The 57,671-nt window shown below is 56.1% G+C and carries 35 protein-coding genes, 5 tRNA genes and 3 rRNA genes (2 of these 43 cut by a window edge); 18 read left to right on the forward strand and 25 right to left on the reverse strand.

The window, feature by feature from the left end; genetic code table 11:
* The 3 genes from AADW57_RS11710 to AADW57_RS11720 form a co-directional block, all read left to right on the forward strand.
* On the forward strand, positions 1-1,059 hold the 3' portion of the coding sequence (locus tag AADW57_RS11710) for an HlyD family efflux transporter periplasmic adaptor subunit (RefSeq protein WP_341667080.1). It extends 120 nt beyond the left edge of the window; only the last 1,059 of its 1,179 coding nucleotides appear in the window; its start codon lies beyond the left edge, outside the window; the stop codon is at positions 1,057-1,059.
* Positions 1,056-2,651, forward strand: a complete 1,596-nt coding sequence (locus AADW57_RS11715; protein WP_341667081.1) for a DHA2 family efflux MFS transporter permease subunit — start codon at positions 1,056-1,058, stop codon at positions 2,649-2,651. Before AADW57_RS11710 ends, AADW57_RS11715 begins: the two co-directional genes overlap by 4 nt.
* A gap of 123 nt (positions 2,652-2,774) precedes the next feature.
* Positions 2,775-2,850, forward strand: a tRNA-Asn gene (locus AADW57_RS11720).
* 241 nt (positions 2,851-3,091) lie between these two features.
* On the opposite strand, the gene AADW57_RS11725 is transcribed toward AADW57_RS11720, so the two are convergent.
* Positions 3,092-4,234 (reverse strand): porin, encoded by a 1,143-nt coding sequence (locus AADW57_RS11725; RefSeq protein ID WP_341667082.1) that lies wholly within the window; start codon positions 4,232-4,234, stop codon positions 3,092-3,094.
* Positions 4,235-4,802: 568 nt separating this feature from the next.
* On the opposite strand from AADW57_RS11725, the gene AADW57_RS11730 reads away from it, so the two are divergent.
* The 3 genes from AADW57_RS11730 (at position 4,803) to AADW57_RS11740 (ending at position 7,197) form a co-directional block, all read left to right on the forward strand.
* Positions 4,803-4,878 (forward strand) — tRNA-Asn (locus AADW57_RS11730).
* A gap of 390 nt (positions 4,879-5,268) precedes the next feature.
* Positions 5,269-6,873, forward strand: coding sequence for a tyrosine-type recombinase/integrase (locus tag AADW57_RS11735; protein ID WP_341667083.1), 1,605 nt, complete (start codon positions 5,269-5,271; stop codon positions 6,871-6,873).
* An 84-nt stretch (positions 6,874-6,957) separates the two neighbouring features.
* Complete coding sequence (locus AADW57_RS11740) at positions 6,958-7,197, forward strand: helix-turn-helix transcriptional regulator (protein WP_341667084.1); 240 nt, start codon at positions 6,958-6,960, stop codon at positions 7,195-7,197.
* 6 nt (positions 7,198-7,203) lie between these two features.
* Here the strand turns inward: AADW57_RS11740 and AADW57_RS11745 are convergent, their stop codons facing one another.
* Together AADW57_RS11745 and AADW57_RS11750 are read right to left on the reverse strand one after the other, a co-directional pair.
* Entirely contained in the window at positions 7,204-7,749 is a 546-nt protein-coding gene (locus AADW57_RS11745; protein ID WP_341667085.1) for a hypothetical protein, read from the reverse strand.
* A gap of 98 nt (positions 7,750-7,847) precedes the next feature.
* Entirely contained in the window at positions 7,848-8,168 is a 321-nt protein-coding gene (locus tag AADW57_RS11750) for a helix-turn-helix transcriptional regulator (RefSeq protein WP_341667086.1), read from the reverse strand.
* Positions 8,169-8,258: 90 nt separating this feature from the next.
* On the opposite strand from AADW57_RS11750, the gene AADW57_RS16780 reads away from it, so the two are divergent.
* The 3 genes from AADW57_RS16780 (at position 8,259) to AADW57_RS11760 (ending at position 11,316) form a co-directional block, all read left to right on the forward strand.
* Positions 8,259-8,441, forward strand: coding sequence for a DNA-binding protein (locus tag AADW57_RS16780; RefSeq protein WP_445819145.1), 183 nt, complete (start codon positions 8,259-8,261; stop codon positions 8,439-8,441).
* 15 nt (positions 8,442-8,456) lie between these two features.
* Positions 8,457-8,990, forward strand: a complete 534-nt coding sequence (locus AADW57_RS11755; protein WP_341667087.1) for a hypothetical protein — start codon at positions 8,457-8,459, stop codon at positions 8,988-8,990.
* A gap of 280 nt (positions 8,991-9,270) precedes the next feature.
* Positions 9,271-11,316 (forward strand): helix-turn-helix domain-containing protein, encoded by a 2,046-nt coding sequence (locus tag AADW57_RS11760; protein ID WP_341667088.1) that lies wholly within the window; start codon positions 9,271-9,273, stop codon positions 11,314-11,316.
* A 67-nt stretch (positions 11,317-11,383) separates the two neighbouring features.
* Here the strand turns inward: AADW57_RS11760 and AADW57_RS11765 are convergent, their stop codons facing one another.
* The 7 genes from AADW57_RS11765 to AADW57_RS11795 form a co-directional block, all read right to left on the reverse strand.
* Positions 11,384-13,504, reverse strand: coding sequence for a UvrD-helicase domain-containing protein (locus tag AADW57_RS11765; protein ID WP_341667089.1), 2,121 nt, complete (start codon positions 13,502-13,504; stop codon positions 11,384-11,386).
* 4 nt (positions 13,505-13,508) lie between these two features.
* On the reverse strand, positions 13,509-19,943 hold the full coding sequence (locus AADW57_RS11770; RefSeq protein WP_341667090.1) for a DEAD/DEAH box helicase: 6,435 nt from the start codon (positions 19,941-19,943) through the stop codon (positions 13,509-13,511).
* Positions 19,944-19,955: 12 nt separating this feature from the next.
* On the reverse strand, positions 19,956-20,687 hold the full coding sequence (locus AADW57_RS11775; protein ID WP_341667091.1) for a hypothetical protein: 732 nt from the start codon (positions 20,685-20,687) through the stop codon (positions 19,956-19,958).
* Positions 20,684-25,774, reverse strand: a complete 5,091-nt coding sequence (locus AADW57_RS11780; protein ID WP_341667092.1) for a class I SAM-dependent DNA methyltransferase — start codon at positions 25,772-25,774, stop codon at positions 20,684-20,686. The genes AADW57_RS11775 and AADW57_RS11780 overlap by 4 nt, the downstream gene beginning before the upstream one ends.
* A gap of 2 nt (positions 25,775-25,776) precedes the next feature.
* On the reverse strand, positions 25,777-28,737 hold the full coding sequence (locus tag AADW57_RS11785; RefSeq protein ID WP_341667093.1) for a DEAD/DEAH box helicase: 2,961 nt from the start codon (positions 28,735-28,737) through the stop codon (positions 25,777-25,779).
* Positions 28,738-28,901: 164 nt separating this feature from the next.
* Positions 28,902-29,207, reverse strand: a complete 306-nt coding sequence (locus tag AADW57_RS11790; RefSeq protein ID WP_341667094.1) for a CcdB family protein — start codon at positions 29,205-29,207, stop codon at positions 28,902-28,904.
* Positions 29,207-29,455 carry a type II toxin-antitoxin system CcdA family antitoxin gene (locus AADW57_RS11795; RefSeq protein ID WP_341667095.1) on the reverse strand — a complete coding sequence of 83 codons (249 nt, stop codon included), beginning with the start codon at positions 29,453-29,455 and terminating at the stop codon, positions 29,207-29,209. Before AADW57_RS11795 ends, AADW57_RS11790 begins: the two co-directional genes overlap by 1 nt.
* A gap of 474 nt (positions 29,456-29,929) precedes the next feature.
* Between AADW57_RS11795 and AADW57_RS11800 the strand changes: the two genes are divergently transcribed.
* Positions 29,930-31,507 (forward strand): Na/Pi cotransporter family protein, encoded by a 1,578-nt coding sequence (locus tag AADW57_RS11800; RefSeq protein ID WP_341667096.1) that lies wholly within the window; start codon positions 29,930-29,932, stop codon positions 31,505-31,507.
* A 13-nt stretch (positions 31,508-31,520) separates the two neighbouring features.
* Here the strand turns inward: AADW57_RS11800 and AADW57_RS11805 are convergent, their stop codons facing one another.
* Positions 31,521-33,602 (reverse strand): PhoX family protein, encoded by a 2,082-nt coding sequence (locus AADW57_RS11805; protein ID WP_341667097.1) that lies wholly within the window; start codon positions 33,600-33,602, stop codon positions 31,521-31,523.
* Positions 33,603-33,808: 206 nt separating this feature from the next.
* Here AADW57_RS11805 and AADW57_RS11810 point away from each other — a divergent pair, with 206 nt between their 5' ends.
* Positions 33,809-34,894, forward strand: coding sequence for an AI-2E family transporter (locus AADW57_RS11810; RefSeq protein ID WP_341667098.1), 1,086 nt, complete (start codon positions 33,809-33,811; stop codon positions 34,892-34,894).
* Between the two features lie 174 nt (positions 34,895-35,068).
* Here AADW57_RS11810 and AADW57_RS11815 read toward each other — a convergent pair whose 3' ends face one another.
* Positions 35,069-35,452, reverse strand: a complete 384-nt coding sequence (locus AADW57_RS11815) for an MAPEG family protein (RefSeq protein ID WP_341667099.1) — start codon at positions 35,450-35,452, stop codon at positions 35,069-35,071.
* A 110-nt stretch (positions 35,453-35,562) separates the two neighbouring features.
* Between AADW57_RS11815 and AADW57_RS11820 the strand changes: the two genes are divergently transcribed.
* Together AADW57_RS11820 and AADW57_RS11825 are read left to right on the forward strand one after the other, a co-directional pair.
* A tRNA-Thr gene (locus AADW57_RS11820) sits at positions 35,563-35,638 on the forward strand.
* Between the two features lie 124 nt (positions 35,639-35,762).
* Positions 35,763-36,245, forward strand: coding sequence for a hypothetical protein (locus AADW57_RS11825; protein WP_341667100.1), 483 nt, complete (start codon positions 35,763-35,765; stop codon positions 36,243-36,245).
* A 156-nt stretch (positions 36,246-36,401) separates the two neighbouring features.
* On the opposite strand, the gene AADW57_RS11830 is transcribed toward AADW57_RS11825, so the two are convergent.
* The 4 genes from AADW57_RS11830 to glcD all read right to left on the reverse strand — a co-directional run bounded on the left by AADW57_RS11830 (position 36,402) and on the right by glcD (position 41,116).
* Entirely contained in the window at positions 36,402-37,031 is a 630-nt protein-coding gene (locus AADW57_RS11830) for a hypothetical protein (RefSeq protein ID WP_341667101.1), read from the reverse strand.
* Between the two features lie 277 nt (positions 37,032-37,308).
* Positions 37,309-38,541, reverse strand: coding sequence for a glycolate oxidase subunit GlcF (gene glcF / locus AADW57_RS11835; RefSeq protein ID WP_341667102.1), 1,233 nt, complete (start codon positions 38,539-38,541; stop codon positions 37,309-37,311).
* On the reverse strand, positions 38,526-39,617 hold the full coding sequence (gene glcE, locus AADW57_RS11840) for a glycolate oxidase subunit GlcE (protein WP_341667103.1): 1,092 nt from the start codon (positions 39,615-39,617) through the stop codon (positions 38,526-38,528). Before glcE ends, glcF begins: the two co-directional genes overlap by 16 nt.
* Positions 39,617-41,116, reverse strand: a complete 1,500-nt coding sequence (gene glcD, locus AADW57_RS11845) for a glycolate oxidase subunit GlcD (protein WP_341667104.1) — start codon at positions 41,114-41,116, stop codon at positions 39,617-39,619. Before glcD ends, glcE begins: the two co-directional genes overlap by 1 nt.
* A 193-nt stretch (positions 41,117-41,309) precedes the next feature.
* Here glcD and glcC point away from each other — a divergent pair, with 193 nt between their 5' ends.
* Complete coding sequence (glcC, locus tag AADW57_RS11850) at positions 41,310-42,074, forward strand: transcriptional regulator GlcC (RefSeq protein ID WP_341667105.1); 765 nt, start codon at positions 41,310-41,312, stop codon at positions 42,072-42,074.
* Positions 42,075-42,167: 93 nt separating this feature from the next.
* On the opposite strand, the gene AADW57_RS11855 is transcribed toward glcC, so the two are convergent.
* The 6 genes from AADW57_RS11855 to AADW57_RS11880 form a co-directional block, all read right to left on the reverse strand.
* On the reverse strand, positions 42,168-43,748 hold the full coding sequence (locus AADW57_RS11855) for a phytoene desaturase family protein (RefSeq protein ID WP_341667106.1): 1,581 nt from the start codon (positions 43,746-43,748) through the stop codon (positions 42,168-42,170).
* A 589-nt stretch (positions 43,749-44,337) separates the two neighbouring features.
* Positions 44,338-44,450, reverse strand: a 5S ribosomal RNA gene (gene rrf / locus AADW57_RS11860).
* A 179-nt stretch (positions 44,451-44,629) separates the two neighbouring features.
* Positions 44,630-47,511, reverse strand: a 23S ribosomal RNA gene (locus AADW57_RS11865).
* A 374-nt stretch (positions 47,512-47,885) separates the two neighbouring features.
* A tRNA-Ala gene (locus AADW57_RS11870) sits at positions 47,886-47,961 on the reverse strand.
* Between the two features lie 11 nt (positions 47,962-47,972).
* Positions 47,973-48,049, reverse strand: a tRNA-Ile gene (locus tag AADW57_RS11875).
* 93 nt (positions 48,050-48,142) lie between these two features.
* Positions 48,143-49,679 (reverse strand): 16S ribosomal RNA (locus tag AADW57_RS11880).
* The 16S, 23S and 5S rRNA genes sit together here with 2 tRNA genes alongside, the layout of an rRNA operon.
* Positions 49,680-50,834: 1,155 nt before the next feature.
* On the opposite strand from AADW57_RS11880, the gene rng reads away from it, so the two are divergent.
* Positions 50,835-52,298 carry a ribonuclease G gene (rng, locus tag AADW57_RS11885; protein WP_341667107.1) on the forward strand — a complete coding sequence of 488 codons (1,464 nt, stop codon included), beginning with the start codon at positions 50,835-50,837 and terminating at the stop codon, positions 52,296-52,298.
* A gap of 57 nt (positions 52,299-52,355) precedes the next feature.
* Here rng and AADW57_RS11890 read toward each other — a convergent pair whose 3' ends face one another.
* Both AADW57_RS11890 and msbA read right to left on the reverse strand, forming a co-directional pair.
* Positions 52,356-52,811, reverse strand: coding sequence for a hypothetical protein (locus AADW57_RS11890; protein WP_341667108.1), 456 nt, complete (start codon positions 52,809-52,811; stop codon positions 52,356-52,358).
* Between the two features lie 30 nt (positions 52,812-52,841).
* Positions 52,842-54,635, reverse strand: a complete 1,794-nt coding sequence (gene msbA, locus AADW57_RS11895) for a lipid A export permease/ATP-binding protein MsbA (protein WP_445819146.1) — start codon at positions 54,633-54,635, stop codon at positions 52,842-52,844.
* Between the two features lie 90 nt (positions 54,636-54,725).
* Here msbA and AADW57_RS11900 point away from each other — a divergent pair, with 90 nt between their 5' ends.
* The 3 genes from AADW57_RS11900 to AADW57_RS11910 are packed head-to-tail and all read left to right on the forward strand — an operon-like array spanning position 54,726 to position 56,715.
* A complete protein-coding gene (locus tag AADW57_RS11900) occupies positions 54,726-55,688 on the forward strand; it encodes a glycosyltransferase family 9 protein (protein ID WP_341667110.1) in 963 nt (320 codons plus the stop codon).
* Positions 55,685-56,449 carry a YdcF family protein gene (locus AADW57_RS11905; protein WP_341667111.1) on the forward strand — a complete coding sequence of 255 codons (765 nt, stop codon included), beginning with the start codon at positions 55,685-55,687 and terminating at the stop codon, positions 56,447-56,449. Before AADW57_RS11900 ends, AADW57_RS11905 begins: the two co-directional genes overlap by 4 nt.
* Positions 56,446-56,715 (forward strand): YkgJ family cysteine cluster protein, encoded by a 270-nt coding sequence (locus AADW57_RS11910; RefSeq protein ID WP_341667112.1) that lies wholly within the window; start codon positions 56,446-56,448, stop codon positions 56,713-56,715. The genes AADW57_RS11905 and AADW57_RS11910 overlap by 4 nt, the downstream gene beginning before the upstream one ends.
* 101 nt (positions 56,716-56,816) lie before the next feature.
* Here the strand turns inward: AADW57_RS11910 and AADW57_RS11915 are convergent, their stop codons facing one another.
* Positions 56,817-57,671 carry the 3' portion of a glycosyltransferase gene (locus tag AADW57_RS11915; RefSeq protein WP_341667113.1) on the reverse strand. 294 nt of this gene lie beyond the right edge of the window, so the window shows 855 of its 1,149 coding nt (coding positions 295-1,149); its start codon lies beyond the right edge, outside the window; it ends in the stop codon at positions 56,817-56,819.

The following is a 57,671-nucleotide window of genomic DNA, read 5'->3' on the forward strand; positions in this document are numbered from 1 at the left end:
ACCACCGATGACGCCTACGTACACGGCAATATGGTCCAAGTCTCCGCACAAATTCCCGGCACCGTGGTCAATATTGCCGTAGACGACACCCAACTGGTCCAGACCGGACAGGCGCTGTTAAGTCTGGATCGCGCCGATGTAGACATTGCCCTGGCCCAGGCCCAAGCCTCGCTGGCGCAGTCCGTGCGCAAAACGCGCAGCCTGTTTGCCCAGAACAATGCCCTAAAAGCCGACATTGCCGCCCGCCAGGCGGATGCACAGCAAGCCAAGATCAATCTGGACAAGGCCCGCACGGATCTGCAGCGCCGCCAGGCGCTGGGCAAAATAGGCGGAGTCAGCGGCGAAGAACTGCGCCATGCACAAAGCGCCGTGCAGGCTGCGCAAAGCGCATTGGCGCAGGCACAGGCCGGCATCGAATCGGCCCGGGCGCGCCTGGAGACCAACAAGGCCCTGACCAGCGGCACCGATGTCAGCCATCACCCCGATGTACAGCAAGCTGCCGAGCACTATCGTCAAGCCTGGCTGGCCCGGCAACGCGCCGACCTGATCGCCCCCGTATCCGGCATGGTGGCTCAGCGCTCGGTGCAGGTCGGCCAGCACATCGCCGCAGGCGCGCCGCTGATGAGCATCGTCCCGCTGGATCAACTGTGGATCGAGGCCAACTTCAAAGAAAACCAGCTTCAGAACATGCAGCCAGGCCAGCCGGTCACGCTGATGGCCGACTATTACGGCAAGTCAGTCCAGTACCACGGCGAAGTCGTGGGCCTGTCCGCCGGAACCGGCGCAGCCTTCGCCCTGCTGCCCGCACAAAACGCCAGCGGCAACTGGATCAAGGTGGTGCAACGCCTGCCTGTGCTCATACGCCTGAACCCGGACGAGCTGCGCAAGCACCCCTTGCGCATCGGCCTGTCCATGCATGTCACCGTGGATCTGGACAGCACGCCCGCGCAGGCCTTGCCCGATTCCCGCCACGGCTTGAAAACGGACATTTATGAACACGGCGCACAAGACGCCCAGGCACAGATAGATCGCATCATTCAGGCCAATCTCGCATCATGAGCCAACCACACGCCCCTACCGAAGCGTCGGCGGACACCGTCCCGCCGCCGCTGACCTATCCGCCGCTGGAAGGCCGCGCCCGGGTCATGGGGACCGTCGCCCTGTCCGCAGCGGTCTTCATGAATGTGCTGGACTCATCCATTGCCAACGTCTCCATTCCAACCATTGCCGGCAATCTGGGCGTCAGTAGCACCCAAGGCACCTGGGTCATTACCTCCTTTGCCGTGGCCAACGCCATCACCGTGCCGCTCACCGGATGGCTGACACAGCGTTTTGGCCAAGTGCGGCTGTTCGTCATATCGGTCATGCTGTTCGTATTGACCTCCTGGCTGTGCGGTTTTTCCTGGTCGCTGGAATCACTGGTCCTGTTTCGCGTGCTGCAAGGAGCCGTCGCCGGCCCCATGATCCCGCTGTCCCAGGCACTGATGCTGGGCAGCTACCCACGCAACAAGACAGGCTTTGCGCTGGCCATGTGGTCCATGACCATTCTGGTCGGCCCGATTGCCGGCCCGCTGCTGGGCGGCTGGATTTCGGATAACTACAGTTGGCCCTGGATCTTCTATATCAATGTCCCCATCGGCCTGCTGGCTGGCTGGGCATCCTGGCAAATCTACCGCGAACGCGAATCGCGCCGCATAAGCCTGCCTATCGACACCCTGGGCCTGATCCTGCTGGTGATCTGGGTCGGTGCGCTGCAGATTCTGCTGGACAAAGGCAAAGAGCTGGACTGGTTTGCCAGCCCCACGATTATTGTGCTGGCCATTGTCAGCGTCATCGCCTTTGTCTACTTCCTGATCTGGGAACTGACTGCCCGCCACCCCATTGTGGATCTGACGCTTTTCAAGGAGCGCAACTTCACGGCCGGCGTCATCTCCGTATCCATCGCCTACGGCGTGTTCTTCGGTGCAGTGGTACTGATGCCCTTGTGGCTGCAAAGCACAATGGGCTACACCGCCACATCCGCCGGCATCGCGCTCGCGCCAGTGGGCATTCTGGCCATCGTGCTCTCGCCCGTGGTCGGTAAACTGCTGGGGCGTTACGACCCGCGCCTGCTGGCTACCTTCGCCTTCCTGGTGTTCGCCCTGACCAGCTATATGCGGTCGCGCTTCAATACCGATGTGGACATTCTGTCAGTCATGCTGCCCACCTTTTTGCAAGGTGCCGCCATGGCCACCTTCTTTATTCCCTTGACCACCATCACCCTCTCGGGCCTGGCACCAGAACGTGTCCCGGCCGCCGCCGGCCTCTCGAACTTTGCCCGCCTGCTGGCGGGCGCATTCGGCACCTCTATCACCACCACGTTGTGGGAGAATCGCGCCAGCATGCACCATGCGCACCTGACCGAGCTGGCCCGCCCCGGAGAGCCTGCCTTCGATGCCATCATGCATGGCCTGCGCCAAAGCGGACTGAATGCGCAGCAATCGGCTGGAGTGCTGAACCAAATCATCGAACAGCAAGCCCGCACGCTGTCCGTTACGGATATCTTCCTGGCCTCGGCCATTATTTTTCTGCTCTTGTTAAGCCTGGTGTGGATCGCACGACCGCGCAAAGTGCTCACCGGCGGAACAGAGGCCGCCGCCGGAGCACACTAGAACAGACTAGCCAGGCCATCGGCCGATGAACATCGGACGCAGTGAATCGCCAGGCTGCGCCGCAAATAAAGCACTTTAGCTTGCGCACTTTTAAAAAAACATGCTATATTTATTTTTCTCTGGTCCCCGATAGCTCAGTCGGTAGAGCGACGGACTGTTAATCCGCAGGTCCCAGGTTCGAGCCCTGGTCGGGGAGCCAAGAAAAACACCAAAAAACAGCCTATTTCGATAGGCTGTTTTTTTTCGTCCTTCGCCTTCGCTCTCCACGACAAGATCGCGCATCCTAGCGTAGTGCAGGCTTATTCAGGTGCTGCGAACGCAAAAAAACCTTGGGCTGCCGAATCGGCAGCCCAAGGGGGCAGGCAGCGCTACGGTTCGCGCCCGCCCTTTGCACTACTGCTCGCCTGCTCCACAACAAGCAATGCTTGTTGGCCCAACGCTTAAAACCGGTGATTGATCCCGGCCGTCACCATCGTGCTCTTCAAATCATTGTAAAAGCCTACGTTGCGCGCATACGAACCCAAGGCATACAAGCTGGTGCGCTTGGACAACTTATGCAGGTAACCCAGGCTGAACACATGCTGGCTTTTATCATCATCGGTTGCACGCGGCACTGAGCGGGGATCGGCCATGGTCCAGGACCCCATCAAGGAGCCAGCCTTGCCCACCGGAGCCGAAGCACCCAGCGTGTAGGCGTTGACCTTCAAGCCCTTATGCAGACCGCCACCAAACTGTTCGGCCTGCAACGAGCCGCCGATAAAGCCGTCCCGCCCCTGCCCAAAGCCGGCATGCAGCTTGACCGGGCCAAAATCATAGCTGGCGGCAATTCCCCAAGCACTGACATTGCCACTCTGACCCGCCACCAGCACGCCATTGCGCTCGCGTGCATCCCCCCAGCGTGCCTGATCGAACGTCGCCACCGCCTTGAGTGGCCCCTGGCCGTAACGCAAAGCGACGCTGTACGCTTTGACATTGGCTTCGTCGCTATTAATGGCCCCATCGGGCAAGCCGCTGCGGTTCCATTGTTGGTTGCCATTAGTATTAAAGGAATACCCCACGCCCAATTGGAAGCCAGCAAAGTCAGGGGTCTGATACGCCAGCATATTATCGTAGCGAACCGTATTGGACGCCGTAAACGCCGTCCCTATCCCAAACTGGTAACCATTACCGCCGAAAGGACTGGCCACAGGCGAAAAATACTGGGACGTCACGGTAACCTGACGGCCCATGTCCAGACGCCCCCAGGAATCGCCCTGCAGCCCCACTATCGCCTGACGCCCAAACAGCCGCCCCTGACGCCCCGAGCCCGTGCCCAAGTCAAAACCGCTTTCCAGCACAAAATTTGCCTTCAGACCATTGCCCAGATCCTCGCTGCCCTTCAAGCCCCAGCGATTGCCCAGCCAGCCCTGATCGACCAAGCCAAAACGACTTTTCTTGCCACCGCCTCCGGCAAGATCATCGCCTTTCCATTGCTCGTAGCCCAGGCCCGTATCGACGATGCCATACAAAGTGACGCTGGTCTGCGCATAGGCCGTCGTGGCCAACGCCTGCATGGCCAAAACGGCCAACACACATTTTTTCATGTCTCTGCTCTCTTGTTGAAGTTATGCGACCCCGACCCGCAACAGCACCCTGCATGCCCTGGCCGGGTCGATCTGCGTAGCACTGGCCCGCAGGCGCAACACCCGCGCGGCAAGCAAAAACAACATCTGGTCAGCGATGCCTCATAGATATATCTAAAGACAGGTTTTTAAGTCTTTTAAGCAGAAAAAGAACCCGACCGACTCTTGAGCACATCCGTTCAAAATGCTGTTTTTATATTTCATGTTTAAATTATATTGATGTCAATAAACCTTGTAAGCCGCACCAAACAAGCACTCTAAGCATTTTCCCCTAGAAGCAAAAGACAGAAACACTCGCTTTCCTTGACCCACTTCGGCCCACAGGCCAACAGACATACCGCCTGTAAGCAATTATTGCCCCGGCTGCCCATCCAACAGATTGACCGCCCAGTATCCTCCCAGTACCGCACCTGGGATTTTTTCCTATTGCCAACACTCACCTTTCCATGCATTTGCACAAAATATATCCTTGATCACATTTTTCTTTACAAAACTAGAAATCAGGATATATAATCTTTTTCTTTGCTGGTCCCCGATAGCTCAGTCGGTAGAGCGACGGACTGTTAATCCGCAGGTCCCAGGTTCGAGCCCTGGTCGGGGAGCCACCGAATTCCGGCTCCAAGCCCTTGAAAAATAGCGCCTTTTTACGAAGGCGCTATTTTTTTGCCCGGCACAAACTGCGCTTTTCGCCGTTTGATAGCGCAAATGATAGCGTTAAGGTTAATTAGCGCTATCGGCCGCTCGGCCCCAGCGAAGCTGCAATCGCGGCGACGTACACGGGCCTCGGCCTGTGCCGTGCACTTTCGTCTAGGGCTCGCTTTTATCGCTTAACAGCTACCAGGTTTAGCTTTAAATGCACGCACCGGGGCACTCGCTAGACGCCTATATCCAACTCGGAGATATAGGACCATGATTTCACATTTTCACCTCACCCGGCTGATGGCGCGCGCCACCCACCGCCTTGTCGCTCGCTCATTTTCTCTCGGGGGTGCGCAATGAGCCGCAAAATGCCCCAACCTTTCCCTTATCGCAAGGGCTGGCGCGCCCAAGTCACTCTGAAAAGCGGCGCACGCCCGTTTGCCGACTTCGCAACCTTTCAGGAAGCTAAAGAGTGGATTGCCGACATGCTGGCACTTGACCAAAACGAGCATGCCCCCAAGCTGGGCGGTCCAAGCCGCGCCACGCTGGCCGAAATGCTCACGGAGTACGCCAAAACAGTCACCGTGGCCAAAGGCGGTGCGGTCCAGGAGCTAACCCGCATCAACCACTATCTGTTACCGGCGGGCTTGCCTGCCTTAGCGCTCATTGACAATGACCTGGGCCACAAAGAGGTAGTCACGCTGCACGAAAAACACGCCCTCAAACGCGCCCGCAACGGTGATGACCAAGTGGATGCACCGCGTCGCGGTGCACGTAACGCCGCAGGCATCACCCCGCAGGGGTTTGCCGCGTACAACGAGGAACGCAGTCGCCAGGCGCACCCCCGCACGTACGCGCACTACACCCTGTTAGCCAACAAGCGTGCCTCGCAAATCACGCGCGGTCACATTCGAAATCTGCAAACCGACATGACAGCCGAAGGCTATTCAGCCAGCACGATTCAAAAAGAAATCGCCCTGTTGAAAGCCCTGTTTAACACCGCCAAGAACGACTGGAGCTGGCAATGCTTTGAGAATCCGTGCGTCGGGATACGCCTCAAACCAGGTAACGAGCGCATTGTTACGCTCAGCACCGAGCAACTGGTGCGCTTGCGTCAAGCCTTGTCCGAAGCCGACAACCCCCAGCTTTGGCCGCTGGTTGAGCTTGCCCTAACCACCGCCATGCGCCAGAGCACGTTGTTGCGCCTGCGCTGGGAAGACCTGAATTTTGTGGACCGAAACGTTAAAACGTTAGGTAAAGGCGTTCGGGCACATGTGCCGCTGTGGCGCCCGGCACAAGACATACTGAATGGGCTGCCTGGGCCACGCACAGGAACGATTTTTACGATTAGCGAAGAGGCCATCCGTGCCGGGTGGTCCCGGGCGCGCGAACGGGCAGGCCTACCTAAAGATTTTTACTTTCGGGACCTGCGCCATGTGCTGCCCACAGAAATGGCACGCGCTGGGATGAATACCCTGCAAATCAGCCAGGTGCTGGGGCACACGTCGACACGCCAAGCCCAGGTGTACGTCAACTTGTTCAGCAACGACATCGCGCCTGCCATGGACGAGAAGCTCAACACGACCAGCGCTCAAACGCCCAAGCAGTTGCTCTCCCAAGGCGACTGCTGGGACGCCTTGCGCGCGCAGAACAAGAGCCGACGTTTAAATGGCGATAACGGGGCATCAGCGCCTGCGCAGTCCTGGCCAGACGATACAGTTTTTGCGAACCAATCACCACCTTTACCAGAGCCGGCGAGCACCCCAGCGAGCACGGGTAACGTCATTGCCTTTCGCCCCCGAAAAGCTGCCTGCCCCCCCAGAAAGCGCACCGTGAAACAAACCGGGCCGCCTCCATCAACGGAGTGCGGCCCGGTTTTTTTTGGACTGATGGGCAAGCCGCCATCCCAAAAGCACTCAGCAATAATCGAGGCGCGACGGTGCTCGGTCAGCACCAGTTAAAGCTAAAACCAAATGTGTTGGTGCGACCGACTCATGTGCCTATACGTGCTAGGCAATTACGCCCCACACATAGGATATGACGCCATGACACAAGCCACACCAAATTTCGCCACGCTCTACGACAAAACCTCGGTCGCTCAGGTATTGCGTATGCCTGAACGCTCACTGGAGCGCCTCGTGCGCGCCCGACGTTTCCCGGCCCCCGTGCGCCTGGGACGCAACGCTTACTGGCACAGCAACGTGGTCGATAGCTGGCTTGAGGCAACCTTTGCCAAGCAATTGGCCTGGGACAAGAATCGCAAAGGGTTGGCACCCCGTGCGTGAGCAACGCTAGCGAAACAGAACAACGACGACAGTTTCAACCGGTACGCCTGGAACATACGAGCGCTCTGCCTGCGGGCTTGCAGCTTCAGAAACTTCTTTGGTGCAGGCCTCGCCTTTGAGGGGCGCAGCAGGAGCACACCGTGCAGCAGCACTGTAGGCAAGCCTGGCCTGCGGTGTGTGCTTGACCGCTACGGACATTAACATTGCATCACCCGAAGCTGCATCATCAAGCAACCAGCAAAATCTTTTCTGCTTAAACACACTCTTTAACCAGAGTTGCCCATTGGGCGTCGTAACGTCCACTAAAGCGCGGAACTGGACTGCGCCCACCTGGACACTGGTTTTAACCAATCCGGTGTCGGGAAACAGCAAAAAGCGCCCTTTGTAATAGCCGTCTGCGTCGATGACCACGTTATCGAACGTGCATTGCAGGGCGAAGTCGCCGGGTTGCGCTTGAGCGTCAATTGTTCGCAAGTCAGCCGCGAGCTCGCTTGGCGAGAGAATCACGCCGTCAAAAATCTGTGGTTCCTGCGGACGTTGTGCCGTTGTCATGGGGCCTCCGAAAAAACCTTCATATTGACAACGGGCGCCGTCGCGCGGCAACGATTTTCGATTACGAAATTCTTACCTCGCCCTGCTCAACACGGACGTCAACGCTTGAGATTAAGCTGCCCGCTCACAATTTCGTCAACAATAGATAATGGGGCATTGATTCCGGGAGGCTGACCAAGCCAGCGCCCACCAGCTTGCACAAATGACTCAAGCTCAACGCGCAAAGGCCCTGGGACCGTCATCAATTCCATTCCCAGGGCTCTTGCCATTTCATACAGCGTTGAAAAGTAGGGGTCTGTCGCGCCCGATTCGACTTGTTGCACGGTAGAACGACTTAACATCGCCCGCTGGGCAAGTTGCCCCTGCGTCCACCCACGCGCCTTCCTGGCTTTAATCAAACTTTCGAGCAACGCCTGCATAAATAAGCCTCATAAAAACAAAATCTATTTCGACTACGAAATTCTGGTGTCGCTATACGGAACGTGAACGTTTCACAACAGGACACCAACATGATAAAAGCAGTCAAGCAGCGTGGGTGCCCGGGCATCAGCATCGACGACGTACGGCAGGCTGTTGATTCTCTGCAGAAGCAGGGACGACATCCTGGGCCCGTTAATGTGCGTCTAGAGTTAGGGCGCGGAAGCTACTCAACTATTACAAGATACCTGAGAGCCATCGAATCGAGAAAGTGATTTCTGGCGGCCTTTTTGGCCGCCTTTCTTTGTCCTGAAAATGCCTGGGACGCGATACTTAAAAAGCCTACCTTACCTGAGAAGGCCCTGCGCTTGCCACTTGGTCGAATGCAGTTGGTGAATAGCAATAACTCCTTTATTTATATAAAGGAAAACGCCTTTATAAAAAAGCCTAACTGGATTTTGGTGAAGCCTGAACTATGGGCAAAACTCCCCCCAACCCTGATGAATGTCAGAGGTTTGAGTTTTTCCCTGACTGGATTTCGGAGCCAGCCGTCACCACGGGCACAACGGTCACATGCAAATGCCGTTGCACAGCTAGACTATTCGAAGGTTGCATCCTTCGCCGCTCCCCTTCTTGCTGCAGAAACTCCCAGGGTGCACCCTGAGCGTCCCGCTTGGTGCAAATACATCCACTGGTCGCGGTGGATTGAACCCCCTCACCAGTTAAATGTATATGCACCGAATTTATATCCGGTTGCCCATGTGCCAGAGACATGGTGCATGTCGTCAATGCAGCGACCCGATGGCTTTTATCACGCCCGCTGAGGCGGTAAGAGCCAAACTTCAATTTCATGCTTTTTTAGATTTAACCGTGGTTGCTATACGAATAGCCACAGAGGTTTTTGAGGTTAGCGACGAAACCGTTGTGTCACATACACCAAAGACCTCTGATAAATGAATAACGGCAATTAATCTGTACTTCGTGAATCAAGTACGAATCAAGACAGGTTGTCCGTTTTCAATGTTTATGCGGCTTTTCAGGAGGCGTCCGTTATTCCCGAATTAACGCCGCCGTTATTCGACAACGTAGCAAATAGCATTGGTTATGAACTCAAAAACCCAATCCTCGATTTTTGGAATCGAACGTTCTGCATCTCACGAACTGGCATCACCGTCGTTTTCAACAATACGATACAAGGACCTGCATGAGGCTGGAAAAAAACTGCTGAATGGTGCAGGTCGAACTTCACAGCAAGTTGCAAACTTCGCATCAGCACTTAACCTGTGGATGCGAACATTTGCCCTTTCACTGGACTCGTTTGTCGGTACCGAATTCACGACGCAATTCGACAAGCACTTGCTGCAATTCTCTGACCTTCAAACCGAACGCCTGGCGGCTAGAACGCTCAAAGACAGGCAAGAGCAGATTATTCAGTGGAACCAAATATTTGAGTCCATGAATCGCACAGACTCTTTACCGTCAACATTCCACGAAGCAGTAAGGGTAATGCTGAATACAAGTGGTCTTTCAAAAGCTGACGCGTGTCGTCGTGCAGGTATAACACCACCAACATTGAACCGGTGGTTAACCGGCCCGTATCTTCCTGATGTCTCATCTAAAGCGTCTGTAGAAGCACTTGCCCAGGCACTCGGTTTTGACCCTGCGGTGTTGACATCAAGACAACCGCCACGGCGACGCCCACGATATTCCCGCAATCAGAAGGTTGGAGACAAGCCGACTGTTTACAGCCAGCGCGTCGCTCGCAATCGTGCTGAAACACCGGGTTTTTCTCTGAAGCCCACAACTCGCATTCGGGAACAATGGTATGAGGTAATTTCGTTCAAGACGGATACGACTAGGGAGACAGCGAACAAGCGAAACAGTTGGCGTTTAAAACCACTCGAGTCGACGGGTGCGCGTGTTCAGTGGTCGATGCTCTTTGACGGTTATGTGTGCATCACCGCAGGCGTAGCCTGGAATAACATCAGCAATTATCTGGGCTACCTGAGGTTGCCGCGGCCAAAAGGTCAAGGTATTGAAGACAGTGATGTTGACACATTGGCCTGGCTTACGTTTCCCGAACTTATCAAACAATATGTATTGTGGAATCGTCGACGAGCGGGCAACGTCCGTCATAACGGCTTGGTAACGTTTCTTCAAATGATACTGTCACTCGTTGCGCCACAACGTGGTGTCCTCTGGAATACCCCTTCGTTGTCAGAAACGCTTCCGGCAGGCAGGTTCTCAGTGTCTTTAGAGGACTGGCATGGGCATTGTGCGGTTGCTCATGAGAAAATCAGTGCGCAATTGAGGGCTTTGCTTAACGAAGGTTCTCCGGTTCGTTCGCGAGAGTCGCATAGTCGTGCGGCGGTTATCTTGAATAGTTCGTATCCGTTGAGGGAATTGCTACGCCTACCCAAAGGCCTCGAGGATAACCCACCGCCGACAGCGCATCAGCGTGACTACCGAGCTTGGCTCAGGGACATGGTTCTTATCAAGCTGTTGGTCAGCAACCCCTTGCGAGTCAATCATTTTTCAGTAATGACTTATCGAGCGGATGGCACGGGCAACCTTTATCGAGCAAGCACTGGAGAATGGCGTCTGCGCTTTCAGTCATCTGACTTCAAGAATGAGCGAGGTGCGGCTCACACTGACTATGATGTAGCAGTTGAGTCGTCAGTCGGTCCTTGGATTCAGCGCTATCTGTCCGAGGCGCGTCCGTATGCTGTCGACGCGGATAGCACCGATTACTTTCTTTTGCCCTTTGTTCGTGGCCCACGAGCATACGATGAGGGTAAAACCTGGCAGCCTAGGAAAAGTACGAGCCGCACCATGATTAGTGCGTTGGAAGAACACAATCTTGAGCCCGCTGGCAATTGGTTGAGTGATTCAATCAGCGTGAGGTTTTACGTGCTGACAAAGCTGTATCTACCAGAAACCCAAGGTTTTCGCCCTCACATCATTCGGCATATTATTGCTACCGACCATTTGAAACGTCATCCACGTGACTATCTGACAGTTGCTCATCTTCTGCATGACAAACTTGAGACTGTGATAAAAAATTATGGACACTTGACTGTTGATGATGGCTTGCGCGTGTTGCACTCGGGTGTGCAAGAGGCGATGCTTGAACTTGCTAATAGTCACTGACAGGCTTGCATCCCTTCCACCTTAAAAAAAATGGCCAGCTATTCGCTGGCCATCTCCGAAAGAGCAGTTACGGCACTTGCAACAAAAGCGCCCCTCGCTTGGCACGGGTTAAGGCCACGTACAATAACTTTCGCTGGTTATCCGTATCTGCCGGGTCGCCGAGATAGCTGGTCGGGGCAACAACGACAACACAATCGAATTCCAGCCCTTTGGCGCGATGCATGGTGGCCAAATGCACCACATTCACCGCATTAGCGTGGTTGTTCTGCGCATCAATCGTCACACACGCAAGCCCAGCGTTTTCCAGCTCGCGAGCCATGGCATCACGCACTTTTGTGCTGGCAGTAATTACACATAACGACAAGGGCACCTCGGGCGTATGCCCCGCGCGCCACTCGTTCACAAATGCAATGGTCTCCTGCGTGGCCGATTCAATACCGTCAACTTGGGTCAGCTTTGGTACCGGCCCGTGAGACAAGGACTTGTAACGGTGGTCCTCGTCGCTGCCGCCATCCAAATCGTCGATTTCACAGCCTTCCAGCAATGCAACCGCTTGCTTGCGGATTTCATCAGTTGTTCGGTAATTCAGATAAAGCTTGCGGGAGCGGCCACGAATCTCAATGCCACACCGACTCATAATGGCTCGGTTACGGCTGTAGATGCGTTGGTGCCCGTCGCCAACGAAGAACAAGTCGTTTTCTCCAGCTGGAATCATGGCTCTGAGCAAGGTAAGGGCTTGAGGCCCCAGGTCCTGGGTTTCATCAATAACGATGGCGCTGTATGGCGGGGTGTACGACACTCCGGCAACCTGTGCCTCCGAAGCAATAATCTCAGCGACCTCGCGGTAAGCGTCATCAACCTCTTTGAGTTTTCTAGATGCCAGCTGGCCACGATACTCTTCAAAAACGGGCCATACGGCGTCACGCTTGGTTCGACTAAGCACAACGCCACGCCCTGTGCGACGGGCAACTCGGTACTGGGCCAGCGTGGTGATGCCTTGCGCTAGTACTACCTGTTCCAGTTCTTGCTCGTAAAAATCGTCGGGCAAATCCAGGCTGGAGTCTTTGGTAGCCAGCGCAGACTCCCAGGCTTGTTGCGCGGCATCTCGCTTTCTGTCGTAGACAATGCGGTGCTCTAGCTTGCGGCTACGAATAAAGGCACCGACCCAGGCGTCCAGGTTGACGACCTCAATCTTGGCTATGGCTTGTGCGCTACACAGTGAGCGCAGGTTCTGTTGAATGTCGCCTGCTAGGTTTTTTGTAAAGGTTGTGAACAACACTTTTTGACCATCAGGAGTGCGGTTCTCTGCAAGCCAGCGTGCCCGATGCATTGCCAAAACGGTTTTGCCGGTACCGGCTTGACCCAGCACGCGCATTGGCCCACTGCGGTCGCCTGACGCCAGTTTTTTCTGGGTGGGATGCAAAAATACACGCCATTGAGCCAAGGGGGCGTTCATGATGGCGCGCATAGCCTCGTCGTCCTCCACCACCACAAAACGAGATTGTGCTTCTGGTGTCTCAAGGCTTGCCGCGAAATCTTCAATGTCGATTTCACGGTCTACTCGCGTTTCACGCGATGTCAGTATCTGGCTAACAGTGTCACCTGCGTGCACCAAAAACAAGCCCTCATACGCTTCAACCGGCAAACGTGCTTGAATGGCGTCTAAACCATCCTCTGTAGCAACGGCCCGCACTGGTGCAATCAGTTCTTCGGGCACACCCAAGCTCATCAGTTCATGGTCAGATAAGGCGGCAAATAAAGGCGAGCTGGGGGTTCCCTTGACCTCGTCTTTCGCGCCCGTGAGTTCGATGGCCGCCTCTGGTACGGACTCTTGTTGAACAACTTGCTCAAGCACAACCAGTTGCATAGCCCCAGTAACGGGGTTAATGGCCAGACGCTTGTTCTCAGCCCATCGGTAGGCCTCGTCGTGGTGGTCAACGTAAAGCAACACGTAAACATCACCTTTTGACGGTTTGAAGACGATACCGCGCCAGTCATTATCCACCCTGACCGATTTCAGGTTGGGGTCCCGCGCGCCGTTAATGTTTTCGTAGTTAATGCCTGGGCTGGTGGGGTCGGCCTGAAAGCGCGTGGCCCACTTCATGACCTTTGCATAGACACCTGAAGGCAACTTTGCCAACTGGCCAAGGAAATCCTGAGACAAGGCTACTTTTGGTTTAAAGGTCACAAGTTCACTCCTGCTTATCTACGTTCGATTCAAGCGCCAGCCCCAATGATTCTGCAGCGGCGACAAACCATGGCTGATTGTCGACCTGGCTGTAAGCCTCATCGAGCATCAGAATAGTCCAACCTTCAGTCTGCCAAATGCCAATCATGTCATCTTGGTCCGGTCGAAGAATTGCCAGCTTGACAGCCGGCCAGGTCATCTCGGCATCCGCAATGACGTCGCCCTTGGCATTGACCAATTCCATGCCAACCTGTGGAATGGTAGACCCTGCGCGGGCCAGCAGTGTCAGGCCGGGCTTCAGCTCAGGCAAAACCTGGTCTAGGGCGTCCAGCCAGGCTGCTTGTAAAGCGGCGTGGTCACCGGCGTGAACAGTGGCTTTTTCATCCCCCGCGCTAACAACGGATAAGTCGTCGTAATCACGAGCCTCAAGACCGTCTGCCGTTACCAACAGCATGCCAGGCAAAACCTGCATGGCGTTATACAGTTGCAGCCACCGTCGCCAGGCCAGATGCAGTGTCTCTTCGTCCAGGGCCGCCGAAGCATCCAGAACGACAGCTCCGGGGGCTGACCAGCCTTGTGCCGGGGGAACACCTCTGGCCAGCGCCATCGGCCAACGCCCGACCTGAAAGCAGGCCGCGCCGGGCTTGGATGCAAACGGCGCAAAGCCTGTGCCTGGCCAGGCGCCATCTGGCTCCAGGATACTGTCTGGCAAAAGGGGCAACCAGGAGGCAAGTTGTTGCTCGCAAGCGCTTCGGTCAGAGGCATCTGAAGGAACGCAAAGAAAAGACAACCACAGGGCGTTACGTTGTAGCGGTCCGACGGCCGCGTCACCCTCTGCGCCTTCAGTAGGGGTCGCCAGCCATTGCAGCAGACGCGCAACGGCATGATGGGTGAACGCATTTTCCTGGGCTCGGGGCAGGGTAGGCGGTGCCTTGCTTCCATCGTGCCGACTCATTGCTACCAGGGGCGATTCCAGGTCAGTATTCAATGCGCCATCAAGCGCAGCAACAACATCTTGATGCGTCACCGACCAGACCCAAAAGCCATTGCTGTTCACAATGGCACTACGCTTGCGCGCATCTTCGCGTAAGGTGTCTTTGTGATACACCCAGCCATCACAGAACACAGCAATAGGGCGACGCCGTGAGTTGGTTGCCCAGGGCCAAATAACGAAATCAGGCTTGCTCGGTACCGACACCCCATGTGCTGACCCCAATTCACACTGAGGCTCAATGCGATAGCGCTGTTTTCCAACTTCCAGCACGAAACCCGATTTACCGTTAACGATATCTGAAACCAGCTTGACTGTTGGCAGGCCACCCACACCACTAAGCCGTTTCAGGCTCTCGATAAAGCGGGCCTCAAGTACAGAATCAAAGTTCGGGTTGATGTAGATATCTGAAATGGTTTTGACCTGCTCCAGATGCCCGAACGATTTAACTAGGTCGGAAAGCACCGATTTTGCTGAGTCACGCGACACCAGTTCCATATTGCGGCCAAGGCGGTACTGATACAGGCAGCGGTAACAGCCGTCTTTTTCCGGGTCAGCATTACAGGAACAGCTTGTCAGTGCATCCAGGGCCATTTGCAAAACGTCTGTCAGGGTCTTTGCATCCTGCGCCAGCAACTGGTGCAGGTACCCCGTGCCACCTGGAACAGAGTCGTAAAGCAACACATAGTGTTTGCGCGGGCCACCCTCTTTGCCCGGTTCGTCTTGCAGAACCATGCGCAGGTGGTCCACCTTGCCGCCAAAGCGTTTTTTCAGCCCAAGCTGCACGGCAGCCATGAATGACTGCACCACGCGTTCGTCCACTCCGCTCTTAGTGTAGGGCACCAGAATCCGCAGCGCCTCGGAATCAAACTCTCGGTAAAGATAGAGGCAATCAAGCAGGTTGGCAGGGTCATCGCTGCCATGTTTGGGGCAGTCAAAACTATGCGTCTGGCTTTGTGAGGCCGCATTGCGCCGTGCGGGTTTTTGTACCTTGCCACAGTACCGGCAAAGGCAAAACCCTGGCCGCCCGGACTCAACATCCGCAACTTTGAAGGTTTCGCCTGGCTTGGCCAGTTCGCCAAAATTGACATCCCTGAAGGTCACCCGAGAAATGAATTCAAAGCCGAAGGGTAGCTCGCCAGAGCCAATCTGCCACGCCTCCCGAATACTGGAAGGCTGGAAATCGGCCATCAACTGGCGAACGTAATACTTCGGCTCGCGGTCTTCTGCAGTATCGTCAATGCGCACTTCCATGTCATTGCTGTTGGCAATGGCTTGCTTGAAGCGCAACAGCGTGCGCTTCTGGGCGGCGTCGGCCCACATCGTGTCGCTGCAGCGCGGACAAACGGCGTGCTCAACGGGCTCCTTCTCTAGGTGCTGCATGTGATGACAGGCCGGGCAAAAGCGCCAGGTTTCAGCCTGAGCCAGGCTCATGTTGATTTGGTCAACCTGAACGCGTCGCTGGTTGGCGTAAAATCGGTTTTCCGGGGCGAACTCCGACAAAGCCGATTGGGCGGGACGCTCGTACTTCAGCGTTTTTAACGCCACATAGGCACCCTGGCCGGGTTCATCGGTAGCGCGTTTGCGCCACAACACAGACTTCAATTCCACACCGGCTTCGGGGAATGCGTAGTTTGGAATCAGCCCGGCGTCTGTCAGTGTGTTTAGCAGGTCACGACCATTGATTTCTTTAATTAGTTCCAGCATGGAGTCGCGCTCGCGCGATAACTGCTCGTACTCTACAATCGTCGCCTCATCCTGCGGCTTTTGTTTTAACTTGGCTCGGGCCTTATCCAGCTCATCTTTGCGTTTCTTATAGGTGCGGCGCTCTGCGACCAAGTCGCTGAACACCTTCATGAGACGCACACGTAAGCCGTCTTCCTCCCCTTGACCTTGCATGGTGTCCCACAACCGCTCACGCACCTTGTCAGTGGCATCCTGCCCCAACAGCTCAATGAACCCATCAAAAAGCCGTTGTTCATGCTGCAGCACATAATCGCAAAAGATGTAGGGAAAGCGGTCAAGGCGAGCTTGTTCCACCGCATCAAGTGCTTGAGAGGTTTTCTGCGGCAAGGCCGTCATGGTTGTCAGGCCTGCCACCCAGTCATCCATGCAGAACGCAAAAAGCTGGCGACGCAACACTTCAGCGGCCTGCAGGAAAATGCCAGGTGGGCTAACGTCACCCGCAATCATTTCCTGGGTTTCGGAAAAGAAATACAGGTCGTGCGGGCTGTTCCCGTCCGCCAGAGTTGTTGCTACGGCATTGCCATCCACGCGGCCTGCACGGCCAATACGTTGCAAAAAACTGGCCTGGGCAGGTGGTACCGAACACAGCAACACCGACGACAGGTCGCCAATGTCCACCCCCATTTCGAGGGTGGGTGTTGCTGACAAGAGATTTTCAAACCAAGGTTTCGGGTTCTTGTTTTTGAATCGTTGTTCCAGGGCTTCACGCTCGGTACGCTCCAGAAGCCCCGTATGCTCTGCGGCAATCACACGGCGAACGCTACCCTGACTGTATCGCATGGCCCACCAATTGCTGCTGTCTGCCAGCACGACCTCGTAGGTTGATTCGACGCTGTCAAGGCACGGCATGCCCAGGAAATTCTCTGCCTCAAATCGCGGCACCGTCAACCTGCGCTTGCTGCCCTTGGTAGCCACAAACGTAACATCGGTGTTCAGCATCAACGCATCGGGGTTCACCGCCAGGGTATCGCCGGTGTGGTGGGCTGTGCGTATAACAATGCCGTTCCGTTCCAGCGTCTCGAAGGCGGCGGCGTACATCTCGCCTGTCATCCCTTGGGGTAGCAAGCCGTTCTGGTTCAACACGACAGTTGCCCAGCGTTCGTACCATGTAGCGCGATTGCGTTGGGTCAGTTTATCGAAACCTCGTTGGGTACCCAGAGTCAGAAATACCGGTTTCGGGGTGTAGTCACCCATCGTCGGCATCCATTCCCGGCGCCCCGCTCTTTCCTGCAACGCGAAAATGTTGCCATCACCGGCGTAGTTCGCCAGTTCTGGGTGCATTACGCCGCCGCGACGGCGCATGTGTGTAAGAACGCCCCACAGCCACCAGACAACGGTTGCCTGGGTCAGATTCCTTAAGCCAAACTGCTCTTGCAACCTTTCAGTAAGCGTTTCAGACACCCTTTGCAGACGCTCCAGGGGCACTGAAAGCGTGGCCTTGCCAACGCGCTCCAGGGTACGACCTCGCTTGCTAAGGTAGGTCATTTCGCTGACAGCCTGCCACAACAGACGTTTCTTTACTCGGCCGGGCAGCTTGCTGCCGGCGGGCAACCGCAAGTTCTTGGGCAACTCCTCCGCCCAATCCCGCTGCCAGGTCATGTTTGGCCCAATAAATTCAGACACCAGCCGCTCGTCATCCATATTCAAAACGGAACCGGGCTGAGCGAATTGTGAATTGGCTTTATCCAGGAACTCTGACCAGCTAACGGGACCCTGGACAATTTCGTCCATCACTTGGGCAAGCGCCATACGGGCATTATTCACATAGGTGCGGGCACCAAAAAAACCCGCGCGATGAGCCGCATCCTGTACCGAATCGGAGAAGGCAATTAGTTTCTTGTCGTCATTGAACACACTGGCCCACGTCGCCTCAACAACCTGCGAGCCCAAGGTGGCGTTACGTGCACCCAACAGAAGTAGCTCATCCCGTTCGCCACAGGCAGGGCAAGTGGAGTCATGCCGGGTGAACTGCGCCATGCCAGAAGTTTGGGAGCGCTGCGCCGTTACCCGGTAAATCGCAAGCAACTCCTGGTTACCGCATGCCAGGCAGGTACCATCGCCGGGTTGAAGGTTGCCACATGACACGCAGACATGCTGGTTGATACCGTCAACGTGGCTGTGGCCAACACTTTGGGCTGCATAAAATCGGGCGGCTTCCGGGCGGCCAGAAAACCAGGTGTTGTAGATTTCGTCGAGTTTTGTCGACAGCGTGTTGGTGCCTTGCACCAGGCGCGATATCCAGCCGGTGGTGCGACACTGGCTGCACTGCACCATGGGCAGGTATACCCCATCGCGTTGGCTGGGCAGGTCGCGCTCGCTTCGCAGTACAACGTCAGTGTGTTTTGTGCTTAGCTTGCCGACCATACGTCGCAATTCGCGTACCCACAATTGCATACGCAAGGTCACCAAGGGTTGGTTACCCTCGCGCAGGGCCCACGCCACCAGCACCAGCAACGCGTCCAGTACCAGCCCCACTTGTGCGTCGGTGGCCGTGGGCATGTTACGGGCAAAAGACTCTTTGAGTTCTGCTGCCTCAATCACGCTGCCTTTCAGTAGCTTGAGCAGGTTAACAAACAGCTGGTGCTGTTTCAGTTTTTTACCCAGCTCTTGCCGCCAGGCCTTGTCTTTCACATCAACAGGCTCCGGCTCGCCCGGGAAAAACAAGCCATACCAAGCAGCTACCGCGTCCTCGGGTGCAGCGTATTGAGACTGGTCTAGCTGGGCGGCGACATCGGGTCGAAACGGGAACATGAAGTCCACCGTCGCGTCTCCCAGAAAATCGCCCACACTTTGACGATTTTCTGTCACGACAGAATCTGGTTCGAAGGGAACGCCGAAAATCTGGCGCGCGTAATCGCGCAGCGGCGCGGTGTCCGACGCCCCCCCCAAGGTTGCCGACGTTCCCGCGCAAATCAGATGGCCTTCCGGTGTTTGCAACCGGGCACGCAAGCGCCGCAATAACAGCGCCAGGTCTGTTCCTTGCGCCCCATCAAAAGTATGCAACTCGTCAACAACAACGTAACGCAGCGTCTCGGGTGTATTGGCAGCCCAGAGCTGGCGGTCCTGAGGGCGCAGCATCAGGTAGTCCAGCATTTTGTAGTTGGTTAACAGAATGTCGGGCGGCTGTTTGCGTAGGGTGTCGCGGTCTGTGATGACGTTTTCGGGCGTCATGACCATGCCACTACCTGGCTCACCCTGCCTGCCGCCTACGTACAGGCCTACGCGAAGTTGGGCGAAAGCAGGCACCAAAGCCACCAACTGCGCAATACGCCGCGCCTGGTCGCTGGCTAGGGCATTCATCGGGTAGATAACCAGGGCTTTTATGCCCGCCTCACCCTCTGCTCGATTGCGGGCACAGTAATCCAGCACGGGATACAAAAAACATTCAGTTTTGCCGCTGCCCGTGCCGGTAGCCACCAGCGTACTTGCTGCCAGGTGTTCCGATGACAGGCGGCGCCAGGCTTGCTCCTGGTGGCTGTAACCAGGATGCTGCGTTTCAAACGAGGCATAGAACTTTTTGCCCTGGGTGCCATTAACAAAGGGCAACCCCACTTGCACATAGGGACCCTTGAGCCAGGTGGACTCCTCTTCAACAAACCGGCTCATCAAGCCATGCATGAAGGCATCAGAGGGCTCATAACCGGCCTTCAGGAACTGCTTCAGGCCGTTTTTTATGTCTTTGGTTAGCAGGGATGGCAACATATGAATAAGGGCCTATCGCGTTTTTTTATTTTTTGATGCTATCGTGGGTCGCCAACCTAACAGTCGCTCAACTTCGGCCCAAGTTTCATCTAATAATTTTTTTTCACCTTGCACTTTGACCCCCATTCTCAAATCGTTAAGAGGGAACCATGCGCCACTTCGTTCTTGATAGAACACCCGAGAGTAAACATTCCCCGTGTTAGATATGCGATGAGTTTCGTACTGCTGCGAAAGTAAAGTAAAAGCGTGGTTCAGACTGGTAGCAGTTGACTGCGCCGCACCTTCTGGCATTAGAACGGTACTTCCTATAAGCTCGCAGCGGTCAAGCCCCTTTAGCTTTAGCCACAAACCACTGCGCTCAGAATCTTTAATTGGCTGACCCTCAACCCGATTACGTTTCGGCGGACCAAGCGTAATTCTCTCCAGCCTTGTAGTACCCAAAGGGAGACTATAAACATCCTCTTTTGGCCAGCGGCCAAGACGCATACCCCTTCTGCTTTGGTCACTCAATGCCACCAGCAAAAGAGTACCTTCTTCAAGAATTTGGACGCAGATTTCGGCGCTCACGCGTTCTCGAAAATTTTCATCGGTAATTTGACTGAGGTTAATTGTTAGGTCGCCCAGAGCACCATCTTTGACGGGAATATCTCCGCCGTATAGAAATTCCCAGTTTGTGCCAACACGTTTGACAGGCAGCGTTACCTGCGCGGTCCAGTCTTGGTCAAAAGCACATCCTGACTTCATCTTGTACCTCCAATTTTTTCAGTAGCGAAAAAATCCCAAGCAATTCGGTAATCCTCTTCGCGGTCAGCGCGGGCAAACGGGGCCACATAGCGGCGTTCAACGGTGCGAGGGCCACCCGGCAAGGTGTCATCCTGCACTTGTTGGGTAACCACGGTGCCATCGGGCACAAGACATTCATCGTTCTTGTACAGGTCTTCCCAACCAAAATTACCTTCGCGGGTTTTGCCGTCAGGTTCTTGTATCTTTACCTTGGGTGTCGTTCGACCGCCTTTACGCGGAAGGCCCACACCAACCAGGCCTTTACTGTTGGTGAAGACGATACGACCGTTGATGTCGTACCAGGTATCACGCTCGTAGCCCTGCATCACAGGGAATTGCACGCGGTAGATAAGAAGCAGTTCCTCGAGCGTCATCCCCAGCGCTTGCGCTACCAACACATCAATTTCTACCAAGGCCATGCGACGTGCGTAGTCGCTACGCAGTGCACAGTCGCGAGTCCAGGTACTGGTCAGGTTTTGCCAGAAATCTTGAGGTAAGCGGGGGTTGTTGGGTTGAGTCCAACTTTGGTCGGAAAACTCTAGGCTGAACACTTCTTCCCAAAGCGAAGAGTAATGCCTGGTAAGGCAATGCAGACTTAGATACCTTGCCTCGACGGCGGGTGATTCATCTAACCAAGGTAACAGGGTCCAAGTGCCATGAAGATTGCTTCGACCCATGGATTTTATATACCAATCACCTATAAGTGCGCTTGTAATACATCCTGCATAAATCAGGTTGGCAGTGGACTTAAAGGCCGATGATTGCACACCATTGATATGCCCCACACCCCAGGGAATCACCGCAGCGGTAAGCGTTCGCTCAGAGGACGAGCCAATCATGGCTCGAAATGCCAGCCGAAAATAATCCGTTACTGGCTTTGCTGCCACTTCCCCATCTTCGACCCAACTGACCCGTGGCGTTCGGCGCAGATATTCGGCACGGTCGGTCATGGGAAGATAATTAGTACGAGGCAGGTAGTCGTCAGGCAGGCTCTCAAGGTCAATGACGTCGTAATGGCCTTTCTCGGTACATACCTTGCGTGGCGTCTTATTGAGTGGATTAGCAACGAAAAAATGTGGCCCTGACAAAACCCACTCGTCTGGCGTAGCAGGAAAGCCGACGTTGCTTGGCGAACGTCGGGTAATGGTGCCGTCCTTCTGTTGCATGGTTTCATGCCACATTTCCGTCGAAAAATAATCATCCCCCAAGTCCGCCAGCCGTCTTAGGTAAGCTGCAAGCTTGGCCAGCACATCTCTCAACGCGCCTGCATGTAATGCAGGCAATCGGGCACGGCGGGGTGGCGTGCCGGGTTCGTCGTAGAGTTTGGCGAAGGTTATAAGTGCAGCATCATCAACTCGTACGATTCTGTCTCTATGCCCGGTTGTATTCCATTTTCCCGCGTCATTCTTGATTCCCCCTGGTAGCCCTGACCCATCATGTTGATATGACGTATCAACGGTGTTGGCGATAAAAAGATTCGCAATGTTGTCGAACTGAGTTGATGGCCGTATGGCTCCGTACACATTGATGCTGTATTTAACCCGGTGACCAATTGGAAAAAGCATCTCCTGGTTCTGGAATTGAAAGTGTCTGCGCAAGCGCCCATACATTGCCTCACGTAAAGCCCCCCCTTTAGGGTCGTCGTAGGGGCCTTCAGGGTGTAATAACCCGGTCACCCCTAGCGCACTGCTCAACCCCCAGGCCAAAGGCATAAAGCACTTGTAAAGATTGGTTTGTACCCCCTTGAGTAACGGGTAGTTCTGCACCGCGTTCAGAAAGCTCTGCGTCCCTTCCGCTTCCTGCAACTCATCCGTCCAGGCTTGTTGCAAGCCTGAGAACTCGGCAAAGGCATTAGCCCGTAGTTTGGCTAGGTCACTTGCACTGATTTTCCGCACGGCGAATACCGGGTTGTACTCACCCAGGATGCCAGACTCGTTCCACTCAACCTTTAGCCACGGGGGGTTACCCAGAATCAAGTCAAAGCCACCACGCTGCAAAAGCACATCAGCAAAACACAGTTCCCAATGCATAAACCGGCGTGCTTCGGCAACGGACTCCACCAACTCGATGCGCGGAAAACTCTGGCGTAATCGGCTGATACGTAATTGCCCAAGGGTGTCATGCAAGCGAGCACGCTCGTGCCCCTGCGCACGCAAAGTAGGCTGAACCTCGAAACCCAACAGTCCAGGTTGGGCAGGCTCAAATCCAGTACGCCCGGAATTATCTGCGGCGCTATCGGGCGACTCCCCGCCTAGGTCTAGCCCGACCTGGCGCGTCATGTCGACCACATTGCCTTCAAGAATGGCACCAACTTCCATCCACCAGGCTTCTCGGCTGGGTAGTTGCGCACTGGCGGCAATGGGCCAGAACCACAGGGCGCACCAATAGTCCATCACTAGCTTAAGCCGTCTGAATGGGGTAGCGAGGTCGCCATCTTCATTCAGTAAGCCTTCGCTTCGTATGGCCTCCTTCTGGCTGCGGCTGATGCGAGCCTCAAGGCTGTCGTCGTCTACATCTTGTGACGGCCATACGGTCAGGGTGTCCTCGGTACGTTTTCTGTCGCGTGCGAGCGCTTGAATGTGCTCTTGCCACAATTCTTGAACCCGGTTACTCAACTGCTGCAGGCGGGCAATCTCGTAATCAGACAAAGGTGCGGTAAACGCCCTGCGCCAGGCTCTAAGCCGTTCAAAGTCCTCTGGATACAAGGCTTTGGCGGTTCTATCCGTATAGTTCGCCATTCCCGGGTCTGGCAGCAAGAAGTGCCAAATTTCATCGGACGCTCTTGGCTGGTCGTAAGTCACGCGCCGAGGCGGTTCTTCATGCCAAGCCGGTTTGGCCCCCCGTAGCAGGCTGCCGGGGCGATACACCTGATGGCGCGCACCTATCAGGCTGTTGCCAGCAAACAGTTGGTAGCCGAACCATGGCACGCGTGCGGGCTGCGGCAGGCCCTGGGTGTCTGTTTCACCGTAAATGGCGTTCAGCCATAGCGAAACCTCCGCCAGTTCCACTGCCACCGGGTTCAGGTCAACGCCATACACATTGCGGTCGGCAAGGTACATGCGAACTTTCTGCAGTTCGCGGGGGTACTCGTCGTGCGGAATGCGGCGCCCCAGTTCCGCCTGCTTGCGCTCCAGATACGCTTCGGACAGCTGGTTGACGGCTTCGTTCAAGAACGCGGCACTACCCATGGCGGGCTCACATACGGTCAGCGTAAGAATATCGTCCGCTTCCGTCATTCGCCCGCCCTCCAGTAGCTCTTTCACGGCGTACTTGACCAGGCATTGGGTTAGAACCTGCGGGGTGTAATAGCTGGCACTTTTCTGGCGGTCGCGCCCGGCCAGGCGATAAATGAAGCGGCCACGCTCGTGCTTGCGCAATACCAGATGCCCGGCGTCGTTGCGGTCATAAACGCGCTCGTTCTCAGCATACTCATGCAGGCGGCTCGCGGGCACGAACCAGGCGTTATCCAACAGGTCTGTGGCCGCGGCTGACGCGCTGGTTGCCGAGTCATCGTCGCCATTCGGTGACGCATCGTCCTCATCGTCATCGTCATCCTGGGTTGCTGCGGCCTTCTGTTTCTTTGGCGCCGGCTGTACCTCGTAAAGGTCTTCAGACGCAAAGAAACCGCGGTAGCTGAGCAGGGCTTCATAGACAGCCCCAAGCTGGTTGATGGACAGCAACTGGTAGCTGACGCGCCCCTTTCGTTGGCCTCGCCCCTGGCTGCGGGTTAGCGACATCAACCGAATAATGCGTTGCCAGATGTGATTCGGAAAACGAACCTTAGCCAGCAAGGGCATAGAGTTGTCATCGAACAGGCGGCTATCCAGTGGGGCCATAGCAAACACGTCTTTGGCACCCGCCACGCTGCTCGCTCCCAGTTCTTGCTGGGACGGTTCCTTCAGGCCACATCCTTGGGCAACGAGTGAGAACAAGCGCCGCAAAGTAGTGTCGAAGTACAGGCCATCGCGCGCACTGGGTGTGCTCAAGGGCTGCATTTCAAGGTCACGCAGGCTTTCTAGGCTGTAACCTTTTTGATAGACCTCACTTTTTGCGATGGGTACGTAAGACAGCTCTGGTCGCGCTTCGATGTAAAACATAAATAACAGCCGATACACCATACGCAGACATTCCAGGCTCAGGTCGCTTGCGTCCAGCTGGTCCTTCCCGCTGAAGAACCCTTTTTTAGCCTCTGAAGCCTGCTGGCGTAATTGCCGTGCGGCCTCGTTACCGAGCAGTTCAATGGCCTCGCGCAAGGCATACTTCAGGTCTTCACTGACACCAAAGGCGTGTTTGTGTGCATTTTCATCCAGTGACTGCAGCAGGCTGGTGCCTTCATCAGGTGCCAAGCTGTCTTTGTGCAGCAGCACGGCACAAGCTTTGAGCGTGTCGGCGTCTTTGCGGTCAAGGATTTCCGCCCAATCGAAACGCAGAGCCCTATTGTTGGGCCACTTGTAGCGGTCAATCAGCAGCCACTCACTTAAGCCTACTAACAGAACATACCTAGGAGGTGTGTCTGCGGCGAATACGGCTTCAGAAAGCATATCCGCCCAGGTTTCGCCTTTCAGGGCATTGGGGACGGGTTCATCGCCATACAGTAGGCCGGTCAGGGTATGGTCGAGAAGGTCCTCCTGGCCTTGACCTGGACGGTAGGCTGGAATAACAGCCAAGCCGGGCAGTTGGAGTATCCAGACCGGAATGGGTAAGCCGGCAACCAGCTCGTGAAGCTCAGGGGATGTCTTGGGCTTTGCATAGCCCAGTGCCTGCAGCAAGCCCGTTTGCATTTCGGTGAACAACAGCCAGCGCTGTTTGTCATCACCGGCACGCTGAATCTGGCTATGCAGGCTAAACCACTTTTGCCACCAGGCCTGCAGTCGCTTGTACGGAGAACGGTGTGCCTCGTCACCGGCATGTTCTGTTTCCTCTGCTTCCCAGGTATCGAGTCTGGCTTTAATGTCGCCTTTGAAGACCTCAGCCAGATAGTGATGGCTGTAGAACTCGTTTTCGTTGGAAATGCCTGCGAAGGTTTGAACGGCGTCAAGAACTGGCATGGTCAGGCTCCCGCATTATTGGCTTGGGGGTGGCACACAGCAGCCAGCACCTGTATCCAAGGCTGCGGTTCGGTTGACAGGGTATCGTGTACCCACTGGCGATACTCGTCAAAAACGCGGATGATTTGCTGGCTTCGCTGCTCGAAGCGACCCCGCCTGACCGTTTCAAGTTGCTTGGCCAGATTCAGCTCAAGCTGATGCATTTGGCGGTTTTGCAGGCGCTGCAATTCGCCCAGTGTGCCTTCTAGCCGCTGTTCGAGAGCAGCGGAGAATGAGGCTTGTTTTTCCAAAATGTAATCGCGCATGGTGTGTACGGCCTCAGGCAGAGCCTTCTGCATCGAGGCAATTATGGTTTCAAGCGCGTCACTGTGCCCCCGGTTGGGCAGGCCGCCGGCCTTGATGCCACTGCGTGCGGCAAAGGTGTCGAAGGATTCCAGCGAAAAACTGCCGCTGCCCGTGCGGCAGGCTACCTGCCACTCCACCAACAAGGGCTGGCCTTTCCGGTTAGGTACAAGACTCATCAGGATGAAGGCTTGCTCGTTTGGCTGCAGTGCCATGCTTTGCAGCACGGGAGCTTTGTGCCGACCAAAGTAGGTCAGTACCCGTTCGCCCAGCCATTCCATGATTGGGTGCTGCTGCCACAAGTAGTGCAACTGTGGCCATGACTCTTCTTCCGCCCGGGCTTGACGCGCAGTCTCAATAGCCTCGGCCATACGTTTGGGGTCGGCACACAAGGCGTAATGGTCGTTGGCGGCCTGTACCTCTGCCGGAAGCTGGCGCAAACGCTCTTGCAAATCTTGAGGCGCGGTCAGGGCAATCACCTGTTCAGCGTCTTCGGCAGACCACTGACATAGCAACTCATCTTGGTTCAGCAGGGTCAATGCAGTTTTTGCGTAGTGATAGTCGCTCTTAAACAGCGACGTGGGCTCACTGATAGATGCCAGGCTATTAGAAACGGACGTTTCACCAGAGGACGAGGCGTTGGTGTGCGCCGTGTGGCCGGTTTCGCCGCCAAACAATTCCATCAGCCAATCTGCTTCATTGCTCTGCTCATCGTTGGCAGTGGCGTCCATTTCGGCCTCAACCTGCTCGGGGGTCAGGCCACTGACCATGAAGTCGCTAACCTTTTCCTCTTCTTTGTCGGGGTCGAACACGTTCAGGAAAGCCGAGGGGTCGCCCAGATTCAGCAGGGCTTGCTCGTCTTTCTTTTCCAAAATTTCAAGAATACGTAGGTCGCCCCGGATTTTTTCATTCACGGTGTCCGTAAACAGATAGATGATTTGCGGCTGATGTTCCTGGCCGTAGCGGTCAACCCGGCCGTTACGTTGCTGAAAAACCATCAATGACCACGGCAAGTCAAAGTGCACCAACCGGTGACAGAAGTAGTGCAGGTTCAAGCCCTCGCTGGCAACGTCAGAGCAGAGCAGTACGCGAATGGGGTCATTCAAGCGCCCAAACCTCTCGACAAGCTCTTGTTGCTCTGTGTCGGCCATTTGCCCATGCAACACTTCAATCTGATTTGCCTTCAGCTTCATATCGGCTGCAAGGTGCTCGCGCAGCCAATGCAGGGTTTCGATACGCTCGGAAAAAATGACAAGGCGGTCTTTAGGCTCTGCTGGGGTCCAGCCAGACTCGGGCGAACGCAGGTGGACAAGCAAACGCTGGTACTTGCTGAAGCTTGCCGCATCTGGTTCATCTGCTAGCACCAGCAAGGCCTCACGCAGCTTGTGAAGGCTGGTGACCTCGGCACGCTCAGCATCGGTGGCATCGGATTTACCCTCAAGCAAAGCGATACGCTTCTTGGTAGATTCCAAAGCTGCAGCCGGGCTTGAAAACAAGGTTTTTTGCAGCCCGACGCGTTGCAGCTCGGTTTGTTGACCAGCTTTGTATTGACCGCGCTGGGTAAAAGGAACCTCAAGCAAGGCTCGATACGCGGCCTCTTCTGCCGGACTTGCTTGGGCATGCAGACGTGTGGTGATACGTTCTTTGAACTCGGTGCTGACCTGGTCGCGGATATCTTTCTTAAAACGTCGGATGACCAAGCCCTTGCTGCGAAAATCCTCGGGCGTGTAGTCGTCCGGGTCGGAAATGGCCGTCGGGTCCAGCAGGCTCATCAACGATGCAAAACTGCGGGCCGAGCCGTCGTGCGGTGTTGCCGACAGCAACATCAGAGTGTCAGAGCGGGTTGCCAGCAAACGGGCTAATCGGGCACGGCGCGATAAGCCCGTTTCACTGGCGCGTGCAGCTACGTTGTGGCATTCATCAATAACAATGATGTCCCACCAGGCGTTTTCCAGGTAGTTCCGGTACTCAAGGTTGCTCTTGAGCGTGTCGATGGAAATGATGCTTCGGTCAAAGTAATTGAACGGGTTGTGGTTGGCCGGGATGCGGTTGCGCACGCGGGCCAGGCCAATCGAGTCCAGGCGCACCAGCGGTATTGAAAACCGGCTCCACCACTCTTTCTGGAACTGGGTGAGCATGGCCTTGGTAGTCACAACCAGAATCCGCTTACCACGACCGCGCTGCATCAATTCAGTGGTGAGGATGCCGGCTTCGAGTGTTTTGCCCAGGCCCACCGCATCTGCAATGAGGATGCGCGAGCGGGTTTGACGCAGCGCCTGTAACGCAGGGTCAAGCTGGTAAGGCATCAGGTTCATCACACCACGGTGGCCAAGATGAATGGCTTCATCGCTAGGCACACTGCGCCGACGCAGGCTTTCAAGGTACAAGACAGAGGCGTTGTACGTTGGGCTGTTGTCTGGCACTAGCTGTGTCGCAGCCGGGTCAAGAATCTCTATCTGGTCTTCCAGTTCGGTCAGGAACAGCGCGGTGCGGCCGCGCACCAATTCCGAGATGCCATCACAGGTTAGTAATCGTCCGCCATCGGCAGAAGGGTCAACACGGCGGATGAGCCATTCCTCATCGCGGATAACGGCACGGGCACCAGGGGCAATCAGAAGCATGCAGAGCCAAGTCCTTCAATCAACACATCGGTAAACACTTATCAGCAGGCAAAAGGTATCACTTTTTACAACAAAAGGTATACGCCTGTTTCCCTCCAAAGGGCGTGCCCGCTGGATGGAGAGACGAAGGGCTATATGAATGCCATGTTCAGCCCTTGGCCTTGCTAGAACCCATGAAATAAAAAGTCGATAGCCGCCACAATGACATCGTGGCGATGCTGAAGGCTAGCGACCGGACTTTTCAGCTCTTTGGCTGGAACGGCAGCCATGTACTGGGTCACCATCACATGCTCAACACCGTCAATATCGAACAAGGGGTTCAGTGTGGCAGCAGGTTTTGGCGCATCTGCCAAGGGCAGCAGAGGCACCACGACGCGCGTGTTGAACGGCTGCATGATGTCGGCCTGCACATTAAGTAAGTAGCCCGGGCCTGACGGGTTGGGGTACAGGTTGTAGCGTTCTGGGCTCATCAAAACATCCTGTAGTTCGCCAGTGGCAGGCCATGCTTCTCAACGAAGGCATTGGAGCTTTCAATGGCCGCGTGGTTTTCGGCCCGCCACTGCTCAGCACGCTTGCGTGCGATAGCCTGCGCAATACCTGCTTCGGCGGCTTGGGAAATATTAATGTGCAAGGCTTTGGCCTGAACCAGAATGTCTTCGGCTAACGAGACGTTGGTTGCGCGTTTTGTGGCGCTGCGTGTTTGACTGGTGGCGAGCATCGTAAGTCTCCTGGGGCAATGGCGCAAAATATGCGCATGCTATTCAACATATTATATGTATACCTTACTGTGCATCATAGACTACCTTCCAGCCTCCATAAATCGACAACAAGCATACTTTGAGTACCCGCGTTTAGCCGGCAATGGTAGTATCTGAACTGGCGATTTTGATAGCGCAAATGATAGCGTTAAAGGTGTCGCCAAGGGTCGGGCACTGTCGGACGTTGTCGCTCAATGTCGCTTAAGTGCCTGATTTTTAATGTTATAGGCGTTTGCTAGACTAACCAGAAACCGTGCGGAACGGGACTGTTAATCCGCAGGTCCCAGGTTCGAGCCCTGGTCGGGGAGCCACTTATACAAAACGCCCGTTCGGCATATGTCGAACGGGCGTTTTACTTTCTGGCCAAATCAAGCTGGCGACCATGTCGCCTGGAGTCGTATACTGCCGGCTGTTCTCCTGCCTGCCTGTACCTCATGCTTGATATCCTTTTCCCCTTTGCCGGGGGGCTTGGCCTGTTCCTGATCGGCATGATGCTGCTCTCCGAAGGGCTGGTCGCTTTCGCCGGCGGATCACTCCAGCAATTCCTGCTGGCCTGCACCGGCAAGCCCATCAAAGCCTTTGCATCCGGCGCATTGATTACCGCCCTGGCTCAATCCTCCACCGCCACCACTGTTACCCTGATCGGCTTTGTTAGCGCGGGCCTGATCTCGTTTACCCAAGCGATCGGTGTAGTCATCGGAGCCAGCCTGGGCAACACAGCCACCGGTTGGATCGTCTCGGGCCTGGGCCTGAAGGTGAACCTGGGTTTTTACACCCTGCCGCTGATCGGCATCGGGGCGCTGATGAAACTGCTGGCCAAAGGGCGCAGCAAAGAACTGGGACGCGCACTGGCCGGTTTCGGCATTCTGTTTCTGGGCCTCAGTACCCTTCAGGATGGGATGCAAAGCTTTGCCGACACCTTCAGCCTGGCCCACCTACCCGCCGGCAGCTATGGTGCCTATGTGCTCATTATGCTGATCGGCCTGGCCCTGACCGCCGTGCTGCAATCGTCCACTGCCGCCATCGCCATGACACTGACCGCGCTGGATGCCGGAGCGGTCAGCTTCGATCAGGCCGCTGCCGTGGTAATCGGTGCCGCCATCGGCACCACCCTGACCGGCGTGCTTGTCACGATAGGCGGGACCATCTATGCCAAGCGCACGGCGATCGCCTATATCCTGTTCAATGCCGCATCGGGCCTGATCGCCCTGCTCTTGCTGCCAGCTTTTCTGCACCTCATGCACCAGGCCAGCGACTGGCTGCAGATCATGCCCGGAGCCATCGCCCTGGCCGCCTTTCACAGCCTGTTCATCGGTCTGGGAGCCCTGCTCTTTCTGCCTTTCACGCCACAGTTCGCACAACTGGTACAGCGTCTGGTTCCTGATCGCCGCGCCCAGCCCCAGCATCACCTGGACAGCAGTTTGCTGACCGTGCCGCAAGTAGCCTGCACCACCTTGCAACGCACGCTGCAGGCCAGCGCCACACAATTGCTGACCCTGTACCAACAAGGCCTGCATGCCCCCTTAGCGCACACCGCCACCCAAGAACTGCATAACATCGCCACCTTGCTGGAACAGGCCTACGACTTTGCCATACGCATACAGACCCCGCAGGACGACGCAGACCTGAGCGCACGCCTAAGCGCCCAGTTGCACGCCATCGATCACCTGTTACGGCTGCACAGGCGCATCGTAGACATCAAGAACATCGATATCCGCGACACACGAGGCTACGGCACCATAGAGCTGGCCGACCACATCGCCACTTTGGCCTTGAACGGCCTGCGCAGCCAGCAGCCCGACACCTGGCTGGAACAGGTCCAGGCAGATGCGCAGGCCCTGGCCGCCCAGCAGCGCGACATGCGCAACGCACTGCTGGCTGGCCCGCCATCTGCCGGCAGTACCTCGCACGCGCTGCGCATTACCGACAGCTACCGCTGGTTCGAGCGCAGCGGCGCGCATATCTGGCGGGCCAGCCACTACCTGATGCAGGCCCGCGAGCAACAAGAGTAAGTCGCGACCAGGCCTAGGCCCCTACGATGCCGCCATCCTTGCGCCAGATCACCACAGTTGCAGGGCGCGGTCGGCTGGCCTTGGCACCGTCGGGCCAGGTCGACACCGCTGTCGGCTCTTGCTGCGACGGCACCACATCCAGCCCTTCGCCTGGATGCTGAATATTGATAAACACATAGCGCTGATCCGGCGTCCAGGTAATGCCGGTCACCTCACACCCCTTAGGCCCCACCAAGAATCGCTGCACCTGCTTGCTGACCGGGTCGGCAACCAGCATCTGATTGTTGCCGTGGCCCTCGTACTTACCCTTGTTGGTGTAATTGCCGTCGGTCTGAATCCACAAACGCCCCTGGGCATCAAAGGCCAGTCCGTCAGGGCTGTTGAAGGCATTATCCTTGGTGATATTGTCCGAGCCACTCAAGGGATCGCTATCGGGATGGATATGCGGATTGCCTGCCAACAGAAAAATATCCCACTCGAAGGTGTCCTGAGCAGGATCGCCCCCCTTTTCGCTCCAGCGCACAATCTGCCCATAGGGATTTTCTGCGCGCGGATTGGCCGCATCCACACCGGGATGCGTAGGGCCGCCCGGCCAACGCGCCTTGTCCTTGCCGCGATCACTATTGTTGGTCAGTGTCACATAGGCTTGACGCGTCACCGGATGCACGGCCACCCACTCCGGGCGGTCCATCGGCGTCGCGCCCACGGCATCAGCCGCCTGACGGGTCTTGATCAGCAACTCGCCCATATCGGCAAACAAATCGCCCAGCTTTCGCCCGTCTGTCGTAGGCGTGTCCAGCACCAAAGGAATCCAGCGCCCCGAACCGGCACCGTCACCCACCCCGCCTTCGGCGCTGAACTGCGCCACATACAATACGCCGCTGTCGAGCAATAGACGGTTGCGGGCCGGCTGGGTCGGATCGAAACGGCCATCAGACACAAACTTGTATATATATTCGCTGCGCTGATCGTCGCCCATGTACACAACCACGCGCTTATCGTCGGCCAGCGTCATGGCGGCGTTTTCGTGCTTGAAACGCCCCAGCGCCGTCAGCTTTTTAGGCGTGGAATGCGGATCAAAAGGATCGATCTCCACGATCCAGCCAAAGCGATTGCTCTCATTAGGTTCGCGGGTCCAGTCAAAACGTGCATCGTGCGTATCCCAGCGATAATCGCCGTCGGCCGCCTTGCTGGAACCCTTGTAACGCTGCAAATGCGCCTGCTGTGCCTGGTCGTGATACTGAACCGACTTTTCATCCTGCCCACCGACCCCGAAATAATCCGTGAAATTCTCCTCACAGGTCAGATAGGTATTCCACAGCGTATAGCCGTTGCCGCAATTGCCAAATGTGCCCAGCGCCAGACGGCCCGATGTGTCGGCCCCGGTCTTGAGCAAGGCATGGCCGGCCGCCGGCCCCACCATCGCCATCGGCGTATTGCCGTTAATGCTACGGTTAAACGGCGAATCCAACACCGGCTCCCAGCCCTTGTCGCCGTTCAGGCGGACATGCACGACCGAAGCCCCTTGCGCATGCTGAGACTTGCGCACCCAGTCGGCGTTCCACTTGTCGTTGGCCGGCACCACGCCCTGCGGGAAAAAAAAGTGTGGCGTGATGTACTCATGATTGGTCACCAGCAAGCCTTCCTGGCTATTGCTCCCCGACTGTCCGCCATGCGCATCGATCGGAAAAAAATGCATGCCATCGTGGTTGTAGCCGATCTGCTGGGCCTGGGCATCGCCGCCTTCGGACGCATCGCCCTTGAAAGGAGCCGAATGCGTGAACAAAGGATCACCCCAGCGATTAATGACTTGATGCGCGTAGCCCGGAGGCAACACAATGGCATCATCCGTGCCGGCCGCCACCGGCGAAAAACCGATGGACGGCGCGCTCTGAGACTGCGCCCCCTTGCCTGCCGCATCGGCCGCCTGTGCCACACCGTTCAGACCGGCACCCAACCCCAGAAAACCCAGAGCGCCCGCGCCCAAGCCGCTTTTCAGGAAACGACGGCGCGAAGCCACACGCGCCACCACCTCTTCGAAAGATTCTGCGGTGCCGGGGTTGGCGGCGATATCGTCCAGGTCCAAGTCTTTCATGTCACAGTCCTTTGAAATAGATGCATCGGGAACCGTACTCAGGCGATTCCCACCAGGCACAAGGATGCGAAACCTATATGACATGATTATGAATGCCCACCGTCACAAAGGGGCTGCGGCCAATCATGCGAACGGACACGAACAATCACGCCTGCCCGCCGTTTTCCCCCGTACAATCGGCACAATCCCAGCTTATGGAAAACGCCATGTCCACACGGCCCAACCTGCAATTTCACACGTTTCTGCTTTTGTTGATCGCTGTGTCCGCCGCTTTTCTCTGGATACTGCTGCCGTTTTACGGTGCCGTGTTCTGGAGCGCCGTCCTGGCCATTCTGTTTGCGCCCGTACAACGCAAGCTCTTGGCCAAAACACGCGGCAAACGCTCTTTATCAGCGCTGATCAGCCTGCTTATCATTATTCTGATCGTTATTATCCCGGTCACGCTGATCTCCATGTCTCTGGTGCAGCAAATCGCCACCTTGTACGACCTGATGAACAGCGGCCAGCTCAACCCCGGTGATTACCTGCAAAAAATCCTCAGCGCCCTGCCCCCCAGCGTGCACGATATCGCCGCCCGATTCGGACTGGACAGTTTCGCCACCTTGCAGGAAAAGTTCTCCCAATTTGCCGTTCAGGGCGGGCAGTTCCTGACCAAGCAAGCCGTCAATGTCGGCCAGAATACCTTCCAGTTCCTGGTCAGCATGGGCATCATGCTCTACATGCTGTTTTTCCTACTGCGCGATGGCGTGGAGCTGGGCCGGCATTGCCGGCAATTGATCCCGCTGAGCGAAGACCACAAAACCCACCTGTTTCGCAAGTTCACCACCGTGGTACGCGCCACTGTCAAAGGCAATATCGCCGTGGCGGCTACCCAAGGCGCGCTAGGCGGGGTCATGTTCTGGTTCCTGGGCATACAGGGCGCACTGTTCTGGGGCGTGCTGATGGCCCTGCTCTCCCTGCTGCCCGCCGTTGGTGCTTCGCTGATCTGGGCTCCGGTCGCCATCTACTTTTTCGTTTCCGGCAGCTACTTCGAGGGTACCGTCCTGACTGCCTTCGGCATCTTCGTCATCGGTCTGGTGGACAATCTGCTGCGCCCCTTGCTGGTGGGCAAAGACACCAAGATCCCGGACTACATCATCCTGATCTCCACCCTGGGCGGCCTGTCCATCTTCGGCCTGAACGGCTTTGTGATCGGCCCACTGATCGCCGCCATGTTCATCGCCTGCTGGGATCTGTTCCCCTCGGCCATCCGCACACGCGAAGAAGCCCAAGAACAAGAAAGCCAGATCTGACTTCCGACACACCTACCAGCTACACCATGCAAAAAAGCACATCGCCCCAGACGCCTTTACCGGTATCTGGGGCGATGATCACATACATGCCCTGTCCATGATCGGCACGAGCACCCACGACACGTTCATGCACCACTTACTGGCCGTAAAGGCACCCACCAATCCAAACGCAGATCAAGTGATCAATACTGGCAGAAACAAAATCCACACATTCACAGCCAAGGCCAAAAACCACACCAGCGAACGCAGCGCCCCCTTGCCGGCCAAGTACATCAGCAAATACACCACGCGCAACACCAGCCACGCCACCATCAGATTCTGCACGCGCCAGGCGTCCGCTCCCGACCACAACGCGATCAAGACCGCTCCATAAAAAAACGGCAGGGCCTCGAAGGCATTTGCCTGCGCCGCATTGGCACGTGCCCGCCACCCCGTAAATCCTGCCATCCAGGGACGGGGATTGTTATTGTCAAATCCCGCCGCGCCCGCCTTGGCGCAGATCGCCGCTACCCACGGCAAAAACGCCGCCACCAAAAAACCAATCTTGATCCCAAGCATGATCGACCTCGTCAGCCAGTCAAAACCCCAACATAGCACGCCCAGCTCCTGAACACGGCACAGGATTTACAAAAACCAAAAAAGCAGGATATACTGCATGACTTCGGTTAGCCGGTGTAGCTCAGTCGGTAGAGCAGCTCATTCGTAATGAGAAGGTCGAGGGTTCGATTCCTTTCACCGGCACCAACCAAACAAATAGCAGTTCAACATTCACGCCAATCCCAACGGGTTGGCGTTTTTGTTTGGGTGCTGCAAACGGCTGTTTGCTAAGCTGGTGGTGTTATCACACTGGACATGCTGAAGGCCACACATGAAACACTCTCTTGTCGCAGCGGGCCTCCTTATTCTGGGCCTACCCTTGAGTCCATCCGCTTGGGCCGACTCCACCATCAAGCCATGCAGCAACTGCACACCCGGCAAAGCCGTCCCCGAGCGCGGTATCGTGGATAAACGGCTGCAGTTCAGCGGCACAGCAGCCAAACCCGCCCCCGCGCCGGTCACACCGCCAATCAACACCGGAAAAACAACAAGTTCGATTTTTGGCGATGGCTCCCGCATTTCCAAAGACTTCAAAACCGTGGAGAGCAAAAACGCCAACGACACCCGCTCCGTGACCACTTCGAACGGCAGCATCAACTTCACGATTACCCAGGACAGGCACAATCCCAGCCCGCACGCACGCCATCAATCTATTTTCGAGTCCGGCGGCTATCGCAACGGCCAGCCTCCCACCCTCTCTCCCGGACCAACAATCGATGAGCTGATGAACAGGAACGGGCGTTTGCGCCGCTAAGGCGGTGTGCTTTTTTTACACCGGACGGCGACCCACACAGAAAAACTAATGCCCGCATGTACAGCAAGCCTCCATCCGACATACCGCTCTGCGGTTCCGCCGTTAGCGCTTGCTGCCGCATGCAAAGGGATACCCACTGTTGGCATACCCCCACTTTTACCCAAAATGGGACACGACGCTCTCTTGATTCAGGATCTCATTCAACAAATCGAAGTCGTAAGATTTTATGTCATTGCCAGCCGACAAATCATCGAGCATTTTTATCAAGGTGCGTTTTTTAATGTCTTTGGAAATAACCGTATTAATGGCTTTTACTTGCCTTAGCAACGGAGCCCTATCGGTAGTGTTTTCCAATTCTTCTTGAATGGCAGTCAATGCCGGGCCCGGTGGCGAATTCCAACAAACAACCAATAAGTTAATGGCATTGGATAACTGCTTGGCCGCCGGATGCCATGCTTTCCTGGCTCCGCCGCCCTGCCCCGTGCCTGCGCCACTACCCGCACCGGCACCATTGCCACTATCCACCGCCTTGAGAGGATTAAATAAAGGCAAGGGCGCATGACCGGTCAATTCCAGCAAATGTCGCGCGGCATGGCTTCCACAATAAAACGATCCTTTTTCCGCCCCCTGCATTGCCTCATACGCAAAACAATAATAAGCATCAGTCAGCATATCGCCCGTACAACTGCGCTTTTTTTGCCCTGCCAACAAGCGGACATGAGTGACTGGGCGTAATCGGTAGCGCTGTACCAATTCGATTCTGGTCTCGGGTGTACGGCATTTCATGACAGGCTCCTGTTTTTTTTATCATCACAGCTCCGAAGCATTTTCTCTCCCAAGCAGGCAAACGATCCCTGATTAAAAACAAGAAATACTATAGCGCTTAATCTTTCTCCCAAAAAACCTAAAATCGAATTACGTTCAAAGAATCATTTTTTATAAAAGACGATACGAACATATCGGATAGTGTTTCAGCATCCAGACCCGACAAAACTCCAGACGATACAAAAACGGCCCGCCCTGTAAGGGCGAGCCGTCTGTGTCAATCCGCAGGCGGATGCGTTCAGGCTGTCTGCACAGACAGATGTTCGTCCACCAACTCGATCCAGTGCCGCACCTTGGTACGACCGGCGCTGTTCAAATGATTGCCGCAAGCCATATTGGCGGTGGCGATCACATCGGGCTTGCTGCTTTCCAGCGCATCGAGCTTGCGGTCCCGCAAACGACCGGCGATCTCGGGCTGAGTCAAGGAATACGTACCGGCCGAGCCACAGCAAAGGTGGCTATCGGGCACTGCGCCCAGCTCAAAACCCAAGCGCGTCAGCACGGACTCGACGCGGCCACCCAGTTTCTGGGCATGCTGCAATGTACAAGGACAATGAAACGCCAGTCGGGGCCGTTCCTTGCCATCCATGCACTGTTCCAGCGGCAGCTCCTCGAGCACCTGGACCAGATCCTTAGCCAGTTCGCTGACGCGTCGCGCCCGCTCGGCATAGGCCGGATCGTTTTTGAACAGATCGACATATTCTTTGACAAAGGCCCCGCAGCCACTTGATGTCTGCACAATGGCGATAGCCCCTTGCTCGATCTGCGGCCACCAGGCGTCGATATTACGCCGCGCCTGCTCCAGCCCCTGCTCCTGCGCGCCCAGGTGAAACGACGACGCACCGCAGCAACCGGCTTGGGCGATAGGTGTAACACTGATACCCAGCCTGTCCAATACGCGTGCGGTGGCAGCATTAATAGCCGGTGCCATCGCCGGCTGTACGCAGCCTTCCAACATCAGCACGCGCCGCTCATGACGAACAGCCGGACGCGCTGTATTACCGGCATCCTTTTGGGGCACTTTTTCTTTAAGCGCTTGCGGCAACAAGGGGCGCACTGCCCGGGCCACTCCCAACAAGGCTTGCACACGCCCCGGCTCAGGCAGAATCTGCGTCAGCGCCACCCGCGTAGCACGCGCCTTTAGCGAACGCTGCACACGCGGCTCCAGAGCGGAGCGACCAATGTCGAGCAACGCGTGATACTTCACCCCGGACGGGCAGGTCGTTTCGCAATTGCGGCAGCTCAGACAACGATCAAGATGGTGCTGCGTCAGTTCGGAGGTGGCCTGACCTTCCAAGAACATCTTGATCAAATAAATGCGGCCGCGCGGGCCGTCCAGCTCGTTACCCTGGTCCAGATAGGTCGGACAGGTGGCATTACAAAACCCGCAATGCACGCAAGAGCGCAAAATGGCTTGCGCCTCTTCAGAACGCGGCAACTGCTGGGCCCATTCGCTCAGATGTGTTTGCATGTCGGCTCCGACTCAGGCACGGCAAACAGCCGGCCGGGGTTGAAAATATGGGCAGGGTCCAGTTGCTCTTTAAGACGCCGGTGCCAGCCCAGCAAAGACTCGGGCAGCGCATCCTGACCGGCAGCGGCCCCGCTCCAACAACGGGCATGACCACCGGCGTTGCGTGCCTGCTGATGTATCATCTCCGGCGCGGCATCAGACTTGAGCCACACTTGCGAACCGCCCCAGTCCACCAATATCTCGCCGGGCCAGGTCAGCACAGGGGCATCCACCGGCAAGGCAATACGCCACAGCGGTGCCGGATTCTGAAAGAAAGCCAGCCTGCATTCACGCAAATCATCCCAATAGGAGGCATCCAGTGCCTCACCACCCAAGTCCTGGCGTGCCAGACGCACGGAACTATCCCCCCCTTCCAGGCGGACATGCAGGCGTCCATCTTGCCAGGCCATGCCGCTGATGGGACGACTTTCGTCGCGCCACCGGCGCAGCAGGTCCGCCAGATCACCGTGCTCCGCATCCAACACTAGGCTGTGTGCGCTGCGCGGCCGAGGCAGAACCTTGAACGACACCTCGGTAATGACACCCAGGCCTCCCTGGGCACCGACCATCAGGCGCGACACATCGTAGCCAGCCACGTTTTTCATGACCTGACCGCCAAATCGCAAATGCGAACCCATGCCGCTGATCAGGCGGCAGCCCAGCACATAGTCCCGCAAAGAGCCAGCCCAAGGACGGCGCGGACCAGACAGGCCGCATGCCATCGCACCGCCGACCGTGGCGCGCCCGTCAAACTCGGGAGATTCGAACGGCAAGCCCTGACCCTGCTCGCGCAAGACCTGATCCAACGCCGCCAAGGACGTGCCGGCACGTACCGTCACCACCAACTCGGCCGGATCGTAATCGACCACGCCCTGGTGTCCGAGCAGGCTCAGCTCCTGCCCCTGTACCGCACGCCCCAGAAAATCCTTGCTGCCACCACCTCGAATGCGCAAGGCAGTCTTGCTGGCCAGAGCCTGCCGCACCTGCTCCAGCAGTTCGGCGCTTCTGTCCTGGTTTGTAGTTTCCATCATGCTCATCAGAAACGCTCCAGCTCAGGAAAAGGCAGATGCCCATGATGAATGTGCATGGCACCGAACTCGGCGCAGCGATTCAACGTAGGAATGTTCTTGCCGGGATTAAGCAAGGTCTGCGGATCAAACGCCGCCTTGACCGCATGAAAGAACTGCAATTCGTCTTCGTTGAACTGCACACACATCTGGTTGATTTTTTCGCGGCCCACGCCATGCTCCCCGGTAATGGTGCCCCCCACGGCAACACACAACTCCAGGATCTTGCCCCCCAAAGCCTCGGCACGCTCCAGTTCACCCGGTGTATTGGCATCGAACAAAATCAGAGGATGCATATTGCCGTCGCCCGCATGGAACACGTTGGCAACGCGCAATCCATATTCGTCGGACAGCTCCGCCGTTTTCTTAAGCACGTGCGCCAACTGGCGACGCGGAATAGTACCGTCCATGCAGTAATAATCCGGCGAAATACGACCCACCGCCGGAAAGGCGTTCTTGCGTCCGGCCCAAAACCGCTGACGTTCCTGTTCATCATGGGCAATACGCACATCCTGCGCGCCTGCGGCATACAGCACTTGCTCGACACGCTCGACATCGTCTTGCACATCAGCCTGCGCGCCATCGATCTCGCACAGCAAGATCGCCTGCGCATCAACCGGATAGCCCGCCTTGATAAAATCTTCGGCCGCGCGTATGGACATCTGGTCCATCATTTCCAAACCCGCCGGCACAATGCCCTGCGCAATAATGCTGCCCACAGCGTGCGCGGCTTTCTCGACATCATCGAAACTAGCCAGCAGCACCACCGTACACGGCGGCCGGGCAAGCAGCCTGACCGTGATTTCCGTCACGATGCCCAGCATGCCTTCGGAACCTGTAAACAGCGCCATCAAGTCAAAACCGGGACTATCCAGGGCTTCCGAGCCCAGCACCAAGCGTTCGCCGGTCACGGTAATCACTTCCAGACGCATAATGTTGTGTACCGTCAGGCCATACTTCAGGCAATGCACACCACCTGCGTTTTCGGCCACATTCCCGCCGATCGAACAGGCGATCTGGGAGGACGGATCGGGCGCATAGTACAGACCGTAGGGCTGCGCCGCCTGGGAAATGGCAATATTGCGTACACCGGGCTGAACGCGGGCAATCCCCGCTTTCGGGTCCAGATCCAGAATACGGTTCAAGCGCGCCATCACCAGCAAAATCCCTTGCTCCAGAGGCAAGGCTCCACCGGACAGGCCCGTACCGGCCCCGCGCGCCACCACCGGTACGCCCATTTCGTGGGCCAGGCGCATAATGGCCTGCACCTGCACGGCGTCGCGCGGCAGCACGACCAGCAAAGGACGGGTGCGATAGGCACTCAGGCCGTCACATTCATACGGACGCAACTGCTCATCGGTATGCAGTACATCCAGGTCCGGAATATCGTCGCGAAAACGACTGAGCAACTGCACCTTGTCGATGCGGGGCAGCGCGCCATCCAGTTTTTCATCGTAGCGCAAGCTCATAGCGCCTCCTGTCAATAAAGTCTCCTGACCCGCATGGTCTGCCATGCAGACGCTCTTGTCCAGTCCGCAAACAAGAGGTCAGACCAGTTTATTCTGACGATTATTTTCATAACTTAATTTTTAACCTTAAAATCAAGCGATTGAATCTCCATAACGGACTTTAAAACGCCCCTGCAATACTGGTCCGACCACTATGAATACAAGCCAGACCAAACGAGCCGCACCCACCGCCGATGTGGTCGCGCGCCGTATCGAAACCCTGATCATGGACAGCGTGCTCAAACCAGGGCAGGCATTACCGTCGGAACGGCTTTTGACCCAGCGTCTGGCGGTATCCCGATCCGCACTGCGCGAAGGCATGCAGTTGCTGCGCGCCCGAGGTCTGATTGAAACGCAACACGGCAAAGGCTCATTTGTCGCTAATCTGGTCCAGTCGGCGGCAAGCCGCCCACTCGAACACCTGCTGCAACAACAAGAGCGCACCTTGTACGATTTGCTGGAAGTACGCGAATTGTTGGAGAGTGAAGCCGCCCGGCTGGCTGCCTCCAGAGGCACAGAAGCCGATCATATTCTGATACGCCGGCGTTTTCAGGAACTGGAGGAGTTGCACGCGCAAGATTGCCCGCCAGAGGACATCGCGCGTGCCGACCATGCTTTCCATCTGGCGATCTGCGAAGCCTCGCACAATCCCGTTTTGGTCCACATGATCAGTCTGTTCAACGAACTGATGCTGTCAACCGTGCGCGTTTCAGTGCAGCACCTCTACCCTAACCAGAGTTCCAAACGCCAGCTGGACCGCCAGCATGCGCGCTTGTGCAATGCCGTCACTCAGGGTCAGCCCGATCAGGCGCGACGGGCTGCCCGAGAACATATCGATGGCATACGCAAACAATTACGAGAACTGGAAGCCCGTCAGGAACGGTCGGAACACGCGCGCCAGCGCCTGAACGGGCTATGAGCCGCCCGGCGTCAGTGCCGCGGCGTGTCTCTAGCGCCCTGTCACAAGAACGGCCCACTACGCAGGGCCAACAGTCCCCGGGCCCCGCTGGACCTAGGCGGCCAACATCGTCGCCAGCATAAAGCCCGATCCTGCTCCGGTACCAGCGCCCGGCCACGTCGAGGCCCCACACAGATACAAGCCTTTGACCGGTGTGTTGTACCGAGAATACGATGCTACAGGCCGGAAAAAGAAGTTCTGGTCCAGATGATGGCTGCCCGAAAGATTATCCCCACCAATCAGACTAGGATTGAACTGCTCCAGATCCTGTGGCGACATCACCAGACTGGCCAGAATCTTGCCGCGTAGCCCCGGCGCATACGCTTCCAGCACATCCAGCACGCGTTGTGCATAATCCTGCTTTATCTGCGACCAATCGCCAGCGGCAATACGGCCCAGCGCATCCCCACACACCCGGGCGGGTAGAACTCGTACCTGCACCCACAACACGTGCGAGCCTTGTGGAGCACGCCCCGGATCAAGAGCGGTAGGCTGCCCCACCACCAGCACCGGCTCAGCCGGCAGCAGCCCACTGGCCGCTTCTGCATAGACGCGACTCATCATGGCCAGGTCAGGAGCTAAATGCACGTAAGCAAAGCGCTGCAACTCTGCCCCTGCCGTCCAATCGGGCAGACTGTCCAAAGCCAGGTGCAACATCATCGTGCCTAGACCGGGACGAAATTCATCCACTTTCTTCTGGTACTTGGCCGGCACCGACTGCGCATCAAGCAGCCGGCCAAAAACCAACTGAGGATTCAAATTGGCAATAATGGCCTTGCGGGCCTGCAAACGGCGGCCATCAGCCAGCACCACGGCCTTGGCATGGCCCTTATCCTGCTCAATCCTACAGACCGGCGCATCCAGCTGCAATTGACCGCCCAACTCCTGCAGCAAGCCTGTCATTGCCGTAATGATCGTGTCCGCACCGCCCTGGCCGATCACCATACCGAAAGCCTGATTAGCCATAGATTCCAGATACGGAAACAAAGCTCCGCCTGCCGTATCGGGCGCAAAATCCACGTGCAACCCCCATGCGGCCATCATGGCCTTGAGGGATTCGCTCTCGAAATGTCGATCCAGAAAGTCGCGCGGAGTAGCCAGCAGCAGTTGCAACAGTTCCGCAACCCCCTCCTTGCCCAATTCCCGCCAACTGCGCCAAGCACTTCTGGCCAGTTTCCACGAAGGCATAGGCGCACCTAGAACCGCAAACAGGTGTGGAGCCTTGATCTGAAAATCAGCCAGCATGGCCTGCCAGGCGTGTGCATCTTTCTCGGAAACAGCGCGGATGCGCTGCACTGTCGTATCCAGATCCGCACTGACGCCTAACCAGCTCTGATCACGAAACACACTGGCAAAACAATGCTCCGCCGGAACAAAAGCAAGACCGTGACGCGCCAAGGCATCCTTGTGGCGGGCGTAGAATGGGGAACCGGCAAACGACGACAGATTCATGGCGCAGACATCATGCCGGAACCCCGGCAAGGTCAGCTCCTGGGTGTTGACCGCACCACCAGCGGTACTTTTGGCTTCCAGCACGCATACTTTCCAGCCACGGCTGGCCAGTTCCACCGCCGCAGCCAGTCCATTGTGCCCTGCCCCGACCACGATTGCGTCAAATACCTTGTCGACTGCCATCCCCAACTCCTTTAGCTCTAAATTATTTATTGAGCATTCTACGCGGGGACAGCAAGAGAATAGAAGAAAAAAGAGTCAATAAATAGGCCCATCCCGGACGGCAAGAAGCAACATTAAAGGCAGCAGCAGCAGCAGCAGCAGTTTGAAGCAGAACTGATCCGCACACGCCAGCATCGTGCTTACGGCTTGCGCGTAGGAGATGAATAAAAAAGTGGGCGAAGCTGTTCTTGAAGGGATAACTTCGCGCAATGAGGCACATGGGCACCATCGTCACCGGCAATCAGGCCTTCAGCAAGATCACTATTGCCGGCTGTACTGCTTATTGGATGACCCGGTCAGCGCATGGGGCGCTATTGCTGACTATATGACCTGATAGCGCATGGGCCGCTACTTGAACGACGGCGCTGTTGGAGAGCTGCTTGGTTTGGGTTTGAATGTTGTGCGCGCTGTGTTGTGCTTGGGCGGCGCGCAGGCCGGGGCGGATGCGCTCAGGCGCATGTAGGCAGCAAGCGAGCCGTGCGCTGGCGTTGCGTCGCCTAAAAGACAAAACCCCCACAAGCGAGGCTTGCGGGGGTTTTGAGCAATAAGAGCTTGACGATGACCTACTTTCACAGACGTCCGTCCACTATCATCGGCGCAAAGGCGTTTCACAGTCCTGTTCGGGATGGGAAGGCGTGGGACCACCTTGCTATGGTCGTCAAGCGTAACTGGTTGCCAGGTTGTCTTGTGGACAGCCTGGCCAATTTGGAAGAAGCACCTTGCCAGGATCAGTACGGATCGCTTAGCAAGTGTTTACGAAGGGTTCGAGCGCGGGCTGCGCTGCACTTCAATATTACGTTCTGTGGTCAACAACTTGTACTCACTACAACCACAAGGGTTATAGGATCAAGCCACACGGGCAATTAGTACTGGTTAGCTACATGCATTACTGCACTTCCACACCCAGCCTATCAACGTCCTGGTCTCGGACGACCCTACAGGGGGTCAAGCCCCCGGGATACCTAATCTTCAGACGAGTTTCCCGCTTAGATGCCTTCAGCGGTTATCTCTTCCGTACGTAGCTACTCGGCAATGCCATTGGCATGACAACCGATACACCAGTGGTACGTCCACTCCGGTCCTCTCGTACTAGGAGCAGGCTCCGTCAAGTATCCAACGCCCACGGCAGATAGGGACCAAACTGTCTCACGACGTTTTAAACCCAGCTCACGTACCTCTTTAAATGGCGAACAGCCATACCCTTGGGACCGGCTACAGCCCCAGGATGAGATGAGCCGACATCGAGGTGCCAAACACCGCCGTCGATATGAACTCTTGGGCGGTATCAGCCTGTTATCCCCAGAGTACCTTTTATCCGTTGAGCGATGGCCCTTCCATACAGAACCACCGGATCACTATGTCCTACTTTCGTACCTGTTCGACTTGTCAGTCTCACAGTCAAGCACGCTTATGCCATTGCACTATCAGAACGATTTCCGACCGTTCCTAGCGTACCTTCGAACTCCTCCGTTACACTTTGGGAGGAGACCGCCCCAGTCAAACTGCCCACCATGCACGGTCCCCGATCCCGATAAGGGACCTAGGTTAGAACCGCAAACAGACCAGGGTGGTATTTCAAGGTTGACTCCACGCAGTCTGGCGACCACGCTTCAACGTCTCCCACCTATCCTACACAGGCCGGTTCACAGTTCAATGCAAAGCTACAGTAAAGGTTCATGGGGTCTTTCCGTCTAGCCGCGGGGAGATTGCATCATCACAACCATGTCAACTTCGCTGAGTCTCAGGAGGAGACAGTGTGGCCATCGTTACGCCATTCGTGCAGGTCGGAACTTACCCGACAAGGAATTTCGCTACCTTAGGACCGTTATAGTTACGGCCGCCGTTTACCGGGGCTTCGATCAAGAGCTTGCACCCCATCACTTAACCTTCCGGCACCGGGCAGGCGTCACACCCTATACGTCCACTTTCGTGTTTGCAGAGTGCTGTGTTTTTAGTAAACAGTCGCAGCCACCGATTCACTGCGGCCTCTTCGTGCTCCGTGCGCAGGCACTTCACACTAATGAGGCATACCTTCTCCCGAAGTTACGGTATTAATTTGCCGAGTTCCTTCTCCTGAGTTCTCTCAAGCGCCTTGGAATATTCATCCCGTCCACCTGTGTCGGTTTGCGGTACGGTCTCGTAGAGCTGAAGCTTAGAGGCTTTTCTTGGAACTGCTTCCAGTCAGTTTAGAGCCGAAGCTCTATTCAGTCACACCCTTGAATTATGCACCCGGATTTGCCTAAGTGCCTTCTACGATGCGCCAACGGGGACATCCAACACCCCGATGACCTTCTGCAATCCGTCCCCCCATCGCACTCTACGACGGTGCGGGAATATTAACCCGCTTCCCATCAGCTACGCATCTCTGCCTCGCCTTAGGGGCCGACTCACCCTGCGCCGATGAACGTTGCGCAGGAAACCTTGGACTTACGGCGAGGGGGCTTTTCACCCCCTTTATCGCTACTCATGTCAGCATTCTCACTTCCGATACCTCCAGCATTCCTCACGGAACACCTTCACAGGCTTACGGAACGCTCTCCTACCATGTGTACATAGTACACATCCGCAGCTTCGGTCTATGGCTTAGCCCCGTTACATCTTCCGCGCAGGACGACTCGATCAGTGAGCTATTACGCTTTCTTTAAAGGATGGCTGCTTCTAAGCCAACCTCCTGACTGTCTATGCCTTCCCACTTCGTTTCCCACTTAGCCATAGTTAGGGACCTTAGCTGGCGGTCTGGGTTGTTTCCCTCTTGAGTCCGGACGTTAGCACCCGGTGCTCTGTCTCCCACGCTGTACTTGTCGGTATTCGGAGTTTGCCATGGTTTGGTAAGTCGCTGTGACCCCCTAGCCATAACAGTGCTCTACCCCCGACAGTAATACGTGAGGCACTACCTAAATAGTTTTCGGAGAGAACCAGCTATCTCCAGGCTTGTTTAGCCTTTCACTCCGATCCACAGCTCATCCCCTAATTTTTCAACATTAGTGGGTTCGGTCCTCCAGCACGTGTTACCGTGCCTTCAACCTGGCCATGGATAGATCGCCTGGTTTCGGGTCTACACCCAGCGACTGAATCGCCCTATTCGGACTCGCTTTCGCTACGCCTCCCCTATTCGGTTAAGCTTGCCACTGAATGTAAGTCGCTGACCCATTATACAAAAGGTACGCAGTCACACCACGAAGGTGCTCCTACTGTTTGTATGCATATGATTTCAGGATCTATTTCACTCCCCTTCCGGGGTTCTTTTCGCCTTTCCCTCACGGTACTGGTTCACTATCGGTCGATCACGAGTATTTAGCCTTGGAGGATGGTCCCCCCATATTCAGACAGGATTTCACGTGTCCCGCCCTACTTGTTCGATGCTTAGTTCCACGTATTGCATTTCGTCTACAGGGCTATCACCTGCTACGGCTGGACTTTCCATTCCATTCGACTATGTAATACGCTAAAACATCCAGGCTGGTCCGGTTTCGCTCGCCACTACTTCCGGAATCTCGGTTGATTTCTTTTCCTCGAGTTACTGAGATGGTTCAGTTCACTCGGTTCGCCTCCACATACCTATGTATTCAGTATGGGATACCGCATTGCTGCGGTGGGTTTCCCCATTCGGACATCTACGGATCAAAGCTTGTTTGCCAGCTCCCCGTAGCTTTTCGCAGGCTACCGCGTCCTTCATCGCCTGTGATCGCCAAGGCATCCATCATATGCACTTATTCGCTTGATCCTATAACGCTTACGGCTATAGGATATATGAGTATACGTTGTTGCCGTTCATCAATCCTTAGCTGTCATCCAATCCGAGGATTGAACAACGTCTATATTTTTGAGAACTTGTTGAACATAAATTGTTCGTGTTGCAATCACAACCCGTGCATTGTCTACATCGCTTCCTAAGAAATGATGCGTATCAGACAACACACCTTCGTTGTGCTTCTTCCTAATTGTTAAAGAGCAATTCGTGGGTTGCATAACCCAACGAGCAGTATTCTTTAAAAAGAACACTCTTCGTTGAATCTAGCGCCAGCCAAACCGTTGTTTGCCTGTGCCCTATACTCTGTCATGAATGATCAGTTACCGGCCCCTACCGCGATAAAGCGATGGTGGAGGATGACGGGATCGAACCGACGACCCCCTGCTTGCAAAGCAGGTGCTCTCCCAGCTGAGCTAATCCCCCGAGGTAATCGTTGGTGGGTCAAGTTGGAATCGAACCAACGACCCCCGCCTTATCAAGACGGTGCTCTAACCGACTGAGCTACTGACCCATCTATCACCACTGGGCGATAACCTTCATGGTCATGACATTAACTAACAGCCAATAAGTGTGGACGCTTTCGCTTTGCGAGCCATTCGCTCTAAAAGGAGGTGATCCAGCCGCACCTTCCGATACGGCTACCTTGTTACGACTTCACCCCAGTCATGAATCCCACCGTGGTAAGCGCCCTCCTTACGGTTAGGCTACCTACTTCTGGTGAAACCCACTCCCATGGTGTGACGGGCGGTGTGTACAAGACCCGGGAACGTATTCACCGCGACATTCTGATCCGCGATTACTAGCGATTCCGACTTCACGCAGTCGAGTTGCAGACTGCGATCCGGACTACGATCGGGTTTATGAGATTAGCTCCCCCTCGCGGGTTGGCGACCCTCTGTCCCGACCATTGTATGACGTGTGAAGCCCTACCCATAAGGGCCATGAGGACTTGACGTCATCCCCACCTTCCTCCGGTTTGTCACCGGCAGTCTCATTAGAGTGCTCTTGCGTAGCAACTAATGACAAGGGTTGCGCTCGTTGCGGGACTTAACCCAACATCTCACGACACGAGCTGACGACAGCCATGCAGCACCTGTGTTCCGGTTCTCTTGCGAGCACGGCCAAATCTCTTCGGCTTTCCAGACATGTCAAGGGTAGGTAAGGTTTTTCGCGTTGCATCGAATTAATCCACATCATCCACCGCTTGTGCGGGTCCCCGTCAATTCCTTTGAGTTTTAATCTTGCGACCGTACTCCCCAGGCGGTCAACTTCACGCGTTAGCTGCGCTACTGAAGCCTAACGGCCCCAACAGCTAGTTGACATCGTTTAGGGCGTGGACTACCAGGGTATCTAATCCTGTTTGCTCCCCACGCTTTCGTGTCTGAGCGTCAGTATTGTCCCAGGGGGCTGCCTTCGCCATCGGTATTCCTCCACATCTCTACGCATTTCACTGCTACACGTGGAATTCTACCCCCCTCTGACATACTCTAGCTCGGCAGTTAAAAATGCAGTTCCAAGGTTGAGCCCTGGGATTTCACATCTTTCTTTCCGAACCGCCTACACACGCTTTACGCCCAGTAATTCCGATTAACGCTTGCACCCTACGTATTACCGCGGCTGCTGGCACGTAGTTAGCCGGTGCTTATTCTGCAGATACCGTCAGCAGCGCTTCGTATTAGGAAGCGCCTTTTCTTCTCTGCCAAAAGTACTTTACAACCCGAAGGCCTTCATCATACACGCGGGATGGCTGGATCAGGGTTTCCCCCATTGTCCAAAATTCCCCACTGCTGCCTCCCGTAGGAGTCTGGGCCGTGTCTCAGTCCCAGTGTGGCTGGTCGTCCTCTCAAACCAGCTACGGATCGTCGCCTTGGTGGGCCTTTACCCCACCAACTAGCTAATCCGATATCGGCCGCTCCAATAGTGAGAGGTCTTGCGATCCCCCCCTTTCCCCCGTAGGGCGTATGCGGTATTAGCCACTCTTTCGAGTAGTTATCCCCCGCTACTGGGCACGTTCCGATACATTACTCACCCGTCCGCCACTCGCCACCAAGAGAGCAAGCTCTCTCGTGCTGCCGTTCGACTTGCATGTGTAAAGCATCCCGCTAGCGTTCAATCTGAGCCAGGATCAAACTCTTCAGTTTAATCTCTGTGGTTGTCCCGTCTTGCGACGAGACCGATTGTGTCTCAAAGAAAAATTCAGAGTTTACACAAGGTAAAAACTTCATTTTTCGTCTGTGAGCACTTGATACAAACTTGTGGCGATTCCCGAAGGATTCGGCCCGCTCATTCCAAGCGCCCACACTTATCGGCTGTTAATTGTTAAAGAGCAGTGACAGTTGCCTGTCGTTCTACTGGCTGAGTCGGCCGGCGCGTTACGCTGTGTGGCGTTTCGTGCCTTGCTGTTTCAGCAGCAGAGAAACGAGATTATGAAGCGTTTTTCGCAGTGTGTCAAGCGTTTTTTGAAGTTCGTTTGAGCGTTTTGGGTAGAACCTAAACCGATCAAACTTGTTCCCGCTTGAACCAGAACCGGATGAAACCACCTGATCCCGTACCGCTTAACTTCACAAGCTACAAAGGTAAATTTTAAGACGTCGCTAAAAACTTAACTTTGTAATCTCGTTTGCAGAATCTAGAACTTTAACATGAAAAACTTAAATCATGCAAGCTTTATTTTCTGCCGGTTGATTCAGACTTCGGTGCAGGCCATTGAGCCAAGGCGGTGAAATCGAACGAACCGCTTGCTGTACCGCTTCGGGAAAACCCTGTTCGCTGCAGCAAGAAAGAAACTATAGCACGGTTATTTTTATAAACGCAAGCATTCAGCATGACATTATTCCAGCAACGGACCACGAAAACACTAGGCATTTACCCTAAACCATTGATGCTCATAGAATAAATACAAATATTTCTAAATGAAACACCTGTATTTGATGCTTTTCCATTTGTCCCAAGCAACCTTTCCAAGACTTTTTTCATCGACTTTCATAGGAAAACGCTCTCCGCGTAGAGCCCCCCTTCTTTGGATTGCACACTATGGTCGCCTGAGCAGCCGACATCGGCACATTTTCATCTGATTAGCCGCTTACCCGACGCCTAGCCGCATCCACCCAAGCATATAGAGGAAAGCCGACTGACCTAATCAGTAGAAATCCCACACCGGCAGCGCCCTGACTGACTGACCGACGCAACCGTCACGCTATATATAGAGGCATAGGACATTATCTTCCATATAGACATGGCACCTCACCAGACTTGGCCCTACACTAAGCTCAGAAGATACTCTGAGCGAAAGCAACATGCATGAAGACATACTGATCAACGTCACCCCTTTTGAAACACGCGTCGCCCTGGTCGAGCAAGGTGCCGTGCAAGAGCTGCATATCGAACGCAGCATTCAGCGCGGCTACGTGGGGAACGTCTATCTGGGCAAGGTAGCGCGGGTGCTGCCGGGCATGCAAAGTGCCTTTATAGATATAGGCCTGGAACGAGCCGCCTTCATCCATGTTGCCGATCTGCGCCAGAACCGGGTCGAACGCAATCACGGCAACGCCCCCACTCCCATCGAAAAACTACTGTTCGAGGGACAGTCGCTTTTGGTGCAAGTGATCAAAGACCCACTGGGCACAAAAGGTGCGCGGGTTTCCACCCAAATCAGCATTGCCGGGCGCATGCTCGTATACTTGCCCTTTGACCCGCATATAGGCGTGTCGCAACGCATCGGCTCGGACGCCGATCGCATCGAATTGCGCGAACGCGTAGCACGTCTGATGGACAAGGACGAAAAAGGCGGGTTTATTGTCCGCACCCAAGCCGAATGCGCTACAGACGAAGAGATTGCCGCCGACCAGTTGTATCTGCGCACCTTATGGACCCGCATCCAAGAGCGCATCCGCGAACAAGGAGCACCTTCCGTTTTGTACACCGACCTGAACCTGACGCAACGGGTTCTGCGCGATATGGTCACGCCAAATACGCAATCTATTATTGTGGATTCGCGTACTGTGGTTCAGGAAATGAAAGAATGGGCCCAGATCTACACACCGTCTGTGCTGGAACGTATCGATCATCACAAGGGCAGTCGCCCCTTGTTCGACACCGCCCACGTGGACGAAGAGATCAAACGGGCGCTGTCGCGACGGGTCGATCTGAAATCCGGCGGTTACCTGATCATCGACCAGACCGAAGCGCTAACGACGGTCGATGTGAATACGGGTGGCTTTGTCGGTGGCCGCAATTTTGACGACACTATCTTCAAAACAAATCTGGAAGCTGCCGTCGCCTTGGCGCGCCAACTGCGTCTGCGTAATCTGGGTGGCATCATTATCCTGGACTTTATCGACATGGATGAGCCCGCCCACCGGCAGTCGGTACTGGACGAGCTGCAAAAGGCGCTAAGCAAGGACAGAACACGCGTCACCATCAATGGTTTCAGCCAATTGGGCCTAGTGGAGATGACGCGCAAGCGAACCCGCGACTCTCTGGCACACCAGTTGTGCGAACCCTGCCCCACCTGCCAGTCGCGCGGCTCGATCCGCACGGCGCGCACAGTCTGCTATGAAATCCTGCGCGAAGTGCTGCGCGAGGCCAAGCAGTTCAATCCCAAGGAGTTCCGCATCCTGGCGGCCCAAGAGGTCGTGGATCTGTTTCTGGAAGAAGAAAGCCAGCATCTGGCCGTGGCGGGCGACTTCATTGGCAAGCCAATCTCGCTGGAGGTTGATCCACAGCACTCCCAAGAACAGTACGACATTATTTTGCTGTAAAGCCGGATGAGACGACGGGCCCCACCCGAGCAAGGATGGGGCCATAGGTACGCCAGTCTATTGGGCGATAGGCGTGAAGTCGTCTTCGGGCATGACCTCTTTAGGCGCATCGTCTGGATTACAAATGCCCGGTGCGCGGATCGATGTGAAGATAGCATCAATCTGATCGCTGACTCCGGCCTGATAACTATAAACCTTGGCATCGACCCAACCTTTTTGCATCAAAGTCAAATCGATCAAGATGGTTTTATCCCAACCCGCCCCATCTACGAGCGGGTAACGCAAAGTACCGTAACTGGCCTGCCGTTCGTCCATCTTGAACACGGCTGCTTTGCCGCATTCGGCCTGATGCTTGAACAAAGCCCGCTGTATGCCGACAAAGTCAGTATTGATGCGTCGTTCGCTTTTCTGATGAACCGAGCGGCGCAGGTCGTCCTCGCGCAGCATGGCATTATCGGTAGCACATCCGGCCAACGCAGCCAGCCCGGCCAGAATGATGAGGCTTTTCTTCATGGTGTTCCTTGGTTTGCGACACAACGCCGCTTATTCGTTGAACTGAAACTGCATGCGGTACAGATTGGCATACATTCCGTCACGGGCCAGTAATTCGTCATGACGACCCTGCTCGATGATCTGCCCTTCGTCCAGCACCAAAATCTGATCGGCTTTCTGGACTGTGGACAGGCGGTGGGCAATGACCAAGGTAGTACGGCCTTTCATGAGCGTTTCCAGAGAAGCCTGTACCTGCCGCTCGGATTCGTTATCCAATGCCGAGGTCGCTTCGTCCAGGATAAGAATAGGCGCATTTTTGATCAGCGCACGGGCAATCGCCAAGCGCTGGCGCTGGCCGCCCGACAAGGCATTGGCATTTTCACCCACTGGCGTGTCCAGCCCCAGCGGCAATCCAGCCACGAACTCGCGCAGATTTGCCGCCTCCAAGGCGTCCCAGATGCGTTCGTCCGAAACATCCGCACCGGCACCATAGGCCACGTTCTGCCCTATCGTGCCCTCGAACAGCACCACGTCCTGACTGACCAGAGAAATCTGACTGCGCAAGCTGCGCAACTTAAGATCCTGTAAAGGAATGCCGTCCACTCGGACTTGCCCACCGGTCGGCTCGATAAAGCGAGGCAACATATTGGCCAGCGTCGTCTTGCCGCTGCCCGAACGCCCCACCAAGGCGACGGTCTGACCCGGATCGATGGAAAAACTGAGGTCGGCGACGGTATCCCGGTGGGCATCGGGAAAGCGGTGATGCACACGTTCAAACTGCACATGACCACGCACTTGGGCAGGAAATTCACGTGTGCCGATATCGCGCTCAGACTCCTGATCGACCAGACGAAATACGCTTTCGGCCGCCACCAGCATGCGCTGCATGGTGCCGGTAATATTGGTCAGGCGTTTGATGGGATCGAAAATCTGTCCCAAAGCCGCCATGAAGGCCGCAAAGCTGCCTACGGTCAACACGCCTGAATTGGCCTGATACAAAGCCACGAAAATAACGCCAGCTACCGCAATGGCCACAAAGAATTGCGTGATGGGCGAGAGCGCCGCATCCGCCGAGGCGGCACGCATGGCAAAACGACGCAGACGTCCGTTTACATACGAAAAACGGGCGTTCTCGCGCTCGTAGCCGTCAAATAACTTAATGACACGCTGCGCATCGATAGCCTCGCCCACCACACGGGTCAGCTCGGCATTCATGTTGACCGTATCCCGGTTGATGCGGCGCAGACGGCGCGACACCAGCTTGGCCACAAATACCGACGCCGGCATGACCAGGAACACGATGACAGTCAACTGCCAGGACATATACAGCAACACGGCCAGCATGGCCACGACAGTCAACACTTCGCGCACGATGACGGTAACCACTTCGGTCGCCACTCCGGTCATGACACCGGCATCGACCGTAAAGCGGTTTAACAAGCGCCCCGTATCGCCGCGCTTGAATTCTTCGTCCGGCAGACTGAGCAAACGAGCAAACATGTCCCCCCGCAAAGTCAGCAGCATTTTATTAGTGACCCAGGCAAATACGTAGGTGCTGGCGTACGTCGCGATTCCGCGCAGAAAGATCAGGCCGATCACGGCCAGGGGAATCGACCAGATATAGTGTGGCTTGGCTCCGGTGAAACCATCGTCAAGCAGCGGCTTCATGATGACAGCCAGCACTGGCTGGGTGGCCGATGCCACCACAACCAGCAACAAGGCCACGACAACCGCCTTCCAGTAAGGCAGCAGCCGGACATAGATCCGCTTCCACAAGTCCGACTTGACCGGATCATGGCCTGCGGGCTGGATTTTTGTTTCTATGGCGTTGGACAACGAGGACACCTATATACTATGTGATTGTTTTCATTTTACCGTTCATTGCCGACCGCAGAGCGTACCCGCTCAAGATCGTATTTCCGAGCAGTCCCGTTCATGCCTCAACCAAACGCTCTCTACCTGCGACTGCCCAACTGGCTGGGCGATGTCTGCATGAGCCTGCCTTGTCTGCAGGCCCTGTTGGACACCGGCTTGCCTGTGGTCGTCTGCGCCCGCCCCTGGGCCCGCGAACTGCTGTCCGCCTACCCGCTGCATGGTTTTATTCCCATGAGCGGACACTGGCGTCGCGACGGCTGGGCGGTGCGGCGCTACCGCCGCCAAGCCGGCCATAGACAAGCGGCCGGGGTGCTCTTGCCCGACTCCCTGACCAGCGCGCTCAGCTTCAAGCTGGCCGGTCTGCCGTCCTGCGGCTACCGGGACGATGGCCGCAGTCTGCTACTGCGCTGGCCCCTGTCTAAACCCAAAGCCTCCCTGCACGCCGTGCAATCCTGGTTCCATATTGTGCGTCAGGCACTGCTGCGCTGGCGTTTGCTTCCCGTGCCCGATGCGGCACCCACGGCACTTAACCTGAAACTGACGCCGCTGCAGCGTCAAGAAGGCGACAACAGCCTGCGCCAAGCGGCGCTGCGCGCCGGGGACTATATCCTGATCGCGCCGACGGCAACCGGTCTACATAAAGGCCGCGTCAAGGTCTGGCCACATTTCGACGCCCTGACCCGGGAACTGCAGGCCCAGGGCATGACGGTGGTCATGTGTCCGCCGCCAAACGAAATCGATGCTGCGCTGGAAAATGCTCCGACGGCCCGCTGTCTGCCTTCGTTACCGCTGGGTGCTTTTGCGCGCCTGTGCCAACAGGCACGCTGGGTCGTCTGCAACGATTCAGGCGTATCGCATATTGCCGCCGCCGTCCAGGCGCGGCAACTGACCCTATGCGGGGTTACCAATCCAGAAGACACCGGTCCCTGGTCGCCACGCGCTGTATGCCTGGGGCACGACGGCCAATGGCCCCAACAGCACGAAGTCCTGACCGCCCTGCAGTCCATCGCGGAGCCCGTATGAATCTGTCCAGCCTACTGACCAGTTTGGTCATCCCCTTGAATCTGTTCGCGGCCCTGTTGCTGCTGGCCGTCATTCTGTTCGTGACTCGCCATCGCAAAACGGCAGCCGCGCTGGCGCTGAGCGGCCTGCTCTGGGCTGGAGCCTGGTCCCTGCCAGCCACCAGCCTGTGGGTGGGCGGCTATTTGGAAAACATGTACCCCTATCAAAGCGCTGCGCAGGCCCCCAGGGCTGATGCCATCGTCGTTCTGGGTGGCTATACGGCCCAGAACCGCAGCAACTGGTTCCTGCCCTCCACGGCCAGTCGGACATCCGCACGTGTTGAGCGCGCCGCCGATCTTTACAAGGCCGAGCGCGCGCCCTATATCGTTCTGTCGGGCGCCGCTCTGGACGGCGGGGTCAGCGAAGCGCAGATCATGGCGCACACATTAAGCGATCTTGATGTGCCGGCCTGGGCCACATTGATGGAAAACAATAGTCTGACCACTCAGCAAAATGGCGAATACACGGCCCGCCTGCTGGATGAAAAAGGCTTCAAACGCGTCTTGCTGGTGACCTCCGCGCTGCACATGCCGCGTGCCGTGGCCATCTTCCGCAAACAAGGGGTGGATGTCATCCCCGCCGGCGCGGCACCGCAAATCACCGTACCGGACACGCCAGAGTTTTCCCGCTGGAGACCCAGCCTGCTGGCGCTGCAATCGAGCCGTTCCATCATCAAAGAATATGTGGGTATTTTGGTGTACTGGTCCAGAGGTTGGACATGATCTGCCGGGATAATTGCGGAGCTTGCTGCATCGCCCCCTCCATCTCCAGCCCTATTCCAGGCATGCCACAGGGCAAACCGGCTGGCGTGCCCTGCATACAGCTTGACGAGCATTGGCGGTGCCGTATTTTTGGTCAACCGGAACGTCCCGCCTGCTGCTCTGGGCTGCAGCCGTCTCCTGACATGTGCGGACAACAGCGCCATCAGGCTCTGCTATGGCTGACCGAATTGGAGCGGCAGACAGCTCCCTCTCGTAATAAACCATAAAACAGCGCCCCCAAACGCGCGCAGAAGTGTCCAATTTTATGGGGACAGCGCAAGCAGGGGGCGGCGCCCAGCTACTTAGAACACAACAAAACAAGGGTTTATCAGAGCGGTGCCGAAACCACCCGACGATGCCCTTGCCGATAAGCCCGCGCCCGACGATAGACGATTTCGGTATCGGCCGCGAACTTAGACAAGGAAAACTCCTGTTCGACGCGACTGCGTGCATTGCGGCCCAGGGTTTCCAGACAAAAACGACCGGCCAGCAACTGCTGCAGATAAGCGTGCAACGCCGGCACATCCCCCACTGGCACTACCCAGCCGTCCTGCCCGTCGCGCACATTTTCCGGCAAACCGCCCGCCGCCGACACCAAAGTGGGCAGCCCGGCGGCCATGGTTTCGCAACTGGCGTACGAAGCGGCTTCCCGATAGGACAACACAAAACCCACATCGCTCGCCGCCAGGACACGCCGCACATCCGCCACCAGACCAGGAAAATGCACCGAGTCCTGCATATTCAGTTCGCGCACACGCGCCATCATGTCCTGATTAGGCGGGTCGCCCGCGACCAGCAAGCGCACACGGCTACGCAACTCGGGGGGCAGCAGGCTGACCGCTTCCACCAGCAGCAACCAACCTTTGTTAAGGTCTGTTCCGCCTATGCTGCCAAAGACCAGCGCATTGTCGGGCAGATCGCCAAAAAATGCCTGCCTGGCCTCTTGCCGCTGCGTCGCCGAAGCCGGTTGCAAATAAGTGGTATCGATACCGTTACGCACGACAGCAATAGGAGCACGCGCATAGCCCGACTGTTGCAGTTGCTGTTCTACAAATTCGCATACGGCAATCGCGGATTGAGTTCCAAAACGCGCCCGCATGCGATGACCAAAACTATCCACCTTATTGGTATTGTGCTTGGTCCAGACAATAGCCGGTGCCTCGCGCAGCCCCAGGCTGGCAAG

The organism is Alcaligenes sp. SDU_A2 (assembly GCF_038237375.1).
GTDB lineage: Bacteria > Pseudomonadota > Gammaproteobacteria > Burkholderiales > Burkholderiaceae_B > Alcaligenes.

What these genes read in the sequence shown, in the direction of transcription:
- AADW57_RS11715 (WP_341667081.1), top strand. Translation starts at nt 1,056, where the DNA reads ATGAGCCAACCACACGCCCCTACCGAAGCGTCGGCGGACACCGTCCCG.
- AADW57_RS11725 (WP_341667082.1), bottom strand. Translation starts at nt 4,234, where the DNA reads ATGAAAAAATGTGTGTTGGCCGTTTTGGCCATGCAGGCGTTGGCCACG.
- AADW57_RS11735 (WP_341667083.1), top strand. Translation starts at nt 5,269, where the DNA reads ATGAGCCGCAAAATGCCCCAACCTTTCCCTTATCGCAAGGGCTGGCGC.
- AADW57_RS11740 (WP_341667084.1), top strand. Translation starts at nt 6,958, where the DNA reads ATGACACAAGCCACACCAAATTTCGCCACGCTCTACGACAAAACCTCG.
- AADW57_RS11745 (WP_341667085.1), bottom strand. Translation starts at nt 7,749, where the DNA reads ATGACAACGGCACAACGTCCGCAGGAACCACAGATTTTTGACGGCGTG.
- AADW57_RS11750 (WP_341667086.1), bottom strand. Translation starts at nt 8,168, where the DNA reads ATGCAGGCGTTGCTCGAAAGTTTGATTAAAGCCAGGAAGGCGCGTGGG.
- AADW57_RS16780 (WP_445819145.1), top strand. Translation starts at nt 8,259, where the DNA reads ATGATAAAAGCAGTCAAGCAGCGTGGGTGCCCGGGCATCAGCATCGAC.
- AADW57_RS11760 (WP_341667088.1), top strand. Translation starts at nt 9,271, where the DNA reads ATGAACTCAAAAACCCAATCCTCGATTTTTGGAATCGAACGTTCTGCA.
- AADW57_RS11770 (WP_341667090.1), bottom strand. Translation starts at nt 19,943, where the DNA reads ATGTTGCCATCCCTGCTAACCAAAGACATAAAAAACGGCCTGAAGCAG.
- AADW57_RS11775 (WP_341667091.1), bottom strand. Translation starts at nt 20,687, where the DNA reads ATGAAGTCAGGATGTGCTTTTGACCAAGACTGGACCGCGCAGGTAACG.
- AADW57_RS11780 (WP_341667092.1), bottom strand. Translation starts at nt 25,774, where the DNA reads ATGCCAGTTCTTGACGCCGTTCAAACCTTCGCAGGCATTTCCAACGAA.
- AADW57_RS11785 (WP_341667093.1), bottom strand. Translation starts at nt 28,737, where the DNA reads ATGCTTCTGATTGCCCCTGGTGCCCGTGCCGTTATCCGCGATGAGGAA.
- AADW57_RS11790 (WP_341667094.1), bottom strand. Translation starts at nt 29,207, where the DNA reads ATGAGCCCAGAACGCTACAACCTGTACCCCAACCCGTCAGGCCCGGGC.
- AADW57_RS11795 (WP_341667095.1), bottom strand. Translation starts at nt 29,455, where the DNA reads ATGCTCGCCACCAGTCAAACACGCAGCGCCACAAAACGCGCAACCAAC.
- AADW57_RS11800 (WP_341667096.1), top strand. Translation starts at nt 29,930, where the DNA reads ATGCTTGATATCCTTTTCCCCTTTGCCGGGGGGCTTGGCCTGTTCCTG.
- AADW57_RS11805 (WP_341667097.1), bottom strand. Translation starts at nt 33,602, where the DNA reads ATGAAAGACTTGGACCTGGACGATATCGCCGCCAACCCCGGCACCGCA.
- AADW57_RS11810 (WP_341667098.1), top strand. Translation starts at nt 33,809, where the DNA reads ATGTCCACACGGCCCAACCTGCAATTTCACACGTTTCTGCTTTTGTTG.
- AADW57_RS11815 (WP_341667099.1), bottom strand. Translation starts at nt 35,452, where the DNA reads ATGCTTGGGATCAAGATTGGTTTTTTGGTGGCGGCGTTTTTGCCGTGG.
- AADW57_RS11825 (WP_341667100.1), top strand. Translation starts at nt 35,763, where the DNA reads ATGAAACACTCTCTTGTCGCAGCGGGCCTCCTTATTCTGGGCCTACCC.
- AADW57_RS11830 (WP_341667101.1), bottom strand. Translation starts at nt 37,031, where the DNA reads ATGAAATGCCGTACACCCGAGACCAGAATCGAATTGGTACAGCGCTAC.
- glcF (WP_341667102.1), bottom strand. Translation starts at nt 38,541, where the DNA reads ATGCAAACACATCTGAGCGAATGGGCCCAGCAGTTGCCGCGTTCTGAA.
- glcE (WP_341667103.1), bottom strand. Translation starts at nt 39,617, where the DNA reads ATGAGCATGATGGAAACTACAAACCAGGACAGAAGCGCCGAACTGCTG.
- glcD (WP_341667104.1), bottom strand. Translation starts at nt 41,116, where the DNA reads ATGAGCTTGCGCTACGATGAAAAACTGGATGGCGCGCTGCCCCGCATC.
- glcC (WP_341667105.1), top strand. Translation starts at nt 41,310, where the DNA reads ATGAATACAAGCCAGACCAAACGAGCCGCACCCACCGCCGATGTGGTC.
- AADW57_RS11855 (WP_341667106.1), bottom strand. Translation starts at nt 43,748, where the DNA reads ATGGCAGTCGACAAGGTATTTGACGCAATCGTGGTCGGGGCAGGGCAC.
- rng (WP_341667107.1), top strand. Translation starts at nt 50,835, where the DNA reads ATGCATGAAGACATACTGATCAACGTCACCCCTTTTGAAACACGCGTC.
- AADW57_RS11890 (WP_341667108.1), bottom strand. Translation starts at nt 52,811, where the DNA reads ATGAAGAAAAGCCTCATCATTCTGGCCGGGCTGGCTGCGTTGGCCGGA.
- AADW57_RS11900 (WP_341667110.1), top strand. Translation starts at nt 54,726, where the DNA reads ATGCCTCAACCAAACGCTCTCTACCTGCGACTGCCCAACTGGCTGGGC.
- AADW57_RS11905 (WP_341667111.1), top strand. Translation starts at nt 55,685, where the DNA reads ATGAATCTGTCCAGCCTACTGACCAGTTTGGTCATCCCCTTGAATCTG.
- AADW57_RS11910 (WP_341667112.1), top strand. Translation starts at nt 56,446, where the DNA reads ATGATCTGCCGGGATAATTGCGGAGCTTGCTGCATCGCCCCCTCCATC.